This is a genomic window from Polaromonas aquatica (genome assembly GCF_042659145.1).
In the GTDB taxonomy this organism is placed as follows: domain Bacteria; phylum Pseudomonadota; class Gammaproteobacteria; order Burkholderiales; family Burkholderiaceae_C; genus Polaromonas; species Polaromonas aquatica.
Window position 1 is genome coordinate 1 of record NZ_JBHSRS010000081.1, and the last position, 56,679, is coordinate 56,679.

Consider the following 56,679-nt stretch of genomic DNA (forward strand, 5'->3'; position numbering starts at 1 on the left):
CGGCGGCACCACCGTGGGAGCCGGCACCCTGCAGGGCAACACCACCAGCTTGCAGGGCAACATCACCAACAACGCCGTCGTCACATTCGATCAGGGCACGACGGGCACCTACGCCGGGGTCATGAGCGGCAACGGTGCCTTCAACAAAATAGGCAACGGCAACCTGATCCTGACCGGCAACAGCAATACCTATACCGGCGCCACCAACGTCAACGGCGGCACGCTGTCCATGAACGGGTCAATGACTGGTTTCAATATCACTGTCAACAACGGCGGCACCCTGGGCGGCAACGGCGCGGTGGGCAACACCCTCATCGCTGCAGGCGGCGTGCTGGCGCCGGGCAATTCGATAGGGACACTGAACGTTGCAGGCAGCCTCACCCTGGCCCCCGGCTCGACTTACCGCGTGGAAGTCGATGCCGCAGGCAACAATGACCGCACCAATGTCACAGGCTCGGCCACCCTCACCGGCAGCACGGTGGATATACAGGCCAGCGCCGGCAGCTATGCGGCCAATACGAGCTACACCATCCTCAATGCCACCGGTGGCCTCGTAGGCAGCTTTGCCGGGGTCACGTCGAATCTGGCCTTCCTGACCCCCACGCTGGGTTATGGCGCCAATGCCGTCTCGCTCATGCTGGCACGCAATGACATCAGTTTCAGCGCTGTTGCCATCACACCGAACCAGATCGCCACATCCACCGCCCTGCAAAACGCCAATGCCGGCGCTACAGGTGACATGGGTACGGTGCAAACCACATTGACCGGCCTCTCGGCCGATCAGGCGCGTGCGGCCTATGACTCGGTCAGCGGTGCAGGCCTGGTGGCCCTGCGCAATGCGGGTGTCGGCTTTGCAGCGGGCTTTGGCAACCAGTTGCAGGCACGGCTGGGCGCGGTGAGCAGCGGAAGTACGCAAGTCGGTTCATTTGCGGGCGGCCCCATTCTTCTGGCAGCCAATGACCATGTGTCGGATTTGCTGGCTTCGCCCAAGTCTGACACACCGCAAAAGTTCTCGCTGGCCGGTGATGTTTCCTCAAGCCTGCCGTCTAAGAACGATGCAGGCAGGGGTTTCTGGCTGCGCGGCTCTGGCGGCTACCAGAACACCAGCAGTGATGGTAATGCCGCTGCCAGCAAACTGCGCAATGGCAGCCTGGGCGCCGGCTTTGATACCGAGCTGCGTGAAGGTCTGGTCGTCGGGGCCGCCATCAGCAACGGCACCTCCCGCCTGAGCTTTGACAACAATAATTCAGGCAAGTCTCGCGGCAGCGCCGTGGCGCTGTATGGCAGTTATGTTTCCGGGCCGTGGGCCTTCAAGGGTTCGGCCAGCCTGGCCTGGAACAACAACCACATGGACCGCGCTGTGACGGTAGGTGCCTTGAACCGGGTTGCCAGTTCTGACTTTGACAGCAACACACTCTCGGCTTATGGCGAAGCGACTTACAGCCTGCCCATGAATGGCTGGACCTTGCAGCCGCTGGCTGCGCTGTCCCTGAGTCGTGACAAGGTCAACGGGTTTACTGAAACGGGGGCAGGGGCACTCAACCTGCAGGTGGCGGGGCAAACCATTAACTCGACCAAATCGCTGCTGGGTGCCAAGGCCAGCTTTGACACCGGCAGCGTCCGCCTTGAACCACGCATCATCTGGGCGCATGAGTTTGGTGACCTGAACACGCCCATGACGGCGCAGTTCCAGGGGGCGGCGAATGCTTCGCCGTTCCAGGTATCCGGTGTGGCGCTGAAACGCGACACCTTGATTCTGGGCCTGGGTGCTTCGGGCAATATCCGGAAGAACTTCGATCTGTTTGCGGATGTACAGGCCGAGCACAACAGCATACAGAGCAATCTGGCGCTGCTGCTAGGCCTGCGCGTGCGCTGGTAGGTCCAAAATACCCCTCCGAGCCCGATTTTTAAGCAAAATCAGGCTCTGGTCGGCGCACAGTGCGCGCCACCAGCTATCTTATTAATAGCAAATTGCCGCATCGACATGAGCTCCCCGCCTGCGGCAACACAGGCAAGCAGTGATAATCAGAGCCATGAGTTCTCTGCCCGCGGAAGACCATCCGCAACCCAAATCCCTGACCGACCTGTTTGTTTCGTTCACCTTGCTGGCCCTGCAGGGTTTCGGCGGCGTGCTGGCCATCGTGCAGCGCGAGCTGGTCGAAAAAAAACGCTGGATGACACGTGAGGAATTCATTGAGGACTGGGCCGTGGCGCAAATCATGCCCGGGCCCAACGTCATCAACCTGTCGCTGATGATTGGCAGCCGCTACTTCGGACTGAAAGGTGCAATGGTGGCGCTTGCCGGCATGCTGACCGTGCCCCTGGTGCTGGTGTTGCTGCTGGGCGTTTTTTATGCCCACTTTGCCAGCCACCCCGGCGCTGCAGGCGCCCTGCGCGGCATGGGTGCCGTCGCGGCCGGACTCATCGCGGCCACCGGACTGAAACTCTTTGGCGCCCTGAAAAGCAATGTGCTGGGAATTCGTACCTGCGTGGCCTTCGGCGCGGCGTGTTTTGTGGCCGTTGCACTGTTGCGCTGGCCGCTGGCCTATGTGCTGCTGGGCCTGGGTGGCCTGGCCTGCCTGCTGGCCTACAGGGGGCTCAGGCCCGCCGCGCCATGACAGAACCGATACATCTTGTCATGGCCGTGCAGGACTGGTTTGCCCTGTTTGCTCATTACCTGTCGCTGTCCTTGCTGTCCGTGGGCGGCGCCATCACGACGGCGCCCGACATGCACCGCTTCCTGGTTGACCAGCAGCACTGGCTGACCGATGCGCAGTTCAACGCCTCCGTCGCCATTGCGCAGGCCGCACCCGGCCCGAACGTGCTGTTTATCGCCCTGCTCGGCTGGAACATCGGGCTCAATGCGGGCGGCATGCTGACCGGGATGCTGGGCGTTTTCACCACCATGATGGGCATCATGATTCCCAGCACCACGCTGACCTACGTGACGGCCCAATGGGGCCACCGCAACCGCGAGCTGCGGGCAGTGCGTGCCTTCAAGCAGGGCATGGCCCCCATCGTAGTGGCCCTGCTGATCGCCACCAGCTGGATCCTGGCCACGTCCAACAGCCATGGCGACGGCAGCTGGCTGCAAAACTGGCCCACATGGCTGCTCACAGCCGCCACGGCCATCATCGTCTGGCGCAGCAAGATTCACCTGCTGTGGCTGCTGGGCGCGGGCGCCCTGCTGGGCTGGTTTGGCCTGATTTAAGTGGCAGAACTTTAGCGAAAACCCTTCAGGGAGGCGGGCTTGTGACTGCTGGTGGCGCGCGCAATTGCTGCAGCTTATTGGCCAGCGAAGCAGCCGACAACTCACCCAGGTGGCTATCGACCAGCCGACCGCTGGCGTCATAAAACAAGGTGGTCGGCAAGGAGCGGGAGCCGACAGCCAGCGCGAGCGCGGTGGCGGGGTCGAACACCACATTAAAAAGATGCAGCTGACTGCTGGAAAGATAGCGCAGGACGGCCGCGCCGTCTTCGCCCTGGTTGGCAAAAACAAAACTCACGCCGCTTTCCTTTTGCTGTGCGGCAGCAAGAACCGGCATTTCACGGCGGCAAGGCGGGCACCAGGTGGCCCACAGATTCACCACCAGGGGCTTGCCGGCGGCCAGCTCAGCGAGCTGGACCTGCTCGCCCGCAACTGTCGTCAACACCACAGTGGGTAGCACTGGCGCTTCCTCGTTCATCACGTTTAACGCGCCCTGCATGCCGCCCCAGGCCAGGGCGCCGGCCGCAAGTCCCAGGACCAGCGGCTTGCGCAGTGCTGCACGGCGCACTCCCTGCCAGAGCGCCACCAGCAAGGCCGCCAACACCCCAGCCCAGAGGGTGAAGCCACCATCACGAATATCAAGAATTGACCAGGGCTCCTGGCGGTAGCTGTCAAACCAGAGAGCAACAAAGACAAGGCGTGCAGCCAGCAGCGCGACGAGCAGCATGTCGGACAGGGTGCTGGCCATGCCGCCCGTTTTCTGCCCGCGTCCGGCCAGGTGGCCAACGCCCAGCGCCACCAGCAACGCAACCATCAGAAAAAGCTGGCTGAGCGGCAGCGGGAAAGGGCCAATATTGACGCTCAGCATGCGTCAGGCGCCGGCATGGCACGCGGCAAACGTGCCTTGAATGCCTTTAGCGTCACTCGTCAACGGCGCTGGCGCAGCGCTTCGTACAGGCAGACGCCGCTGGCGACCGAGACGTTCAGGCTCTCCACTGCACCATGCATGGGGATGCTGACCAGTTCGTCGCAGGTCTTGCGTGTGAGCTGGCGCATACCCTCGCCTTCGGCGCCCAGTACCAGCGCCACCGGGCCTTTGAGGTCCACGTCGTAAATTGTTTTTTCTGCATCATCGCTGGTGCCTATGCACCAGATGTTGCGTTCTTTCAGCTCGTTCAGGGTGCGGGCAAGGTTGGTCACCATGAAATACGGCATGGTTTCGGCCGCGCCGCTGGCGACCTTGGCCACGGTGGCATTGATGCCGGCCGCATGGTCCTTGGGGGCAATCACCGCATGTGCACCCGCGCCGTCGGCCACCCGCAGGCAGGCGCCAAGATTGTGCGGATCAGTCACGCCGTCCAGCACCAGCAGCAAGGGTTGCGCGATACCGGCCTCTTCGAGCTGCTCCAGCAGCTCATCAAGCGACTTGACCTGGGCCATGGCATCCACGCGGGCGACAACGCCCTGGTGGCCATGGCTGCCGCACATCTTGGCCAGCCGCAAACCGTCGGACTCGATCAGCCGCACACCCGCCTCGCGGGCGCGGTCGGTGAACTGGCGCATGCGTGCGTCACGGCGGGAGACGTCGAAAAAGACCTCTAGAACCGACTTTGGGGCGGTCTTGATACGGACACCGACGGCATGAAAGCCAAAAAGCACTTTGGGAGAAGAAGACATGGCAGGATTATCACTGCATCAGGCGCAACAGACCGCAGGCAGCGGCCAGACGATGAGCGGCGGCCGCTGCAGCCTAAAATAGTAAAAAAAGGTTACGGCATGAGAACCGTGAGGATTAAGGGGATTTCATGGGCTTGAGGCTTAAATTCAATCTGGTGCTGGTGGTCGTGTTCCTGGCCGGCTTTGCCGCGGCGGGCTACATCACCCGCCAGCTGCTGCAGGACAACGCCAGGGAAGAAGTCCTGCGCAACGCGCGCCTGATGATGGACACGGCACTTTCAGTGCGCAGCTATACCGTCGAGCAGATCAAGCCGCACCTGGACAAGCAGCTTGAAGAGGTCTTTCTGCCTCAAAGCGTGCCGGCCTACGCCGCTACAGAAACCCTGAACCAGCTGCAGAAAAAATACCGCGATTACGGCTACAAGGAAGCCACACTCAACCCGACCAACCCGCGTAACCGGGCGACCGACTGGGAAGCAGACCTGGTGCAGCAGTTCCGCCAGAACGCCGAAACAATGGAACTGGTGTCGGAGCGCAACGGCGGCACCGGTCGCCAGCTCTACATCGCCAAGCCCATCCAGATCAGCAACGCCGCCTGCCTGCAATGCCACAGCGTGCCGGGCAATGCACCGGCCAGCATGATCAAGGTCTACGGTGATAACAATGGCTTTGGCTGGAAGCACAACGAAATCATAGGCGCGCAGGTCGTCACCGTGCCCATGGACATTCCCATCCACAATGCCGACCGCGCCTTCCGGACCTTCATGCTCTCGCTGGCCGGTGTATTTGCCGTGGTCTTTGTGGTGCTCAACGTGATGCTGAGCTGGCTGATCGTGCGGCCCATCCGCAGGATGTCGCAGTCGGCCGACAAGGTCAGCACCGGGGACTTTGACGTGCCCGAGTTTACAGACGGCGGCCGCGACGAGGTCGCCGTGCTGGGCAGCTCTTTCAACCGCATGCGCCGCAGCCTCGAAAAGGCCATGCAAATGATAGGCGACTGAGCACGGCATGGCTGAGCAGACCTACCCAGTCATGGACAACGCGCCCAGGCCGGCCGTGTCAGCACCCGCGGACTCGGCGGCCCTGCCCGACGGGCACAAGGTGCTGGAATACAGCATCGAGAAGCTGCTTGGCGGCGGCGGCTTTGGCCTGACCTACCTGGCGCGCGACATCAACCTGGAGCTGCCTGTCGCGCTCAAGGAGTATTTCCCCGGCGACCTGGCCACACGCTCGGCCGATCATTCGGTGCAGGTGCGTTATGCCGAAGCCGGCGCGCAATTTGCCTCGGGCCTGGAGCGATTTCTCGACGAGGCGCGCGCGCTGGCCTCGTTTCGCCATCCCAACATCACGCGGGTGCTGCGTTACTTCCGGGAAAACGGCACGGCCTATATCGTCATGGAGTACGAAACCGGCGACCCGCTGAAGCACTGGCTGGCCCGGCAGGAAGGGCTCAGCCGGACAGCGTTGCTGCAGCTTGTATACCCGCTGCTGGATGGCCTGGAAGCGGTGCACGGCAGGGGTTTTCTGCACCGCGACATCAAGCCCGACAACATCTACATACGTGCGGACGGCTCGCCGGTGCTGCTTGATTTTGGCTCGGCCCGCCGGGTCTCGGCAGAGCAGGACATGACCAGCATCGTCAGCCCGGGTTTTGCGCCTTTTGAGCAGTACCACAGGCAGGGCAAACAGGGGCCCTGGACCGACATCTACTCGCTGGGCGCCGTCATGTACTGGATGACAACGGGACATAAACCGCTGGAGTCCGCATCCCGCATCAAGCAGGACAACATGCCAAAAGCGGTCGATGCCGGCCACCCGGCTTTCGGCGAAACGCTGCTCAGCGCCATTGACTGGGCCATGCAGCCCGATGAAGCCCGGCGGCCGCAGGATGTAGCCGGGTTTCGTGCGGCGCTTACCGGTCCGGCAAACCGGACTTCGCCCCCGGGGGGGGAGGCAAAGGTCGCTGCAGCCTTTGCCGCCGACACGCCCGCTTTTGCGCACAGGCCGTCCGACGAGCAGCCCAAAAACATGTTGGGCACCATCATGTTCCTGGACCTGGTGGCTTATTCGGCTTATCCGGAGAAACAGCAGGCTGCCGCAAAAACACACTTCAACGAGCTGCTGGCCAAGGCGCTCAAAGGCCTGCCGGAGTCGTCCCGCATCGTGATCGACTCCGGCGAAGGCGCGGCAGTCTGCTTTCTGGCTGACCCCGAGGAAGCCCTGCAATCAGCGCTGCTGCTGCGTAGTTTGCTGCTGCAGAAGTACAGACGGGCGCTGGCGATACGCACAGGCCTGCACCTGGGGCCTATCCGCATGGTGTTTGACAGCAACAACCGCGTCGGCGTGGTCGGCGACGGCATCAATGTGGCGCAACGCATCATGGATTTCGCGAAGGCCAACCAGATCGTGGCGTCGCGCGCCTATTACGACGTGGTTTCGCGCATCACGGACCTGGCCGACAGCCAGTTCAAACCGCTGGGCACGCACCTGGACAAACACATGCGCTCGCACGATATCTACGCCGTGCTGGACCCGCAAACCGCTCCGCCCAGGCCGCCTGCAAGCAGCGTCGACGCTTTTGAAAACACCGCATCGTATGCGGCGCTGGCCTCGCTCACACCAGAGCTGGCCGCCGACATGGAAGCCGAGCTCGCCAGGCTGATCGGCCCGCTGGCCAGGGTGCTGCTCAAAAAGGCCATGCCGCGCGCCGTCAGTGCCCAGGGCCTGCGGGAGCTGCTTTCGGTGTCCATCCCCGACCCACGTGCGCGCACGCTGTTTGTCACCCCAAAGAGCCACAAGACCCAGCCGCCGTTCGATACGGCCAGCCGACCCGGCGCCGGCACCTCATTGAGCCGCCTGCATGCCAATGCCGAGACATCGGCCGGCGGGCAGTCGGGGCCTATGTCCCTGCCGCTGTCGTCGCCCTATTTCAGCACTGCACAACTGCTGCAGCTGGAACGGGCACTGAGCCAGTTCATAGGGCCGCTGGCAAAAATGATCGTCAAAAAGGAAGCTGCAAAACACGTCTCGCTGCAGGCGCTGCAGCAGGCCCTGGCCGGCCATGTGGACCGCCCTGCAGACCGCACAAAGCTACTGGCCGCAATGCAGAATATCCAGTAACCGCTATCTTATTGATAGCTGGTTGCGCTTGCCCCACGCCGGGGGTGGCTATTTTTAACGATCAATCCGGAACAAGCTGGCCGGCTTCAATGGTGATGCGCCTTTCGCAGCGCGAGGCAATGGCACGGTCATGCGTGACCAGGACCAGCGTGGTGCCCAGCTCCTGGTTGAGATCGAACATCAGGGCCATGATTTTTTCGCCGGTGGCAAAGTCCAGGCTGCCAGTGGGCTCGTCGGCCAGCAGCACGGCGGGCTGCACCACAAAAGCCCGGGCCAGCGCCACACGCTGCTGCTCGCCGCCCGACAGCACCTTGGGGTAGTGGCCCAGCCGCTCGCCCAGCCCGACACGTTTGAGCATCTCGCTCGCCTGTGAACGCGCATTGGCCGCGCCCGACAGCTCCAGCGGCAGCATGACGTTTTCAAGGGCCGATAAATTGCCCATCAACTGGAAGCTCTGGAAGACAAAACCGATTTTTTGCGCGCGCAGCGCGGCGCGGTCGTCTTCGCTGATGGCAAAGATGTCCTGGCCGGCCAGGTAGACCGTGCCCTGCGTCGGCGTGTCCAGCCCGGCAATGATGGACAGCAAGGTGCTTTTGCCCGAGCCCGAAGCACCGACAATGGCAGCAGTCTCCCTTGGCGCCAGCGCAAAATCAATATCGCGCAAAATGCTCAATGTGCCGGTCGAGTCGGTGACCGACTTGAAAACGCGCTCAACGGAAATAATTGAAGACCTGCCGCCCACCGAACCATTCACATCACTCGAACTCTTTAAAGAAACCGCAGGTTCAGACATGTCAGCCTTATCAGGAAACTGGAAAATCAGTCCCCGCGACTTTACCAAGCCTGCGGCCACGCTGCGGGCACGGGTGCCAAGACCCCTGGCGATGCTGCTGGCTGCGGGCCTGCTGCTGCTTCCCGCACTGGGCCGGGCACAAGCACCCTCGCCTGCCAAAACAGCTACGGCAGCAACTGCATCCGCGGACACCGTACTGGTGGTCGGCGACTCACTGAGTGCCGAATACGGCCTGAAACGCGGCACCGGCTGGGTGCCCCTGCTTGAAAAGCAGATCGTCCAGGAAAAAAAATCTGCCAGGGTCGTCAACGCCAGCATCAGCGGCGACACCACATCGGGCGGCCGTTCCCGCCTGGCCGCCCTGCTCGCGCAACACAAACCCGGCGTGGTCGTGATCGAGCTGGGCGGCAACGATGCCCTGCGCGGCCTGCCGCTGGACATGACGGAAAACAACCTCACCGCCATGACACAGGCCGCCAAACAAGCCGGCGCCAAGGTGTTGCTGGTCGGCATGCAGGTGCCGCCCAACTACGGCGGCGCCTACGCAGCGACCTTCTCCGGCCTGTTTGGCAAGGTGGCCAAGGCGGAAAAAGTGGCACTGGTGCCGTTTTTTCTCAAAGGCATTGCCGATGTGGACGATTCGGCTGCCCACTTCCAGGCCGACCGCATACACCCCAACGAGCAATCGCAACCCAAAATGCTGGCCAATGTATGGCCTGAACTGAAGAAACTTATCAAGTGAGCCTTGCACATATTTCAGCCGCCGAGGCCCTGACCAGGCTGGGTGATTTCTCCAATGTGATCGACGCGCGCAGCGAAGGCGAATACGCCGAGGACCACCTGCCCGGCGCCCTCAACTGGCCCAGCCTGAACGACGAGGAGCGCAAGATCGTCGGCACGCACTACAAGCAGATCAGCGCGTTTGAAGCACGCAAGCTCGGGGCCTCCATGGTCGCCAAAAACATCGCGGAGCACATCCGCCGTGAGGTGCTGGACAAACCCCGGGAATGGCAGCCGCTGGTGTACTGCTGGCGCGGCGGCAAGCGCAGCGGTTCGCTGGCGCTGATTCTTGACCAGATCGGTTTCAACGTAACCGTCATCGAGGGTGGCTACAAGGCCTTCAGGGCCGCCCTGGTGGCCGACCTGCCGCAACTGGCAGCCCGCTACAGCTACCGCGTCATTTGCGGCACCACGGGCTCCGGCAAGACCCGCCTGCTGCAGGCGCTGCATGCCCAGGGTGCACAAGTGCTGGACCTCGAAGCCCTGGCAAGGCACCGCAGCTCGGTGCTGGGCATGATTCCCGGCCAGGCCCAGCCTACCCAGAAGGCTTTTGACCGCCTGATCTGGGCCACCCTGCGCGGCTTTGATCCGGCGCGGCCGGTCTACATCGAGAGCGAAAGCAAAAAAGTCGGCAACGTGGCGATTCCCGAAGGACTGGTCACCGCCATGCGCAGCGCGCCCTGCCTGCAGCTGGACCTGCCGGAAGACGAGCGCGTCGCGCTGCTGCTGGAGGACTACGATTTTTTTGTCCGCGATATCGAGTTCTTCTGCGAGCGCCTGGAAGCCCTGGTCCAGGCCCGCGGCAAGGAAACCGTCAAGGACTGGCAGGCGCGCTCACGCAGCGGCGACGTGGCCAGCGTGGTGCGGGAACTGCTCGTCAAACATTACGACCCGGTTTACCTGCAGTCCATCAAACGCAACTTTGACCTGTACCCGCAAGCCACCGTGCTGCAGCCGCAAAACCGCAGCATGGAGGCCATGCAGGCGCTGGCGCAAAGCCTGCCTTCCAGCTGATACCGGCCGGGTAGCACCCAAAAACAAAAAGCCCCTGAAAACAGCGTCTGCTGTCTTCAGGGGCTTTTTCTGTTTTTGAACCGCTATTAAAACTATAGCTGGTTGCGCTTGTGGAACGGGGGCCTAAGCCCTATTTGACGATAAAAATGGCCTCAAGAGAGGAAAATCAGGCCGCAGGATCGGCGGGGGGCGTTGCGGGCTGGCCGTCTGGTGAGTCAACACCGCTGCCGTCCTCATTCGCATCGTCGGGCTCGTCCGGTTTGCCTTCAGCCTTGCGCTTGAGTTTTTCTTCTTTTTTGCGCTTTTTTGCGAGCTCTTTCTGGCGTTTTTCGTAGGAATAATTGGGAGTGGCCACTAGAGTGCTTTCATGAATATTTAACCCTTACTGTACTGCATCGCTGCCAGCGCCTGCGCAAGGTCTGCCTGTAAATCCGGTACGGCCTCCAGACCCACAGAAAACCGCACCAGGCCGCCCTTGTGCGGCCATGTTGTGGTGGTACGCAAGGCAGGTATGTCATAGGGCGCGCACAGGCTCATGGGGCCGGCCCAGCTGTAACCCAGTTTAAACAGCTTGAGGCTGTCACAGAAGTGGTCGACCTGCTCCTGGCTGAATTCCGGCCGGAAAACAATGCTCATCAGGCAGGCCGCCGCGCTGCAATCGCGTTTCCACGCCTCGTGTCCGGGTGAACCGGCCAACGCCGGGTGCAACACGGCCGCGACCTGCGGCTGGCGCTGCAGCCAGCTTGCCAGAACGCGCGTGGCGGCGTCCTGCGCGGCGTAACGCAGCGCCATGGAGTTAAGCCCGCGCAAGACCAGTTCTGCATCGTTGCCGGCCACGCCAAAGCCCACGCGCATATGGCAAAAGTGCATCAAATGATGCAGCGACTCGTTGTTGGTCACCACCGAGCCCATCAGCACATCGGCGCCGCCGCTGGGGTATTTGGTCAGGGCCTGGACAGAGATGTCTACGCCCAGGTCAAAGGCATTAAACGCCACACCCGCGCCCCAGGTGTTGTCCAGCGCCGTGACAATGCCCTGGGCATGTGCCTGCGGGTGCGACTTGACCGCCGCCACCAGCTTGGGCAGGTCGGGGAATTCCAGCGTAATGGAGCCCGGCGCCTCCAGCCAGACCAGCCGGGTTTTGGGGCCCAGCCTGGCCGCCAGGTCGGCCGGGTCCATGGGGTTGTACATGCGGTGGGTAATGCCCCAGGCCGCCAGTTCGCCCTGTGCAAAGGCCTTGTTGGGGCCGTAGGCGTTGTCGGGAATCAGCACCTCATCGCCGGCGCGGAGCAGAGCCATGCCGACCAGGACCACAGCCGCCAGGCCGCTGGGCACCAGGGTGCAGAACTTGCCGCCTTCGAGTGAGGCAATGCGCTCTTCCAGCGTGAACGTGGTGGGCGTGCCGTGCAGCCCGTAGGTGTACCCGGTCTTGTGTTTCCAGTCCCTGGCGCGCAAGGCGGCCACGCTTGGGAAAATCACCGTCGAGGCTTTGTGAACCGCCGGCGGAATGGCTTCAAAGCCGGCCGGCGGCTTGTAGGGATGGTGAATCAGGTCAGTGGAAAGGTGCTTGGATGAATCGCTCATGCCCGCATGTTAACGGCAAGCCCTGCGCACTGAAGGGCTGCTGCATAAAAGCAGGGGCCGCGGAACCGGCTTTGCCGGGCCGCAGGCGCAGCTGCCCCCTCGGGGGGGGGGCAGCGCATTACACGCAGTGAAAAGCGCGGGGGCCTATATCTTCCATTTGGCCATGAGCTGCGCTGGCGACAGCGAGTCATAGCCCTCAAAGGGCTGGTGAATCCATGGATTGGTCGGCAACAATTCAACCGAGTAATCCGCCTGGAAAGTCGAAACGCCCTTTGTCCAGATCACGGCGCTGCGCAGCTCGGTGATCGGTTTGTAGTTGTTGCGCAGCTGGTGGATCACCGCATTGAGCGTGTGGCCCGAATCGGCCAGGTCGTCGACCAGCAGCACCTTGCCGGCGATTTCGCCCTTGGGCGTGGTGATGAAACGGGCAATATCGAGGTTGCCCTGCGTCATGCCGGCATCCGCGCGGTAGGAACTGGTCGACATGATGGCCAGCGGCTTGTCGAAAATGCGCGAGAGGATGTCGCCCGGGCGCATGCCGCCGCGCGCCAGGCACAGGATGGTGTCGAACTGCCAGTCTGACTGGTGGATCTTGATCGCCAGTTTTTCAATCAGGTTGTGGTATTCGTCGTAGCTGACGTAAAGATGTTTGCCGTCTTCGGTCAACATAGGTATGCTCCTGAATTAATAGCTGCTCGCGCTTTTTGCATGGGGGCTAGAGGGCAATTTGACACGTAAACCAGCCTTATTCAGCCAGATACGGGTGCTGCAGCATGATGGTGTGGTCGCGGTCCGGGCTGGTCGAGACCATGGCAATCGGCACGCCGGTCACCTGCTCGATGCGCTGCAGGTACAGGCGCGCACTGACGGGCAGCTTGGCGTAGTCGGTCACGCCCACCGTGCTGTCGCTCCAGCCATCCAGCGTTTCGTAAATCGGCTTGCAGCGCGCGATTTCATCGGCACCCATGGGCAGGATGTCGGTGACTTCGCCGTCCAGCTCGTAACCGGTGCACAGCAGCAGTTTGTCCAGGCCGTCCAGCACGTCGAGTTTGGTGATGCACAGGCCGGTGAGCCCGTTGACCTGGGCGGAACGCTTGAGCAGCGCCGCGTCAAACCAGCCACAGCGGCGGCTGCGCCCGGTGGTCACGCCTTTTTCGGCGCCCACGGTGCTCATGTGGTAACCGGGCGTACCGGGGGTTTCCCAGTCGAGTTCGGTCGGGAAAGGACCGCCGCCTACGCGTGTGCAATAGGCCTTGGTGATGCCGAGGATGTAGTGCAGCATGCCCGGACCCACGCCCGAACCCGCTGCCGCATTGCCGGCCACGCAGTTGCTGGAGGTCACATAGGGATAGGTGCCATGGTCCACGTCCAGCAAGGTGCCCTGTGCGCCCTCAAACAGCAGGTTGGCACCGGCCTTGTGGGCGTCGTTGAGTTCGCGTGAAACGTCGGCCATCATGGGCTTGAGCAGCTCGGCATGGCGCATGGCCTCGTTGTAGACCGTATCAAAGTCAATCGCCGGTGCATTGAGGTAGCCAGTCAGCACAAAGTTGTGCAGGTCCAGCAGTTCGCGCAGTTTGGCGGCAAAACGCTCCGGGTACTTCAGGTCCTGCACGCGCAGGGCACGACGGGCGATCTTGTCTTCGTAAGCCGGGCCTATGCCGCGACCCGTGGTGCCGATCTTGGTGGTGCCGCCTTTTTCGCGGAAGGTTTCGCGGGCAATATCGAGTGCCGCATGAAACGGCAAAATCAGCGGGCAGGCCTCGCTGATGCGCAGGCGCGAGCGGACTTCCACGCCGGCTTTTTCAAGGCCTTCGATTTCCTCAAACAGCTTGCCGGCCGACAGCACCACGCCATTGCCGATGTAGCACTTGACGCCGGGACGCATGATGCCGCTGGGGATCAGGTGCAGTGCCGTCTTGACGCCGTTGATGACCAGCGTGTGGCCGGCATTGTGGCCGCCCTGGAAGCGCACCACGCCCTGGGACAGCTCGGTCAGCCAGTCGACCAGCTTGCCCTTGCCTTCATCGCCCCATTGGGTACCCACGACCACGACGTTGCGGCCCGCGGTAGCGGTTTGTTTGTTTGTCATCTTCAGTTCTCGTTAAGGGTTCGTGGGATAAAAGCCGGAAGCGGGGTGCCCCGTCATGCGGCCTTCTTCAGGGGCTGGACCACCCATTGACCGGCCACATGGGCCAGTTCGCGGTCGCAATCAAACTCATTGACCTCGTGCTCGTGGCCCGGCAGCACACAGGCGACGGTCTCGCCGCTGGCGCGCAGGCGGGCGATGGCGGCGCTCAGGCCTTCAGCCTCGCCCCAGGAGGCGCGAATGGCGGCCTTGAGCGGACGGGGCGGCAAAACGCTGACCAATTCCTTCAGGTCCAGGCTGAAACCGGCTGCCGGCCGGTTGCGACCAAACACCGCGCCGACCTCGTCGTAACGGCCGCCGCGCGCCAGTTCTGCGCCCTGCCCGTAAATGGCAAAACGCGTGCCGCTGTAATAGGCATAACCGCGCAGGTCGGCCAGGTCAAAGCTGACCTTGACATCTCCGCCGGCGGCCGTCCGGGACGCCAGCCACTTCAAATTTTGTAGCGCCTCGCGCACGCCCGGCAAGGGCGGCAGCACTTTTTCAGCCTCAGCGAGCACCCCTGCATCACCGTAAAGCTGGAGCAGCGCCTTGAGTCCGGCGCGCGCCGCGGCGGAAATGCCGCTTTTGGGCTCGGCTATCAGGCTGTCCAGTTCGCTCGCGTCCTTGGCCGCCAGTGCGGCATGGATGCGCGCAAGAAACGCGGCATCCAGCGTCGCACCAGCCAGCAGGCTGTTGACGATGCGCACATCCGCCATGTCCACGGCCAGCCCGGTCACGCCGGACGCCCTCAGGCCCTCCAGCGCCAGCATCTGGGCTTCCAGGTCGGCTTCCAGCCCAGCATGGCCGTAAATCTCGGCGCCGAACTGCAGGGGCTCGCGCGTTGCATGCGGACGGTCGGCACGGGTGTGCAGCACCGGGCCGCAATAACAAAGGCGGGCGACCCCGCTGCGATTGAGCAAATGCGCGTCTATGCGGGCAACCTGCGGCGTGGTGTCGGCGCGCAGGCCCAGCGTGCGGCCGGAAAGCTGGTCTACCAGCTTGAATGTTTGCAGGCCAAGTGCCTCACCGGTGCCGGTGAGTAGCGACTCCAGGTGCTCCATCAGCGGCGGCATGACAAGCTCGTAGCCATAGCTGCGGGCCGTGTCCAGCAACAGGCGGCGAAGCTCTTCGATATGACGCGCCTCGGAGGGCAGGACATCGGCAATTTGATCCGGCAATTGCCATGATGACGACCAGGCGGGCATGTATTTAAGGTGATCTGTTAAAAACAGGATTTTACCGGGCTTGGGCGCGGTTTTCGAGCCGCGGCCGGCCGGATGCGGCTGGCGGCCCAAAATAGGGTCGCCAGTTGCCTGTCCTGAGGGCCCTTTCGCAGCCCTTTTGGGGTTTGATTAAATGCGTTTGCCGGCGAGACGGATGTCACGGCACCAGGTACAGCAGGGCAATCGCCGCCAGTCCCAACACAATGCTGCAGAGCCCGAAGAAACGGATCTGGCCGTCATTCATCCTGAGTATCTGCTCGAACATCCGGCGCCAGCCCGTGGGCGACAGAAAAGGCAACAAGCCTTCCAGCACCAGCATGAAAGCCAGTGCCAGCCAGAGGCTGTTGCCGTCCACGCCTGAAACTTACTTTTTGGCAGGCGCAGAGCCCGCACCCGAGCCGCGCATGGCCTTGAAAAAGTCGGACGAAGGGTCGAGAACCATCACGTCGCCCTTTTTATTGAAACTGGCCTTGTAAGCGTCCAGGCTGCGGTAAAACTGGGCAAACTGCGGATCCCGGCCAAACGAGTCAGCGTAGACACGGGCAGCTTCGGCATCGCCCTCACCCTTGATCTTTTGTGCATCGCGGTAGGCATTGGCAATCGTGACTTCACGCTGCCGGTCTGCATCGGCACGGATTTTTTCGCCTTCGGCCGCACCGGTGGAGCGCAACTCATTGGCCACGCGCTGGCGCTCGGCCACCATGCGTTTATAGACCGAATCGGTGATGGCCTCCACATAATCGACACGCGTGATGCGCACGTCGACCACATCCACGCCCCAGGGCTTGGCGCCCTGCACGGCCTGCAGCACTTCACGTTTGACGTCGGCCATCAGCGCTTCGCGCTTTGAAGACAGCAGGTCCTTGACGGTGCGTTTGTTGATTTCTTCCTGGAAAGCATTGCGCACCACTCGGTTCAGCTGGTTGGCGCCGGCTTTTTCATCCAGCCCGACGTTGCGGATGTAGTCGGTAGGCTGCGTGATGCGCCAGCGAACATACCAGTCGATCACCACACGCTGCTTTTCGGCCGTCAGCATCGGTTCGGCATCAACGCTGTCCAGCGTCAGCAGGCGTTTGTCGATATAGGACACGTTCTGGAAAGGCGGCGGCAGCTTGAAATGCAGGCCGGGCTCGGTCACCACGTCCTTGATCTGGCCAAGGGCATAAACAACACCAAACTGGCGCTGATCCACAACAAACAGCATGGAACTGACAAGCGCCAGGACCACCAGCAGCGACGACGCGATAAATCCAACTCTATTCACTTTTGTCTTCCTTAGCGTGTATCGCGGTCACGTGTGCGGGAAGCATCACGAGCACGGGGATCGGTGATCGAAGAAGGTGCAGGCACCACCTGCGTTGCAGGCGCACTGCCAGTGCCCAGCGCGGCATCTGCCGGCGCAACTGCGGCGCCCGGCCCCGTCATCTGCATGATCTTGTCAAGCGGCAGGTACAGCAGGTTGGAACCCTGGCGCGACTCGACCAGGACCTTGGTCACATTGCTGTACACCTGCTGCATGGTGTCGATATACATGCGGTCGCGCGTGACCTGCGGCGCCTTCTGGTACTCGGTGAGCACCGAACGGAAACGCTGCGCATCACCCTCGGCCTGGGCCACGATACGCGCCTTGTAGGCGTCGGACTCTTCCTTGAGCCGCGAAGCAGAACCCACCGCTCGCGGGATCACGTCGTTGGCGTAGGCCTGCGCTTCGTTCTTGGCGCGCTCGCGCTCCTGGCCGGCCTTGAGCACATCGTCAAATGCCGCCTGGACCTGCTCAGGAGGGCGCACACCGCTTTGCTGGAGGTTGATGCCGACAATTTCAACGCCCACCTTGTAGCGGTCAAGAATGGTCTGCATCAATGCCCGCACGCGGGGGGCAATCTGGTCGCGTTCTTCGGCCAGCGCCGAATCCATCTTCATCTTGCCGACCACTTCGCGCACGGCCGTTTCCGCAGCCTGCACCACCGCATTGGCGGGGTCCTTGCTCTCAAACAGGTAGGCACGCGCATCGTTCAGGCGGTACTGCACGGCAAACTTGATTTCAACGATGTTTTCGTCTTCAGTCAGCATGGCCGACTCACGCAGGCCGGTGGCCTTGATGACGGTATCACGGCCCACATCCACGGAGCGGATTTGCGTCACAACAACCATCTCATGGCGCTGGATCGGGTACGGCAGACGCCAGTTGAAACCGGCACCCACTGTCGAGTTGTACTTGCCGAACTGCGTGATGACGGCCTGCTGGCCCTCTTGCACAATAAAAAAGCCTGTGCCGAGCCAGATCAGCACGGCAACGCCGGCAATCAGGCCAACACCTATGCCGGCGCTTTTCATGTCCGGCTGGAAATTGCCGCCATTGCCACCACCGCTGCCATTACCGCCACCGGTACGGCCGCGCATTCCCGCATTCTTGTTGCCGCCAAACAGGCCGCCGAGCTTGCGGTTGAAGTCGCGCCAGAGCTCATCAAGGTCGGGCGGACCCTGGTTGGGACCCTGCCCCTGCGGGCGCCTGTCGGGCTGCGGAGGCTGATTGCCACCTTCTGGGCCGGATGCCGGCCTGGACTCGTCGGGTGTCGACTTGTCATCATCACGCCCCCATCGGGGATCGTTCAGATTAAACATGCCCTGGGCGCGTTGTTTCAGCCAACCAGGCAAAGTCACCAGGGTCTGCAGCGCAGGATTCAGATTCATGGGATCAAGCTCGCTTTTTTTATTACTTCGACATTGTGCCTAATTAAGCTGGCGGGTCAGATAACGACCTCAGATGTCCGGGGGGTATCCTCAGCAGGTTCGGTCAGGGTATGTTTGACGAGAAGCTGACGCAACAGGGGCAGGCCATCGCCCGTTTGCGCACTCACAAAAACCCGGTCAACGCGCGTCGCAGAATCAGAGAATGCATCCTTGACTTCAAACATGTCACTCAGTTGCAGCGGCCAACGGGATTTTTCAAGGGCATCGAGTTTGTTGAACACCAGGATTTGCGGCACATCCGCGGCCCCGATCTCGTCGAGCACACGCTGCACCTGTTCGATCTGTTCAAGGTGATTGGGATTGGCACCATCGACCACATGCAGCAGCAGGTCTGCATCGGCGGCCTCCTGCAAGGTGGCGGCAAAAGCGTCCACAAGGCCGTGCGGGAGGTCGCGGATAAAACCGACAGTGTCCGACAGGGACACCGAACGATGGGCGTCGCCCAGGTAGAGCTGCCTGGTTGTCGTGTCCAGCGTGGCAAAGAGCTGGTCGGCCGCATAAGCGCGCGCCTTGACCAGCGCATTGAACAGCGTGGACTTGCCCGCGTTGGTATAGCCGACAAGTGAAATGGTGAAAGAGTTGCGGCGCTCGCGCTGGCGCCGCTGGGTTTGGCGCTGCTTCTTGACCTTGCCCAGGCGCTCCTTGGTGCGCTTGATGGCCTCGCCGATCATGCGTTTGTCCAGCTCGATCTGCTTTTCACCCGGGCCACCGCGCACACCGGCACCGCCGGTCTGGCGCTCCAGGTGGGACCAGCGCCGCACCAGGCGGGTGGACAAATATTGCAGGCGCGCAAGTTCCACCTGAAGCTTGCCCTCGTGGCTGCGCGCACGCTGGGCGAAAATTTCAAGTATCAGCAAGGTCCGGTCGTTGACGGGCAACTCCAGGTGGCGCTCAAGATTACGCTGCTGGGCCGGGCTCAGGGCCTGGTCAAACAGTATTTCCGTTGCGCCGACCTGTTGGGCCAGCATCTTGATTTCGTCGGCCTTGCCGCTGCCGATAAACAATGCCGCGTCAGGCGCCCTGCGTTTGCAGGTGACACGCTCGACGGGTTGAAGGCCTGCTGTTTGGGCCAGCAGGCCGAGCTCTTCAAGGCTGTGGTCGAAATTGGGGAGGCCCAGATCAACCCCGACCAGAATGGCCAGCGGACCAGCGCGCGGGCTGGTACGGCCGGAAAAGTCGTCGGAACTCAGCTGGTGGGGCTTTCTTCGGAATCTGCTGCGGCGAAATTCACAGCGCGCCCCGGGACGATGGTCGAAATGGCGTGTTTGTACACCATCTGGGTCACCGTATTGCGCAGCAGGACGACATATTGATCGAAAGACTCGATCTGGCCCTGCAATTTAATCCCATTGACGAGATAAATCGAAACAGGAACGTGCTCTCTACGCAAGGTATTGAGAAACGGGTCCTGGAGTAACTGACCTTTGTTATTGCTCACGATATTTTCCGTGTTCAAGAGTTAAGAGAACTACACCTTATCACAGCAACCCAGCCATGCATGTAGGTTTAATTCGATTCCTTGTCTGTAAAGGGGTTGTGCGAGGTTTTCATCTGGATGCGCATGGGCGTACCCGTGAGGTCGAACTCCTTGCGAAACCGCCCTTCAAGATAGCGTTTGTACGACTCACTGACATGCTCAAGGGAGTTGCCGTGGATGATGATGATGGGCGGGTTCATGCCGCCCTGGTGCGCATAACGCAACTTGGGACGGAAAACACCCGAACGCTGGGGCTGCTGGAATTGCACGGCCTCCAGCAGCAGGCGGGTCAGCACAGGCGTGGACATCTTGCGGTTGGCCGACGCATGCGCCTGGATGATGGATTTCCAGACCGGCGCCAGGCCCTGGCGCTTGATGGCGGATATCTGGTGAATGGACGCGAACTTCAGGAAAGACAGCCGGGTTTCGATGGAGCGGGCCAACAGTTCGCGCTGGTAGCTGTCAACGGCATCCCATTTGTTGACGGCCAGCACCACGGCGCGACCGCTTTCCAGAATGTAGCCAGCAATATGGGCATCCTGGTCTGTCACGCCCTGTGTCGCATCCAGCAGCAGCAGCACCACATTGGCGTTTTCAATCGCCTGCAGGGTCTTGACGACGGAGAATTTCTCGATCGCTTCAAAAACCTTGCCTTTGCGCCGCAAGCCGGCTGTATCAATCAGCTCGAACTTCTGCCCTGCGCGTTCAAACGGCACCGAAATGGCGTCACGCGTGGTGCCGGGAAGGTCAAACGCCACCAGGCGCTCTTCGCCCAGCCAGGTGTTGATGAGCGTCGATTTGCCCACATTGGGCCTGCCGGCCACTGCCAGCCGGATTACGGACGGGTCTTGCGGCTCAGCCTCTTCATCGGGTTCCGGCAGGTTCAGCAAGGCCAGCGCACTGTCAACCAGCGTGCGCATGCCCTGGCCGTGCGCGGCCGATACCGCCAGCACCTCACCCAGGCCCAGTTCAAAAAACTCCGAAAGCTGCACGCCTTCGGTCATGCCTTCGGCCTTGTTGGCGGTCAGCAGCGCCGGTTTGCCCAGCTTTCGAAGGTATTTGGCAATGTCGTGGTCCTGCGCGTTGACGCCGGCGCGGGCATCAACCACAAAGATAACCACATCGGCCTCGGCCACAGCCTGCCGGGTCTGCTTGGCCATCTCCTTGTAGATGCCGCTTTGCGCATCGGGCTCGAAACCACCGGTGTCGATCACGATGTATTCGTGCTCACCGAGTTTTCCGTTGCCGTAGTGACGGTCACGGGTCAGGCCGGCAAAGTCGGCAACGATGGCGTCGCGCGTCTTGGTAAGCCGGTTAAAAAGCGTCGACTTGCCTACATTGGGGCGGCCCACCAGGGCGATAACAGGTTTCATCGAAGCATTTCATGCGACCAAAAGGTCATTCAGGTACAAAACCGTACACACCACCGTTGCGGGTCACCGCAATCAGGGTGTTGCCGGCCAGCGTGGGCGCCGCAGCAATGCCGGAGCCGTCTGTCGTAAGCCGGTTCAGTGCGGAACCGTCTTCACGCGACAAAAGGTGAATAAAACCGGCGGAATCGCCGATCGCCACCGAACGTCCAACCACCAGCGGCGCCGTCAGGTGACGATAGCGCAGGTTGTCCGTCGTCCAGGCACGCTCGCCATCCGCACGGCGCCACGCCAGCACAACGCCGTCGGATTCGGTGCCAAACAGGAAACGGTCGTCGCCATGAATGCCTTCTGCGCCATTGGCAGGTTTTGTCCACAGCAAACTGCCGCGTGCGGTGTTGACACAGCCAATGCTGGCCTGGAATGCACGGGCGCACACGATGTCGCCATCACGGCTGACACGGCCAACCAGGTCGACCAGCCGCTCCACGTCGTTGATGCCGCGCGGCGAAGCAATCGGCGCCTCCCAGCGAATGCTGCCGTTGGAGGGGTTCAGGCCCGCCAGCCGGCCCGAGAGGCCTACCACCAGCGTGTCGCCAACGGCAAGAAGCACGCCCGATTGCCGCAGCACCAGCGGCTCGGTAGGCCGTTGTTGCGTCCACAATTTGCGGCCCGTCTGGCCGTCGAAGGCGTTGACCGACCTGTCGGCCGCCAGCACAAAAACCCGCCCGCCGGCGACAAATGGCGAGGTATAGGCCTGGGCGTTGAGTTTCTGGCGCCAGATCTCGCGGCCATCCTGGATCGCGACGACTTCGTTGGCCTGCGTCACCACGGCGGCGACTTTCCCGTCGCTGCCCACGCCTGCGGCAATCGGCGCACCGACCGTCGTACGCCACACATCGCCACCGGTGCGTGCATCGAGCGCGGCTACGGAGCCGTCATTGCCCGCCACAAACACCGTGCTGCCCGAAACATTGATGTCGAGTGGAAAGGTCACGGGTCCAATCCGGCTGGTCCATGCCTGTTTGGCCGACACCACGCCACTAACGGCTTGCAACGTGGCAGGTTGCGGCTTGGTTGGGCTGCTGAAAAACGAGAACACCGAGCAACCGGACAAGGACGCTATGAAAATAATAGCTAGCGGCGCGCGCAGGACGGAGGCCAGAGGCCTAAAAGGCTTGAAAATCATTTTTTAACCCCGGAATCGGCTGCTGGGATGGCAACGGCGGCAGGATCTACACCCAGCGCGTTGAGCTTGACCTCGACCAGGCGCCGGTATTCTGCCCGCTCGTCCAACCCTTTGTAGGCCTTTTCGTACTCTGCCTTGGCTTCATTTTTCTTGCCTTGCGCCGCCAGGATGTCACCCCGCCGGTCAGCGGCCAGGGCCACAAAGTCCTTGGGGAAAGAACCAGACACCAGCTTCAGGGCCTCGTCGTAGGCCTTGGTTTCCATCAGCATGCCGGCCAGGCGCAGCTTGGCGATGGACTGGTAGCCTTCATCGGAAGCCTTTTCGGCAACCCAGCTCAAAGCAGCCCTGGAAGCATCGGCATTGCCTTTGTCGTAGTAGACCTTGGCAGCCAGAAGCCCGGCCTGCCCGGCATAAACAGTACCGCCAAAACGATCCTTCATGTCAGCCAGCGAGCGATCCAGACGGGCGGTGTCGCCGGACTGGACGGCGCGTTCGACCTCGTCGTACATGACCGCAGCCTGCGATGCCTGCCGGCCCTGCCAGTAGTGGTAACCGTTCCAGGCGGCAACAGCACCAAAAACGACAATCAGCACCCAGGTAATGATGTCGCCATATTGCTTCCAGAAATGCTTGAGTTCAGCAACTTGCTCTTGCTCTTCCAGATCGAGATGTTTTGCCATAAATGTCTGTTTGTTCTGCCCGATAACGGCGCGGATTGAATTGTGGTGATTGTAGAGGGCCGGGACAGGCCCCCGGCGGCTTAGCCGCGCAAGGTGTGTGCCCAGGCCGCCACATCGCCCAGCGGCTGCAACGCCTGCGCCTGCAGGTCCTGGTCTTTTTCGCCGCGCAGGTGTTTGACGGCGACGCAGCCCTGGGCAAGTTCGTCCGTGCCGAAAATCAGCGCATGGCGCGCACCGCTGCCGTCGGCCTTCTTGAATTGGGATTTCATGCTGCCCAGGCCTTCACCCGTGCCAGCGTGCATCTGCACATTGACGCCGGCGGTGCGCAAAGCTTCGCAGGCCGCCATCGCGGCTGGCATCTCCTGCGCCGACGGCACAATCGCGTAGGCGTCGGGCGCGCTCGCGGGCGGCAGCACGCCGACCGCCTCGAGCAGCAGCAGCATGCGCTCCACGCCCATGCCCCAGCCGACCGCCGGCGTCGGCTTGCCGCCGAGCTGCTCGAACAGGCCGTCGTAGCGCCCGCCGCCGCAGACCGTGCCCTGCGAGCCGAGCTTGTCGGTGATCCATTCGAACACGGTGAGGTTGTAGTAGTCCATGCCGCGCACCAGGCGCGGATTGATGCGGTAGGTCAGCCCCACCGCGTCGAGCACCGCGCGCACCGCGTTCAGGTGCGCGAGCGAGGCCTCGCCGAGGAAGTCCATCAGTTGCGGCGCCGCTTCGACGACCGCCTGCATCGCGGGATTTTTCGTGTCGAGGATGCGCAGCGGATTGCTGTGCAGCCGGCGCTTGGCGTCTTCATCCAGCACATCGGCATGCGCCTCGAAGTGCGCGATCAGCGCGGCGCGATGCGCCATGCGCTCGCTGGGCTGGCCCAGGCTGTTCAATTCGAGCCGCACGTGTTCCATCGGAATGCCCAGGTCGCGCAGCAGCGCCCGGCACATCAGGATCTGCTCGGCATCCACGTCGGGCCCGGCAAAACCCAGCGCTTCGACGTCGATCTGATGGAACTGGCGGTAGCGCCCCTTCTGCGGCCGCTCGTGGCGAAACAGCGTCACCGCCGACCAGACCCGCATCGGCCCGTTGTACAGCGCGTTGTGCTCGATCATCGCGCGCACGATGCCGGCGGTGGCCTCGGGGCGCAGCGTGAGCCTGTCGCCGTTCATCGAGTCCACGAAGGAATACATCTCCTTCTCGACAATGTCGGTCACCTCGCCAAGGCCGCGCACGAAGAGCGCCGTCGGCTCGACGATGGGCGTGCGCACATTGGCGTAGGCATAGCGCGCCATCAGCGCCCGTACCTTGGCCTCGAACCACTCCCAGCGGGCCGATTCGGGCGGCAGGATGTCGTTCATGCCTTTGACGGCGGTCAGTTTTTCAGTTTTGGCCATAGGCGATTTCTCCGGTTTACCGGATGTCAGTTTTTCGTCCATGAAGTTCAGATGGCCAGGGCCGCAGGCTGCGTGCCAAAGCGCTTTTCAATGTAGTTTTCAACGATGACGCGGAACTCCTGCGCAATGTGCTCGCCGCGCAGGGTGACGCTCTTTTCGCCGTCAATGTAAACGGGTGCGGCAGGCGCCTCGCCGGATCCCGGCAGGCTGATGCCGATGTCGGCATGCTTGCTCTCTCCCGGGCCGTTGACAATGCAGCCCATGACGGCGACCTTGAGTTTTTCAACGCCAGGGTACTGGGCCCGCCAGACGGGCATCTGCGCCCGCAGGAAATTGTCGATTTCCTGCGTGAGCTCCTGAAAGGTCGTGCTGGTGGTGCGCCCGCATCCCGGGCAGGCCGTGACGCTGGGCACAAAACTCCGCAAGCCGATAGCCTGCAGGATTTCCGATGCGATCACCACTTCCTGGGTACGGGCCTCACCGGGCTGCGGCGTCAGCGACACACGAATGGTGTCGCCTATGCCTTCCTGCAACAGGATGGACAAGGCAGTCGCCGAAGCCACCGTGCCCTTGGTGCCCATCCCGGCTTCCGTCAAGCCAAGGTGCAGCGCGTAGCTGCTGCGCCTTGCCAGTTCACGGTAAACCGAAATCAGGTCCTGCACGCCGCTGACCTTGCAAGACAGGATGATCTGGTCACGGTTCATGCCCATCCCTTCAGCCAGGCGTGCCGAATCGATGGCCGAGGCGATGAGCGCTTCGTACATCACCTGTTTGGCATCCCATGGCGTGGCCCGGGCGCTGTTTTCATCCATCAAGCTGGCCAGCAGTTCCTGGTCGAGGCTGCCCCAGTTCACGCCGATACGCACGGGTTTGTCCCAGCGCATCGCGGCTTCGATCATCTGGCCGAACTGCCTGTCATGCTTGTCGCCCTTGCCTACGTTACCGGGGTTTATCCTGTATTTGGACAGGGCCTCGGCACAGGCCGGATAGTCTGTCAGCAGGCGATGGCCGTTGTAGTGGAAGTCGCCGATCAGAGGCACGTCAATGCCCATTCGGTCAAGCTGCTCGCGCACATACGGCACGGCTTGCGCAGCTTCAGGGGTATTGACCGTGAGGCGGACCATTTCAGAGCCCGCCAGCGCCAGTTCCTTTACCTGGATCGCCGTGCCAATCGCATCGACCGTGTCCGTGTTGGTCATGGACTGCACACGCACAGGAGCATCCCCCCCTACGGTAACCACACGGCTTCCCCATACGACCCGCGCCTGGCGGGAACTGCGGGCCTTGGGAAAGGCAACTTCAATCGGACTGCTTGACGGCACTACTTCACCTCAAATCGCGCAACATTGTCCCTGGCGAAGGCACTTAAATCAAAGGCCTTGCCGCGTACCTGCACCTGCGTGGCATCGGCCCGGCCGACGACAGCGGCAAGCGGCAATGCCCCCGAGGCACCGGCAACCTCACCGGCATTCAGGGTCCGGCGCAAAACAACCAGTCCCTTGGAGTCGGTCACTTCAACCCACGACTCGCTCTTGGCACTGAACACGACGATGCCCGTCGATGGCGTGACCAAAGCCGCGCTGGCAGCGCCAGCCGGTGCCGCCAGCGCCTGCGTTGGGCTACCGGCTGCCGGAGCAACAGTTGCCGGCGCAGGAGAAACCAGCACCGTCGGCGTAGCCGGCAAGCGGGATGCCTGCACTGGCAGGGCCGCGCTGGCCGAAGCGGCAGCCGGCAAAGGGATGTCGCTGTCAATTTTTGGCGGCTTCGCCATATCTTCGCGGCCTGCTTCAGCCAGGACGACAGCAGCCACAGCATCGGCCGACTCGTTGCTCACAGGACGGAATGCCAGCTCAGGCTGCGCATCATTGCCGCCGGTCTTCACCGCCGGCAGCAGGATAAGCACCAGCGCCCCCAGCAGCAACACCAGGCCGGCAAGCACTGCAGGCCGGGAAATCTGGGCCCAGATCGACGGGCCGGGCCCATCGCTGGGCGCACGAAACGGCGCATTGATGCCCGTCCCCGGATGCGTCAGCCTGGGGCGGCCCGTTTGCGGCAAACGCTGAAGTATGGGCGCGGCGTCTATCTTGAGGGTACGGCAAACACTGGAGGCCAAGGCACGAACAAACACGGCATCCGGCAGCAGGTCAAAACGGTCAGACTCCAGAGCCTCCAGTTTTTTGACAGGCACCTTGAGGGAAACGGCCAAAGCGGCAATATGCAGGCCGGCCGCTTCGCGAGCCTGCCGGAGCAGCACGCCGGCGCTGACGGAATCGCCAGCATCGGCCGGCGAATTTTCTGGCGGGGATGGTGCGGCAAGTTCACTCATTGAAGGCACCTTTCTCATAGGCAGCAGCTTCCCGTGACTGCCCGTAACGCTTTTTCAATTGGTCTCCCAGTTGGGATACGACTTCGCGATTGTTCAGGCGCTGCTCAATCTTCATGCCCAGCCACAAGGTTTCGGCATTGGCAAGTTCACTGTTGTTCAGGCGCCGGATATAAAACTGGGCGCGCGTCAGTTCGCCACGCTCGTACAGCAGGTGCGCAAGGTTGTAACCGGTCAGGGGATTGCCGGCATCCATCTGGTAGGAGCGGGTAAAACTTTGCTCGGCTTCAGCGAGTTGCCCCGCACGCACCTGGCAGACGCCTTGCGCCATCAGGCTTTTGGCCTGTCCACCGTATGTAGGGTTGGCGATGGCCTGCCCAAACATCTGGAAGGACTCACGGTAGCGGGCCTGCTGGCACAAGAGCCAGCCGTAGTTGTGTGCCACGTCGGCATCCCGCGGATTAAGCGTCAAGGCGCGGCGAAAGCTGTCCTCGGCCAGGGGAATGTCGTTCAGACGCATGTACACCAGTCCGCGCAGGTTGTAAGCCTCTGCGAAATTCGGGTCCGCCACCAATGCCTGCTTGAGCTCATCCAGCGCAACATTGGTCTGGCCCTGCTCGAAATAGCCGCTTGCAAGCTCAAGCCGCAGGCGCGCACGCCTGCGCGTGTCAGGCTCATCGGACTCGGTCACGATGTCCGCCTTGCCACCGGCCATGCTGGATACACCCTGGTTATGGGCGCAACCAGTCAGCAGGACGGCGCCCCAAAAAGTGCAAATCCAGGCGGCATTGCCGAACAGTTTCATGTATGAATCCCTTTATCCACAACGACCTTGATGCCGCCGAGCATACCCTGCCGCTGTGACGCCATGCGCTCCCGCGCACCCGTGCGGTCCTGTACATCCCCTGCCAATTGCCCGCAGGCCGCGTCAATGTCGTCACCGCGCGTTTTCCTGACGGTCGTCACAAGGCCGGCATCCATCAGGATCTTTGCAAACGCCATCACCTGCGGCATGCCGGAACGCGTCAAACCGGAGGCCGGAAACGGATTAAAAGGAATCAGGTTGAACTTGCAGGACAGGCCTTCGCCGGCATGTTTTTGCATCAAGGCAAGCAGCTGCCTTGCATGCTCGGGCTGGTCGTTGACACCGTCCAGCATGCAGTATTCAAAAGTAATGAAATCACGCGGCGCGCTCTGCTGGTAACGGGCGCAGGCTTCAAGCAATTCCGCAATAGGGTATTTTTTGTTGAGCGGAACGAGGTTGCTGCGCAAATCGTCCGAAGGCGCATGCAGGGAAACGGCAAGGGCCACCGGGCAATCCTGCGCCAGGCGGTCCATCATGGGAACCACACCGGACGTAGACACCGTGACACGCCGGCGCGACAGGCCATAACCGTGATCGTCCAGCATGATGCGAAGAGCAGGGAGCAATTGCGAGTAATTCTGCAAAGGCTCGCCCATCCCCATCATTACGACGTTGGAGATGACGCGGTCTTCCTGCTTGAACTGTTGCCGCAAACTGTGCTCCGCAAACCACAATTGAGCAATGATCTCGGCCGTGGTCAGGTTGCGGCTGAAGCCCTGGTGCCCGGTCGAGCAGAACCTGCAGCCGACAGCGCAGCCCGCCTGCGAAGAGATGCACAGGGTCCCGCGATCGGACTCCGGAATGAATACGGTTTCAATGACATCTCCCGCACCGACGTCAAACAGCCATTTGACCGTGCCGTCCGCCGAATCATGCCGGGAAACGACCTTCAGCCCTTCGATGCAGGCAGAAGCCGGGAGCTTTTCGCGCAGGGACTTCGCCAGGTCCGTCATCTGGTCAAAACCGGATGCGCCCTTCTGGTGAATCCAGCGAAAGAGCTGGGTGGCGCGAAAGCGCTTTTCCCCAAGCTGCTCGCAAAATGCAGCCAAACCATCCAGATCGTAATTGAGCAGGTTGACCGTCATTTCATGGCACGCAGCAGAAAACTGCCCCAAGCATGCGGCGACCCCTGCAAGGGGAGGCGAAGCCTGGGAGCAGACATGCTTAACGCGAGTAGATGTTCATGCCGGGGAAGAAGAAGGCGATTTCCGCCTGAGCAGTTTCAACGGCATCGGAGCCGTGAACAGCGTTGGCATCAATGCTGTCGGCAAAATCAGCACGAATGGTGCCGGCAGCTGCTTTCTTCGGATCGGTAGCGCCCATCAGGTCGCGGTTCTTCAGGATGGCGCCTTCGCCTTCCAGTGCCTGAATCATGACAGGGCCGGAAACCATGAAGGAAACCAGGTCCTTGAAGAAAGGACGCTCCTTGTGCACGGCGTAAAACGCCTCGGCTTCGCCCTGCGACAAATGAGCCATTTTGGCCGCGACAACTTTCAGGCCGGCAGCTTCAAAGCGTGCATAGATTTGACCGATGACATTTTTTGCCACTGCGTCAGGTTTGATGATGGAGAGAGTGCGTTCGATTGCCATTTGTTTTCCTTGATTTCTGGAGATATTCAGATATGAATACAGCCTCTGATTTTAACCTGCGGGATATGACCTTACCGATCGCCACCCCGTCTGCATGGCGTCTATCGCCCTGATTTTTCCGAAGATCAGCGATTACCGCCACGGTTGCCGCCACCGCGGTTCCCATTGCGATTTCCGCCGCCGCCGCCACTGCCACCACGGCGCTGACCACCACCGGCGCCACCCATGCCAGAACTGCCGCCGCGGCGCTGGCCCTGGGCCTCGCGCTGACGGGTGAATGTGTCGGCACCGATGTAACCAAACGATGTCTTCATGGGATCGGGCTGCGCTGCACCACCACCCTTGTCATTTCGGTCACCGCGATCATCACGGCGCCGCTGCCCCTGCCCGCCTGCATTTCCACCGGCATTACGGCCAAAACCAGCCGGCGGTTGCGGAGACCTCGCACCCGGCCCGAAATTTCCGCCTCCCTGGGCACGCCCATTGCCGCCCCGGCGCCTGTTGCCACCGCCGTTGCGCGGCGCACCGCTACGCGGCTCCGGGGGCTGCAGCTCATGCGGATCCTGTCCCTCACCTTCGGACTGCCCGGAAGCTTCCGGCTGCACTGGCAAAGCCCTGGATGCCGAGTCGGTTGTGGATGAGCGCCCCCGCCCGCCACGCGAGCGGTCACCCCTGCGCGGGCCGCGCCCCTGGCGAACCTCCCCAGCCTCGCCATCCCCGGACGACGTCTCCTGGTTTTTAAGCTCACCGCGCGGATCGGCGCGGGACTCCGAGCGAACGGCCGCACTCGTCAGCGCCCAGATATCACGCTCATCAAGTTCAACAAATGCGCCTCGTTTGAGGCCGCGAGGCAGCACCACGGCGCCATAACGAATGCGGATCAGCCGGCTCACTGCGTGGCCCACCGCCTCAAACATGCGCCGGACTTCGCGGTTCCGGCCTTCAGACAGGGTCACCTTGTACCAGCAGTTCGCGCCTTCACCGCCGCCGGCCTCTATGGATGTGAATTGCGCGTTGCCGTCATCCAGCATCACGCCCTCAAGCAACCTTTTCTTTTCTTCGCTGCTCAATGCACCAAGCACGCGCACAGCATATTCGCGCTCAAGGCCAAACCGGGGGTGCATCAGCTTGTTGGCCAGCTCTCCCGAGCTTGTCAGGAGCAGCAAGCCCTCTGTGTTCAGATCCAGGCGCCCGACGGATTGCCACTTGCCATGAAACAGCTTGGGCAGACGCCGAAAAACGGTAGGCCGGTTTTGCGGATCGTCATGCGTCACCACTTCGCCTGCCGGCTTGTGATAGGCGATCACCCGCGGCGGCGGCGGATCTATGCGCACCCGTATGGGCTTGCCATTGACCTTGACGGTATCGCCAAACTGGATGCGCTGCCCGATGTGGGCGGGCTCACCATTGACGGAAATACGCCCCTCGAGGATCAGTTGCTCCATCTCTAGACGCGAGCCCAAGCCGGCCTGGGCCAGGACTTTGTGCAGCTTTGGCGTTTCGGGTTGCGGGGACAACACCCGCTTGGACATTTCCAGCGCAGGGTCGGCCTCATCGGCGTCAAACTGACCCGTGACAACCTCCTCGAAACGCGCAGCCGCTATGGATGCTTTTCGGGTTGCCGGGTCACCCCTCACAGAGGCTCCAGACTCGTTGCCCGCATCATGGGCAGGCGTCACTTCAGGAATCACAGAGTCTTGCAGCAACACATCCGGGAGCGCGGCCTTGCCAGCAGTATCGCCAACGGGCACGGGAACAGGCTCAAGAGGCGCTGCGGGATCCTGATTGTCTGATGGGGTCATGTTCTTGCATTCATACGTTTATGTCGTCAGGCGGCTGCATTTCAAGGCCGGCATCGCCCATGCCGGCCCCCAGGTCTTGTGTATCTTCCGCGGCAAAGGCCCCCTGGGCTTCGACAGCCAAAAGGTCACCATCAACGGGCTCCGCCATTGCGGCAGGATCGGTTGCCGGGGCAACCGGCTCGGCAATCCCAAACTCGATCTGCTCAAGCATTGCCGCCTGCCCCGCACTGTTGTCCATGGCAGGCAGTTGATCCAGCGAGTCCACACCAAGATCGTCCAGGAACTGCTTTGTCGTCGCGTACAGCGCAGGCCGGCCCACTGTTTCGCGGTGACCGATCACCTCTACCCAGCCACGATCTTCAAGCTGCTTGAGGATCAGGCTGTTAATTGTCACGCCCCGGATATCCTCCATGTCACCCCGGGTTACCGGCTGCCTGTAGGCAATGATGGCCAGCGTTTCAAGCGTCGCCCGCGTATAGCGCGGCGGTTTTTCGGGGTGCAGCCTATCCAGGTACTCCCGCATCTGCGGCCGGCTCTGAAAACGCCAGCCTGTGGCCACATGAACAAGCTCGGCCCCACGGCCGGACCAGTCGTTTTGCAAATCCTCAAGCGCAAGCTTGATGCTGTCGGCCGTGAGTGCCCCGTTGAACAAAACACCCATCTCTCGGAGCGGCAGGGGCTGCTGAGCGCAAATGAGTGCCGTTTCGAGGACGCGCTTCGCATCCATCGTATTCATGTTTTCTTGTTTCCGAAAAAGGTCGGGTAGAGCGCCCGCAGGCGCGACTCACATGGGAGCGCGATACCTGTGCAAAAACCACTTCGCCAGTGGTAACCGTACCGCGGAAGCCTAAACTTGCCCCCCCCGATTGTATCTCAGGCCCAAACTGGCAATCGCGGCCTCCATATCGGCGGGCAGGGGCAAATTGAATTCCAGCGGTTTTGCCGTTACCGGGTGCACAAAGGCCAGCCGCCAGGCGTGCAGGGCCTGCCGCTCCAATCCCGCAGCAGGCTGGCCGCCATACAGCACATCAGCTACAAGGGGATGGCCCAGGGCGGCCATGTGAACGCGTATCTGGTGCGTACGGCCCGTATGCAGCTTGCACTGCACCAGGCAATGCCCTGTCCCGCTGCTCAACACGGAAATGTCAGTTGTGGCCGTTTTGCCTGGATGCCTGTCCATATCCACAACAGCCATTCGCAGCCGGTTTCTCGGGTCGCGCCCAACCGGCAGGTCAACCCGACGTGTTTTCGGGCCCTGCCAGGCGCCATGCGCCAGGGCAACGTACTGCCTGCTGACGCTGCGCGCCGCAATCATGCTGACCAGCTGGTCCATCACCTGCCTCTGGCGCGCAACCACCATCAGGCCACTAGTGTCCTTGTCGAGACGGTGCACGATGCCGGCACGCGGCAAAAGGGAAGCCTGGGTATCCCGCGCCAGCAAACCATTAAGAAGCGTGCCGCTCCAGTTGCCCGGCGCCGGGTGAACCACCAGGCCCGCCGGTTTGTTAAGCACCATCAGGAAATCATCCTCAAATACCACATCCAGTGCCATGGCCTCAGGCTTGAATGCCTGGCTCTGGGGCGTCGGTTTCAGTTCAATCCTGAGTTCATCCCCGGCCTTTACCCCGCTTGACGGCTTGACTACCGTCAGGCTATTGAGCTGGACAGCGCCCGCTGCTATCAACTGCTGCAGGTAGCTGCGGGAAAACTCGGGAACGGCCAGGGCTAATGCGCGATCAAGGCGCGAACCATGACTCTCCAGAGGCACACTCACCTGGCGCAATTCGACGTCGACAACACTGTCTGCGTCATCATGGACATCGTCTGCGGCATCCGCCGCCAGCGCCGCGCTCGATATAATCAATTTGCTTTGTTCCGAGTCAGTCATTAGTAGAGGTCGATCGCAATGTTTCCTGCCAAATTATCGGTTGTTCCCAGTGCATCACCGCTTGCTGCTGCCGTCTTAGCCCTTTGTGCAGTCCTCGCTGGCTGCTCGAGCAAGCCTGTGGACCCCACAACAAACTGGAGTCCCAACAAGATCTATTCCGAGGCCAAGGACGAAATCCGATCCGGCGGTTACGAGAAGGCGATCCCTCTTTTTGAGAAACTGGAAGGACGTGCAGCCGGTACGCCGCTGGCACAACAGGCGCAGCTTGAAAAAGCGTATGCACAGTACAAAAGCAATGAGCCCGCCCAGGCCATTGCGACACTGGACCGCTTCATCAAGCTTCACCCGTCCAGCCCTGCGCTGGATTACGCGCTTTACCTCAAGGGCCTGGTCAACTTCAACGACAACCTTGGACTCTTTGGCGCCATCTCGCGCCAGGACTTGTCCGAGCGGGACCAGAAGGCCGCCAAGGAATCATTTGAGTCCTTCCGGGAACTGGTCACCCGCTTTCCCGACTCCCGTTACACGCCGGATGCACGCCTGCGCATGACGTACACCATCAACTCCCTGGCCCAGTCCGAAGTGCATGTAGCGCGTTACTACTTCAAACGTGGCGCCTATGTGGCCGCCATCAACCGGGCACAAACAGCCATTGCCGATTACCGCGATGTGCCTGCACTCGAAGAGGCCACCTATATCGTCTACAAGTCCTACGATGCACTGGGAATGACACAGCTACGGGACGATACAAAACGGGTACTGGAAAAAACCTACCCGCAAAGCGAATTCCTGACCAAGGGCTTCAGGGCTATTGACAATCCCTGGTACAAGTTCTGGTAAGGGCATCAAGCCGGTCCAGCAACTGGCTTTCGGAATGCAAGCGTTCCATGGGCGGTAGCGCCCTCACCAGACGCTTGCCATAGCCCATCGAACTCAGCCGGGTGTCACAAACCACCAGCACGCCCTGATCCGTTTCACGGCGAATCAAGCGCCCCGCCCCCTGCTTCAGGGCGACGGCAGCTTCTGGTAAAAAATAATCATTAAACGAACTTCGGCCTTCGGCCTCCAGCGCCCTTGAACGCGCCTCTGCCATGGGGTCATTCGGCGGAGGAAAAGGCAGTTTGTCAATAATGACCAGTTGAAGTGCCTCGCCCGGTACATCAATCCCTTCCCAGAATGAAGCAGAGGCGACCAGCACGCAACCGCGCTGCCCATCTGCATTGCCCTGGCGAAACCGCTCAATCAAAACCCTTTTGGGCATGGCGCCTTGCACAAGCAACTCGATGTCGCCTGAGCTCTCAAACGCCAGTTGCAGGGCATCCCCTATTGTTCGCAGCGCCCTGAGGGTGGTCGTCAGCACCATAGTGCGCCCACCCAGTCGCCTGATCCATTCCGCAGCAGATTTTGCGATCGCCACCGGATGGGAAGGGTCCGACGGTTTGGGAATGTTTTGCGGAATATAGAGCGCCGACTGTTGCGAATAATCAAACGGGCTGCCTACACGCAAAACCCGCGCCCCGTCCAGGCCGCAAGGCTGTGTAAACCAGCTTAACTTGTCGTCATCACCCAGGGTCGCCGACGTGAATATCCAGGACTTGGCAGACTCACCCGATGCACCGAGCAGTTTGGTTTTCACTGCCTCCGCGATATTCAATGGTGATTCCACCAGCCTCAGTTGTGTCCCCACGTCCACCCAGCGAACACAGCCGGGCTCGCAGGCTTCGGCAAAGCTTCGGGCCCGCTCTGCGAGGCCCACAGCACGCTCATGCAGCCGGACAAAGTCCGGTGCAATTTCACTCACCGTTTCCAGGGCAACACAAGCCTGGACAAATGCCGCATGCACGCCATCCAGCGCCGCCGCCCAGGCAGCTTCACCAATACTTTCCGGCGCTTGCGCAGTCCAGCGCAACTTGGCACCAGGATAGCTCTTGCCCGCGCAAAGCCTGAGCTCTCGGGCAGCCTGCTCGCAGCCACCCACGACTTTCTGCCAGTCCACCAATCCCCTTGCGAGCTGCAAACCCGCACCAAGCAGATCCCGGCAAAAATCAAGCAGTTGACCCGTTGTCAGATTCCTGCCCAGGAATTGCACGCCGGTTTCATTGAGCTGGTGGGCTTCATCAAAAATCGCGATCCGCACAGAAGGCAGCAACTCTGCAACGCCAGATTCGCGCACGGCCAGGTCAGCGAAAAAGAGATGGTGGTTGATGACCACAACATCGGCGGCCAATGCCTCCCGCCGGGCAAGGTTCACATGGCACGCGCGAAACTGCGGGCATTGCGCGCCAAGGCAATTTTCACGCGTAGAGGTGACCAGAGGAATAAGGGGCGATCGCTCATCCAGGCCGGGCAACTCGGCCAGATCGCCGGCTTTGGTGAACTGTGCCCATTCCTCTATTTTGGCCAATGACCTGGCCGAAGCACGATCAACCGGGCTGGCATCCTGACGCGCAAGCGCCAGACGATGCAAACAAACGTAGCTTGCCCGCCCCTTTAACAGCGCAGTGCGTACCGGCACGCCCAGGGCCTCGACAAGCCGGGGTAAATCCCGGCCGAACAACTGATCCTGCAAGGCCTTGGTCGCAGTCGACACAAGCACGCGCTCGCCACTCAGCAGGGCCGGCACAAGATATGAAAATGTTTTACCAACACCGGTGCTGGCTTCCACCACCAATGCCTCGGAGTCCTCAATGGCACGCGCTACCGCAAGCGCCATTTCAGTCTGTCCACTGCGGGCTACAAATTGGTCTGCCGCGCGGGACAGCATGCCATTCGGGGCAAAAGCCTCCTCGACCTCCAGCTCAAGGCTCATCAGGCGGGCTCTGGCGGGTCAAGCGACAATTCGAGCTGCGATATCTGGTCTCGAAGAAGCAGGCGCCGTTTTTTGAGGCGCCTGAGCATGATTTCGTCGATGGGCGTTGCATGTGCCGTAATATCTATCAGCGCATTCAGGTCTGCATGTTCGATTTTAAGTTCGATCAGACGCCGTTCCGGTGAGTGTAAATTTAAGTCCAAGGTATTTATCTGGGCACGCTGCTTGCTCTGATAATACGTTGATTACCGATATAAATCGAGTCCCAGCGACCCGACACACTGCAAGATGTCAAAAGGTTACCGAATTACAGCATCCACGGGTATCCACAAGGGAGACCGTGACTATCAGCAGGACCAGGTCAACCTGATCAGCCATCAGCGTGTTGCAGGCTGCATACTCGGTATCGTTGCCGATGGCATGGGCGGGCGCAGCGGCGGCCGCAAGGCGTCGGACCAGGTCATGATGACGGCCAAGCAGCTTTTTGAGCGTTACTCGCCTGACAGCGACGATGCGCCTACCATGCTCAAGCAGATCGTTGAAGAGGCGCACATTGTCATCAAGCTGACCGCCATCTCCGCCGAGCAGGAGCCGCACAGCACACTGGCCGCATTCCTTATCAACCCCGCCGGGGATTGCCACTGGGTGCATACGGGCGACTCACGCATCTACCATTTCCACGGCAGCAAACTGGTTTACCGCACGACGGACCATTCATACGTTCAAACTTTGGTCGACAAGGGCGAGATCACCGAAGAAGAAGCCAATGTACATCCCCAGTCGAACATCCTGATGGGTTGCCTGGGCACAGAAGACGCGCCGCCCGTCAGCCATCACTTCATTCCACAGTTACGCCCGGAAGACGTTTTGATCGCCTGCAGTGACGGCGTATGGCATTACTTCAGCCCCAGCGAAATGGGCTCGGCGCTGTCCATGCTTTCACCAAGGGAAGCCACGGAGTTCCTGGTCCAGAAAGCCAGGTCACGCGCCCGAGGGGGTGGCGACAACCTGTCCCTGGTCATCGTCAAGCTTGAGCCGCTGGGCCAATAAGCGGATTACTCCGGCGTCGGCAAGGACTTTGCAGGTGGCTTGGTCTGATTGAGCCTGTCGCGCTCATGCTGGGCCTGGCGCTCTTTGGCTTTTTCCTGCTTCTCATTGAATTTTCTGGCTTCCTCTGCTGCAGCGGCCTGTTTGGTGCTGCGCTCACCCGCTTTTTCCTGGTTGCTTTTGACACGGTTGGCCGCGGCATCGACATTGCTCTTCTCGTTCGACTGGGCCGTCGCACGATCCGCATTTTTCTGCCTCTCACGCTCCAGCCTCGACTCATGGTCCTTCAATGAAGATGCCCGTTTGTCAGCGGCCTCCTGCTGCTTTTCGGGGGACATCTTCTCCTCGGTCTTGCGCATCTGTTCTGCGCCCCGGGCCCTCCGGTCATCCGCGTCCAGGGAAGTCTCCTGGCGCCGCAAGTCGGCCAGCGCCTCCTGATGGACGATTTTGATCTTGTCCAGGCAGTTGTTGACCAGGAATTTTTTGTAGCACGCAGCACTTTCCGCTGCATATTTCGACTCAAGCCTTGCACGCTCGACACTGATGCGCAGGCGCTCCGCGTCCGGCGTGGCCTGCATTGCCGTAGCAGACGGCGCAACCGCGGCTGCAGTTTGCGCCTGCACTGCAAAACCCCAGGCTGCCCATAACAGTAGAACGATAAGTTTGTTCATGTCAATGTTGTGTCCACATCCCTGCGTTCCAGCGCCAGGAACTCGACGGACTGCATTTCATTGAGCCTGGAAATCGTACGCGGGAACTCGTGCGACAGTGGCCCCTGCGTGTACAACGCCTCGGGGGGGACCTCCGCCGACATGATGAGTTTTACACGCCTGTCGTAAAGCACGTCCACCAGCCATGTAAAGCGCCTGGCTTCCGAAGCCATCCGTACGGGCATGGCCGGCACATCACTCAGAAGCACGGTATGGAACTGAGTGGCAATCTCCAGGTAATCATTCTGGGAACGTGGGCCGCCACACAGGGTCTTGAAGTCAAACCAAACCACACCACCCGCCTTGCGCCGCGCCTGTATCTGGCGGGACTCGATTTGCAGCACGGGGTTTTCGTCCTGTGACTCGGCCAGGCGGTTGAAGGACTCGGTCATTTCCGCATCCACCTCTGGTCCAAGCGGCGTATGGTAGAGCTTGACCTGCTCCAGGGTGCGCCGCCTGTAGTCCGTGCCGTTGTCCACGCTTAGCACTTCCAGCCGGTCTTTCAGCAGCGCTATGGCCGGAAGGACGCGGTCCCTGTGCATACCGTTCGGATACAGGTCATCAGGATGGAAATTGGACGTGGTGACAAAGCCCACACCATTGTCAAACAGGGCCGCCAGCAGGCGGTGCAGGATCATGGCGTCCGTGATGTCCGCTACATGAAACTCGTCAAAACAGATCAGGCGATAGCGCTTGGCAATGCGTTTACCCAGTTCATCCAGTGGATTGGCAATGCCCTGAAGCTCGCGCAACTCCCGGTGAACCTCACGCATGAACTCATGAAAATGCAGCCGGGTTTTGCGCTTGAGCGGCACGGCACCGAAAAAGCAGTCCATCAAAAAGCTCTTGCCCCGCCCTACCCCGCCGTACATGTAAACGCCACGCGGAATGTCCGGCCGGTTGATCAGCTTCTTGAAGGCATTGGAGCGCTGCTCCTTGTAGGCGGCCCATTCGCTGGCACAACGCTCCAGCGCATCAACCGCGCGCAGTTGCGCAGGGTCACTGGTGTAACCCCTTGTTGCGAGTTCAGCCTCGTAGGCTGCGCGCACCGGCCCTGTCACGCGACAGCCGCCGCCGGGGGCAGCAATGACAGGTCAGTGCAGCGCGTAGGGACAAACATCACTCAGAAATTCAGCGTGCGCTTGTCCACTGCCAGAGCAGCTTCTTTTGTTGCTTCGCTGAGCGATGGATGGGCGTGGCAGATGCGTGCAATGTCTTCACTGCTGGCACGGAACTCCATGGCCACCACGCACTCGGCAATCAGTTCGCTGGCCATGGGGCCGACGATGTGCACGCCGAGAATTTCATCGGTTGCGGCATCCGCGAGCATTTTCACCATACCCGTGGTGTCTCCCAGAGCCCGCGCACGGCCATTGGCCAGGAACGGGAAGGTGCCGGCCTTGTAGGCGCGGCCGGCGGCCTTGAGCTGCTCTTCGGTCTGTCCAACCCATGCAATCTCGGGGTTGGTGTAGATCACCCAGGGAATGGTGTTGAAGTTGACATGCCCGTGCTGGCCGGCAATACGCTCGGCAACAGCAACGCCCTCTTCCTCGGCCTTGTGCGCAAGCATGGGGCCGCGCACCACATCGCCAATCGCCCAGACATTGGGCAAATTGGTTTTGCAATCGCCGTCAACCACAATGGCGCCGCGCTCATCCAGCGCCAAGCCTACCGCTTCGGGTGCAAGGCCTATGGTGTTGGCAACCCGGCCAATCGAGATGATGAGCTTGTCGACTTCCAGCGTCTGGGCTTCGCCCTTGGCATCGGTGTAGGCAACGCTCACGCCCTTCTTGCCGTTGTTCTTGACTTCGCCGACCTTGATGCCCAGTGCGATCTTCAGGCCCTGCTTGTCAAAGGCCTTTTTCGCTTCCTTGGCAATTTGCTGGTCAACCGCACCGAGAAAAGTCGGCAAGCCTTCAAGCACCGTGACTTCGGAACCCAGGCGCCGCCAGACCGAACCCATCTCCAGGCCGATCACGCCAGACCCGATCAGGCCCAGCCTGGCCGGAACAGCACCGATACGCAATGCACCGTCGTTCGACAGAATGTTTTCTTCGTCAAACGGGGCACCGGGCAAGGCACGCGCATTGGAGCCCGTGGCCACAATAATGTGCTTGCCGGAAATCACTTCCTCGGCAGCGCCTGCAACCTTGATCTCGTAGGCGCCATCTTTTGCTGCAGCAAAAGAGCCGCGGCCATGGAAAAAAGTGACCTTGTTCTTCTTGAACAGGTAAACGATGCCGTCGTTGTTTTGCTTAACGACGGTGTCCTTGCGGCCAATCATCTTCGCCACATCCAGGCCCAGGCCCTTGACCTCAATGCCATGCTCGGCAAAGTGATGGCTGGCGTGGTCGTAGTGCTCCGACGATTGCAGCAAGGCCTTGGAAGGAATGCAGCCGACGTTGGTGCAGGTACCGCCCAGGGCGGGCCCGCCCTTGGCGTTTTTCCACTCGTCGATACAGGCGACGTTGAAGCCGAGTTGCGCAGCGCGGATGGCGGCGATGTAGCCGCCGGGGCCACCGCCTATGACGATGACGTCGAATTGTTTGGACATATTGATTCCTTGGTTGAAAGCGTAGCGAGCGGCCTCAGGGCAAGGCGCGGGTGGCGGGCAACCGGAACGTACTCCAGGTACGTGAGGATTGCCCGAACAGGACCCGCAACGCCGCCATGTGGTCGCGCAGTAGCTTTAGATATCGAACAGCAGGCGTGCCGGATCTTCCAGCGCTTCCTTCATCGCAACCAGGCCCAGGACAGCTTCGCGGCCGTCGATGATGCGGTGGTCGTAGGACATGGCAAAGTAGTTCATCGGGCGCACCACAACCTGGCCGTTTTCGACCATGGCGCGGTCCTTGGTGGCATGCACTCCGAGGATGGCGCTTTGCGGCGGGTTGATGATCGGTGTCGACATCATGGAGCCGAAGGTACCGCCATTGCTGATGGAGAAGGTACCACCGGTCATGTCTTCAATGCCGAGCTTGCCATCCTTGGCCTTCTGGCCGAATTCAGCGATCTTTTTCTCGATATCGGCAAAGCTCATCTGGTCAGCATTGCGCAGGATGGGCACCACCAGGCCGCGCGGCGAACCGACGGCAATACCGATGTCAAAGTAGCCGTGGTAAACCACGTCATTGCCGTCCACCGAGGCGTTCAGTACCGGGTATTTTTTCAGAGCGTGCACTGCCGCCTTGACAAAAAAGCTCATGAAACCGAGCTTGACGCCGTATTCCTTCTCGAACTTTTCCTGGAAGCGCTTGCGCATTTCCATCACGGGCGCCATGTTGACTTCATTGAAGGTCGTCAGGATGGCGTTGGTCGATTGCGACTGCAGCAGGCGCTCTGCGATACGTGCGCGCAGGCGGCTCATGGGGACGCGCTGCTCCGGACGATCGCCGAGGTCGGCAGCCTTCGCAGGAGAGGCCACTTGAGGCAAGGAGGTGGTTGGGGCACCCGTTGGGATTGCGCTGGCAGCTACGGATTTGCCAGCACCCAAAACATCACCCTTGGTAACGCGGCCGTCCTTGCCGGTTCCGGCAACAGAGCCTGCGGCCATGTTGTTGTCTGCCATCAGCTTGGCAGCGGCCGGCATGGGAACGCCAGCCATGGAGCCGCCGGCAGCAGGTGCCGCTGCAGGCACAGAAACGCTTGCCGCGGCAGGAGCGGCTACGGCGGCAGCAGGTGCCGGTGCGGCAGCGCCAGCTTTGCCTTCGGTATCAATTTTTGCGATCACCTGTTCGGCAGCCACGGTGCTGCCATCGGCGACGACCAGCTCAACCAGCACGCCGGCCGATGGCGCGGGGACTTCCAGCACGACCTTGTCGGTTTCGATTTCGATCAGGATTTCATCGATGGCGATGGCATCGCCGACTTTTTTCTTCCACTGCAGCATGGTGGCTTCTGCCACGGATTCGGACAACTGCGGGACTTTAACTTCTACGATAGCCATGGTAATTCTTTCGAGTGTGTTCTTGTGTTGTGTGGGACGGCAATGACCTTACTTGGCCAGCACAAAACCCTTGAGCTTGCCAAACGCGCCATCCACCAGCGCCTTTTGCTGTTCCTGGTGCAGGTGTGAATAACCTGCTGCAGGTGAAGCCGAAGCCGCACGGCCCGAATAGCCCAGTTTTTGGCCCTCGGTCATGTTCTCGTGGATGTAGTGCTGCACAAAGAACCATGCACCCTGGTTTTGCGGCTCGTCCTGGCACCACACGATGTCGGTAGCGTTCGGGTACTTTTTCAACTCGGTTGCAAAAGCTTTGTGCGGGAAGGGATAGAGCTGCTCAACGCGCAGGATCACAACATCGTCGATGCCCTTTTCTTCACGCTTGCGGGCCAGGTCGTAGTACACCTTGCCCGAGCAGGCAACGATGCGCTTGACCTTGTCGGCCTTTTTGTTGATCTCTTCCTTGTTCTCGGGAATCACCGTCTGGAAACTGCCCTTGGTGAACTCGCTCAAAGGCGATGCCGCGTCCTTGGCGCGCAGCAGCGACTTGGGCGTCATGATGATCAGCGGCTTGCGCAGGTTGCGCACCATCTGGCGGCGCAAGATGTGGAAGATCTGGCTGGCCGTCGTAGGCTGGACCACCTGCATGTTGGTGTCTGCGGACAGCTGCATGAAGCGCTCCAGGCGTGCCGAGCTGTGCTCCGGGCCCTGGCCTTCGTAGCCGTGCGGCAGCATCAGGGTGATGCCGTTGACACGGCCCCACTTAACTTCGCCGGAGGCGATGAACTGGTCGATCACGACCTGTGCGCCGTTGGCAAAGTCGCCGAACTGGGCTTCCCAGATCACCAGCGTGTTGGGGTCGTTGGATGCGTAGCCGTATTCAAAGGCCAGCACGGCCTCTTCGGACAGGATGGAATCGATGACAACAAACGGGGCCTGGTTTTCAGCCACGTTTTGCAGCGGCACATAGGTGCCGGTATCCCACTTCTCGCGGCTCTGGTCATGGATCACTGCATGGCGGTGCGTGAAGGTACCGCGTCCGCAATCTTCACCGGAAAGGCGCACCGGGTAGCCGCTGGCCACCAGCGAGGCGAAGGCCATGTGTTCGCCCATGCCCCAGTCCACGGGAATATCACCGCGGCCCATGGCTGCACGGTCGTCGTAGACCTTTTTGACCAGGTTGTGCGGCGTCACCGTGGCAGGAATGGTGGTGATTTTTTCAGCCAGGCGTTTCCATTCGGCCATGGGCAGCGCGGTTTCACCGGCATCCGTCCACTTTTTACCGAGGTATGGCCGCCAGTCAACCGCGTAATTGCTCTTGAAGTTGGTGAGCACGGGGTCAAAGGTGCTCTTGCCGGCATCCAGCGCGGCGCGCACGGCCTTGACCATGTCGTCGCCCAGCGTGTCGCCCATGCCCTGGGCCGACAGTTTGTCGGCGTAGAGCTTGCGGGTGCCTGGGTGGGCAGCAATCTTTTTGTACATCAGCGGCTGGGTCAGCGCAGGTGTGTCCTGCTCGTTGTGGCCCAGTTTGCGGAAGCAGATGATGTCAACCACAACGTCCTTCTGGAACTCCATGCGGAATTCAAGGGCCAGTTGCGTCGCCAGCACCACGGCTTCGGGATCATCACCGTTGACGTGCAGCACAGGCGCTTCGATCATCTTGACGACATCGGAGCAGTACAGCGTCGAACGGCTGTCGCGCGGATCGCTGGTGGTAAAGCCAATCTGGTTGTTGATGACGATGTGCACCGTGCCGCCCGTGAAATAACCACGGGTTTCGGCCAGCGCCAGCGTTTCCATGACCACGCCCTGCCCTGCAAAAGCGGCATCGCCGTGCACCAGCACGGGCAGCACCTGCTTGCCGAGCGGGTCGTCGCGGCGGTCCATGCGGGCGCGCACCGAGCCTTCAACCACAGGGTTGACGATTTCCAGGTGCGAGGGGTTGAAAGCAAGGGAAAGATGCACCGGGCCACCGGGCGTGGTCACGTCCGAGCTGAAACCCTGGTGGTACTTGACGTCACCGCTGGGCAGGTCTTCAGGTGCAGTGTGATCGAACTCGGCAAACAGGTCGGCCGGCACCTTGCCCAGCGAGTTGACCAGCACGTTGAGGCGGCCGCGGTGGGCCATGCCGATGACGATTTCCTGGACGCCGATTTCACCGCCGCGCTGGATGAGTTCGTCCATGCTGGCGATGAAGCTTTCGCCGCCTTCGAGCGAGAAACGCTTCTGGCCGACGTATTTGGTGTGCAGGAAACGCTCAAGGCCTTCGGCCGCGCTCAGGCGGTCAAGGATGTGGAGCTTTTTTTCCTTGCTCAGATTCGGCTTGCTGCGGATTGCTTCAAGCTTTTGCTGCCACCAGCGCTTCTGGTTCTGGTCAGTCATGTACATGTACTCGGCACCAATCGTGCCGCAGTAGGTTTCACGCAATGCATTCATGAGCTCGCGCAGGCTCATGGTGTCCTTGCCAAAGTAGGTATTGCTGGTGTTGAACACCGTTTCCTGGTCGGCATCACCAAAGCCGTAGAAGGACGGCTCCAGTTCGGGAATCTTGTCGCGCTCGGCGCGCTTGAGCGGATCCAGGTCGGCCCAGCGGGCGCCCACGTTACGGTAAGCGGCAATCAGTTGCTGGACGGCGGTGCGTTTGCGCCCCATCTCGGAGTCCGCGCCGCTGGCGACGACCACTTTGGTCTGGCCCTGCTTGGCGCGCTCTGCAAAGGCATTGATGACAGGCAGGTGGGGAACGTCCTTGGCGTTGCTGCCGTCGACGGCAGGAACATTCTGGAGTGCGTCGAAATACTCGCGCCAGGTGTCGGGCACGCTGCCGGGATTGGCGAGGTAATTTTCGTACATCTCTTCGACATAGGGCGCATTGCCACCGAAGAGATAGGTATTGCCTTGATAGGCAGAATAAATTGACGATGCAGACGTAGACGACTGCGAGTTTGAACTCATATCCGCTGACCTCCGTTTCCCTTGAGGAAACATTAGCTGGTTAAAGCTGGTTGATTAACCTTCCGCAACACGGCTTGACCGATTAGCGGATGCGACTGTGGCAGGAAGGGCCTTCAGAAACTGGGACAATTGTGCCACTGATCGATGACAAACAAAAGAACCCTTATGTTTTTAAGGTATGAACTTTTGCATGTTTTACGACTCACCTTGCCGCCGCAAGGGCTGCGGCCGCAAAAGCCGGGCAGCACTTGTTTTGCATATGAAGCAGGCCTCGTGAACTGGCGTGCGAGGACGCCATCCGCTACAAAATCAGGAGCTTGCTGCGCCCATGCCTATTGGGCTGCAGGCCTGAAATCACTTGAAAAAAGCGTCCCGTTGATCCCAGCGACAGCATTTTGGGCCTGACCTGGCCCTGGCAGCCGGCAACTCAAGGGCAAATAGTGCCCACAGCCCCCGGCTTATGCGCGCAACACGCTATTGATTTAGTAGCAATCAAGAGTCGGCCGGACTCCTGATTGCCATTAAGAACCCGATGGATAGCCTAAATTGCCATCACACTCACAGCCTTGGTCACAAGATAGGACTCAAGCGCTTCGGGGCCGCCTTCAGAACCGTAGCCCGAATCCTTCACGCCGCCAAATGGCATTTCAGGCGAAGGCGTTGCCGGCTGGTTGACCCACAGCATGCCGAGTTCCAGGCGCTGCGACAGCGCATGCACATTGGCTATCGATTTTGTAAACGCGTAACCAGCCAGCCCATACGGCAGGCGGTTGGACTCCAGGATAGCCTCGTCCAGGGTATCGAAGCCACGGATCGCGGCCACCGGGCCAAACGGCTCGTTGTTAAACACGTCGGCATCCAGCGGCACGTCATTAAGAACCGTCGGCATGTAGAAGTTGCCGACACTGCCCACACGCTCGCCACCGGTCTCAACCGTTGCGCCCCTGGCGACGGCATCTTCAGTCACCTTTGCCATGGCCGTGAGGCGACGGGGGTTGGCCAGCGGGCCAATGTTGGTGCCGGGTGCCATGCCGTCGCCCACCGTCAATCCCTTGGCATGCGCAGCCAGCGCCTTGGCAAACGCGCCGCGTACGCTGTTGTGCACCAGGAAACGGGTAGGCGCAATGCAAACCTGCCCGGCATTGCGGAATTTGGCCGAAGCCGAAGCCTTGACGGCCACGGCGATGTCGGCATCTTCACAAACAATCACCGGCGCGTGGCCGCCCAGCTCCATGGTGACGCGTTTCATGTGCAGGCCAGCCAGGGCCGCCAGCTGTTTGCCCACCGGGGTTGAGCCGGTGAAGGTGACCTTGCGGATAACCGGGTGGGGTATCAGGTAGCCGGATATTTCGGCCGGATCGCCGTACACCAGATTGACCGTGCCTGCGGGCACACCGGCATCAACAAAGGCCTGCAACAGCGCAGCCGGTGAAGCCGGGGTTTCCTCCGGTGCCTTGACAATGATGGAGCAACCCGTGCACAGGGCTGCAGAAATCTTGCGCACCGCCTGGTTGATCGGGAAGTTCCACGGCGTGAATGCCGCAACCGGACCAACCGGCTCCTTGAGCACCAGTTGTTGCGCAGCCAGGTTGCGCGAAGGCACGATGCGCCCGTATATGCGCCGGCCTTCGTCGGCAAACCATTCGATGATGTCCGCGGCGGCCAGGGCTTCCCCCTTGGCTTCGGCCAGTGGTTTGCCCTGCTCCTGAGTCAGCAGCGATGCGATATCGGCAGCACGTTCACGCATCAGGGATGCGGCCTTGCGCATGATGGTGGCCCGTTCATTGGAGGGTATGCGCCGCCAGGCCTCAAAGCCGCGCTGGGCCGACGCCAGCGCACGGTCCAGGTCGGCAATGCCCGCATGCGCCACTTTGCCAATCACTTTTCCTGTGGCGGGATTGGCAACGGCTATGGTCTTGCCGCTCGCGGCATCAACCCATTGGCCGTCGATCAACAATTGGGTATCGGTGTAAGTTGTCATCCCCTGTCCTTCGTCAAATACGTTGATGGATTCCCGGCGCGCGTTGTCAGCCGGAATGCGCACCGCGCCCAGGCGTCTTCCGCTGCAACGGATGTGCGGGGCCAAGCATACACCGCGTCATCCAGGCAATCAAAAGCATTCCTGCGGCCGGTAAACGCCACACCTCATTGCAGCCTGGCCGTTTGGCGAACAATATCAATAAATGTGCTGACCACTGGCGAACGCATCCGATTAAAAGGCAGGACGAGCCCAACCGGCGGTAACACGACAGGCAAGGGTACTTGCAGGATCTTTAGCGGCCCCTGCAATTCATACAGCCGCGCGACACTGGACGGCAGCATGGCAACCATGTCGGTTTGCATCAAGGTCATGGTGGTCAATAGCACGGATGATGTTTCCAGTTTTGGGTTGGGACGAGGCAAGCCTTGCGCCAGCAATAGTTCGTCCAGCTGGCGGCGCATGGGCGCGAGCTCAGGCTGCAGGATCCACTCCAGGTCACCCAGGTCTTTCAAGGAGATCTTCCTTTTGCGAAGGACCGGATGATCCTTCCGGACGACCAGGCTGACTGACTCGTCATACAGGCGCTCCGAGGTGAAGAACGCGCTGTCCATGTTGGGGGTCAGCCGCCCCAACACCAGATCCAGTTCATTGCGTGCAAGCGCCGGGAGCATGGCCTCGTTTCCGCCCTCGGTGACGGTGACAACAAGTTTTGGTACCTCTTCGCGCGCACGTTTGAGCACATCGGCAAACAGCGTTGGAATGGCGACAGGCAATACGCCAACCCTTACCCGGCCAGTCGCGCCTCCGGCAACCAGGTGCGCCTCGGCAACGGACTCGCCCATGTTGTGAAGGCACAGGCGCGCCCACCGGATCGCTGTCTCTCCTGCAGCAGTGGCCCTCAGCCCCCGCGGCAAGCGGTCAAAAAAACGGGCTTCATAGAGGCTTTCAATTTCATGCAGCAATTTGCTGGCCGCAGGCTGGCTGAGGCTGAGCCGGGGTGCTGCCTGGTGAATATTGAGTGTTTCACCAAGTACGTCAAGCAACTCCATGTGGCGGAGACGCAGCTTTGAGCGCAAGCGGTTGTTGAGTTGTTGGTGCATCGCGGCTTACTGATTCGATCTGGTTATCCAAATATCATGATATTTCATTTGTCAGGAATCCCAGGGATTTTTAAGATCGCGATCCCCAATACAGGAACACTAGTTTTGAAATGTTCCACATGACAGGACGTCCCGATGAAAAATGTTTCCTGGTTCAAGGCCGCGCTGCTTCTCACCTCGACAGCCCTGGGCTTTTCCGCTTGCGCGGCATGGCCCGAAATGCCTTTGCGCATCGTCATTCCATTTGCAGCCGGCGGGTCGGCCGATAACGCGCTGCGACAAATGGCCCCCATCCTCCAGGCACGCCTCGGCCAGCCCATCGTGATCGACAACAAAGCCGGTGCAGCAGGCAATATCGGGGCCATGGAGGTGGTGCGAGCAAAACCCGATGGCTACACGCTGTTATTGGGGGCAACCAATAACTTTGTCATCAATCAGTTCATATACCCAACGATGGGGTTTGACCCTTTGCAGGCGCTTGCACCAATCACCCGGGTGCTTGACGTGCCGTCGGTGCTCTTCACCAACGCCAACGTGCCGGCCCGCACCTATCGTGAATTCGCCGAATACGCCAAAAGCCAGGCGGGGCAACTCAACTACGGCTCACCAGGCCTGGGAACCGCACCGCATCTGTCCGGATTTGCGCTTTCGGAAGTCATGGGCGCGCGGATGACCCATATCGCCTACAAGGGCGCACCACCGGCCGTATTAGGGTTGCTGGGCAATGACATCCAGATGTTCCTGGGGAGCTATAGCGCCATGAGCCCACAACTGGCGACGGGTCGCGTCCGCGCCCTGGCCGTGGCAGCGCCATCACGCCTCGCCGCGCTGCCCCATGTGCCCACGGCTAGCGAAGCAGGCATGCCCGGCGTTGTCCTCAGCAACTGGTGGGGACTGGCGGCACCGCGCGGAACGGATCCGGTCATTCTCCAGCGGCTCGCAGGCGAGATACGTCATGCACTGGCCCAACCCGCGATCCAGCGCTTCTTTGAGGCACAGGGATTTGTTGCCGGGGGCAACACGCCGCAGGAGTTCACAAGGCAGCTCGGCACCGAAGCGAAAGCCTGGGAGGGCATCGTCACGCGCTCAGGCACAAAAATCGATTAGTCCGGAACAGAAAATGAAAATAACAATGCTGGGAACAGGCGCTGCGCTGCCGGACCCTGAACGAGGCCAATCGGCCATCCTGATTTCAACAGACTCGGGCAGGCACTACCTGCTCGATTGCGGCGAAGGAGCGACCCGCCAGATGGTCCGCGCCAATATCAACCCGGCGGATGTGGGCGTGGTGCTGCTCACCCACCTGCATCACGACCACATCAGCGATTTCCCATACTTCGTGATTTCCAGCTGGATGCTCAACCGGACCGATGCCCCGCTGGTACTGGGACCCAGGGGCACCAAAAGATTTGTTGGTCACCTGTTCGAGGACGGTGCCTTCCATGCTGACTTTCTTGCACGCTCGTCACTACAAGCCCGCAAGGACAATATTGCGGCCGTGCGTCCTGAGGTACGCGAGATGTCCCCCGGCCTCGTCTACGAGGACGGCGACATTCGCATTACCGCAAACCATGTGGAACATTTGCCGCACCATATTTGCGAGTGCTTCGGCGTACGGTTGGAACTCGAAGGCAAAGTACTCGCATTCAGCGGCGACACCAGTCCATGCGACGCCATGATCGAGCTTGCACGCGACGCGGACCTGCTGATTCATGAATGCACCTTCCCCGAGTCCATCCTCGCCCACAGGGCCAGGAATGGCACCGGCCATCACGGGCACACCAGCCCCGTTGAACTCGGGCTGATCGCCAAACAATCAAATGCAAAAAGCGTTGTCGCCACCCACTTTGGTCATTTTGATACGACTAGCCCGGTTCTCAGGCGGGCGGCCTCAAGGCATCTGCCCGCGGATTTGACAGGCCCCCACCTGATGGACGAGGTGGTAGCCGACATTCGTAAAAACTACCAGGGACCTCTTCGCCTCGCGCACGACCTCATGCGGATTGATCTCTAGAAAAGTTTTCTACCTGCCTCACAAAAACAACCATGCAAGCTTATATAAAAATGGTCGGAAGCAACTCGCTGGATGGCGATCATGCAACCCTGTTCCGCTGGTACTGCGATCATGTCAACATGCTGATGCACTACCCCGAACTGATGCGTGCCAATCTGTTTCGAAGGCTTTCGGGCGAAGAAAGCGCGGCACCGGACTACGTTTGCCTCTACGAGTTTCCAACAGCCGGGGACTTCCTGGACTATTCCGGCAGCGACGTGCGAAAGGCCGCATCGCGTGTGCGCGAAGACGGCTGGGGAGACCGCGGCATTAAAGTTGTCCAGCGGTCTGAGTACATGCGGCATTCATGCAGGGAGTTCGGCCAGGTACGCACTGAGCCAGCGCCTGGCTTGCCACTGGTTTATGAACTTCACTGCCTTCAACTTGAGGGCAACTCCTGCATGGATACCCTGCGATGGGTTGATGCCTGCGTGCAGGGCGCAAGAGAACGTCACCTCGTCAATGCAGCATGGCTGAACAGGCCGGAAAACATCGATGGAAAAGCCCCGGCCAGCGGCGAGTGGCTGGTGATGCTTGAACACCCATCGGCGGGAAAACCTGCGGCTTCTGCGCCGGCATTACGCTGGGAGGCCGGCGGAGCTGACGACATCCAGGCGCTTGCACCCCGCGTCAGGAAAATGCGCTGGATGGCCAACTACGAGGAAATTTGCCGCTGGCAACGTTGACACACACGCCGCCTGACGGCTAAGAGCCTGCCCGCTTCAGCCGGGATTCGCCAAACCGGGGTTGGCACCAACACCTATCAGGCGCGGCGTGTTCGGCTTCACGGGCTTGATGGTCTTTTTGGACTTGAGGTAGCTCTCGGCCACCTCCCAGATCGGCGGGCCGGCGTTTTTGCTGGCCTCGGCCACAGGCGCCCAGCCGGCGACCTTGTAGGTCTTGTCGGCCTCTATCAGCTTGCCCTTGAGGCGCAGGTCCTGGATGCGTGAACCCATCTTTGCGCCGGGCTCGCAGGCATAGGTCAGCCCACCCACACGCACCATGTCACCGCCCTGCTGGTAATACGGGTCGGGATTGAACAGGTTGTCGCCCACGTCTTCCAGGATGGTCTTGATCATGTCGCCGCGCATGTCGGTGAGCGTGGTCCACGGGTAGGTGATGGCGGTCTGGTCCATCAGGTGCTCGCGTGTGATGGCCTGGCCGGGTAACAGCGAGGTGCCCCAGCGGAATCCCGGCGAGAAGGCAATTTCGGCTCCACGCACCTCCATCAGGCCGTCGAGGATAAGCTGGTCAAAAGTGCCGTTGAAGTTGCCGCGACGGTAGAGCGTGCCTTCCGTGACGGCAAGCTTTTCCGACAACTTGCTTTCATAGGGCGCACGCACCTTGGCGATCAGCGCGCCCATGGCCGCGTCCGCAGGCAGCAGGTTTGAAAACACCGGCAACAGGCGGTAGTTAAAACCGGTCACAGCCTTGCCCTTGACCTCCAGGTCCAGCACACCGAGGAACTTGCCGTTGCTGCCAGCGTTGGTCACTATGGTCTGGCCGCCTGCATTTTTGACGATGACGGGCACCGGCACGCCGTCGTGCGTATGCCCGCCCAGGATGGCATCAATGCCGGTCACGCGGGAGGCCATTTTCAGGTCAACGTCCATGCCGTTGTGGCTGAGCAGCACCACGGCCTGCGCGCCTTGTGCACGGGCTTCGTTGACGGTCTCCTGCATCTCGCTTTCACGGATGCCGAAGGTCCAGTTGGGGGTCAACCAGCCGGGGTTGGCAATCGGCGTGTAGGGGAAGGCCTGGCCGATGATGGCGACCATCACGCCATTCATTTCCTTGATAACGTAGGGCTTGAAAACGGCATCGCCAAAATCGCTGGTCTTGACGTTCTGGGCAACAAAGTCGACCTTGCCTGCAAAGTCTTCTTCAACAATCTTCTTGATGCGTTCTTCGCCATAGGTAAAGTCCCAGTGGCCGGTCATCACATCCACGCCGAGCAGCCTGGCTGCATCCACCATGTCCTGGCCTTGCGTCCAGAGTGCGGTGGCACTGCCCTGCCAGGTGTCGCCGCCGTCCAGCAGCAAGGCGCCGGGACGCCCGGCCTTGAGCTGCTTGACCAGAGTGGCCAGGTGGGCAAAACCACCAACCTTGCCGTACTGGCGCGCTGCGCGCTCGAAGTTCAGGTAGGTGAAGGCATGCGCCTGCGGCGTGCCGGACTTCAGGCCAGCGGCCTTCAACAAATGCTCACCCACCAGGTGCGGCAACTGGCCGCGCATGGCGCCCACACCCAGGTTCACCGAAGGCTCACGGAAATAAAGAGGCATGAGCTGGGCATGGCAGTCGGTCATGTGCAGCAGGTGCACATTGCCGGTTCGCGGCACGTTGTACAGGGCGCCGGCTTCGGCGGCACCGGCTTCGCGCTGCAGCGGAAAGCCTGTGGCCAGCGCAGCCGCCATGACACTTGAAAACTCGCGGCGGGAAAGATTCATGGCAAAAACTTCATGGTTTTAGCGGCCCGCCGGCAAACTGACGGGGGCTGGGCTGGTGCAGCTTCGCTATCAATTCAATAGCTGATTGCGCGCTTACTGCTTGGGCTACAGGTAAAAAAGGCTGTTAAAACAGCCTTTTTTACCAACTCTTCTGACTCTTTACTGATTGACCGGCGATTTCGGGTCCAGCAGCAAAGCCATCACGTCACGAAGCTGCTGCTCGCTCAGGATGCCTGCATGGCCGAAACGCGGCATGCCGGAACAGGCGTTGTAAGCCTTGGAGTTCCACAGCTTGCCCCAGGTGTAGTCCACGATGGCTTTGCTGCCAGGCGCTGCCGGATCACTCACACCGCGCAGCTTGCCGTAGTTGTACAGGCTGGGGCCGATAGAGCCGTATGACAGCTCGGCCTTGCTGATCTGGTGGCAGTTGTAGCAGCTGCCGCCGTTGGCTTCGCCGGGTTTGTCGCTCCAGGTCAGGCCACGGCCGTTCTGTGCAATTTTTTCGCCTTCGCTCCAGTTGCCGATCAGTTTGCCGTCGGCCGGGAACTTGACGGTTTTCAGGTTGGCGTCCTCAATCGACTTGGCGAGCTTTTCATCAAGCGCAGCACCGGCCGCGTCGGAGCAGGCCTGGTTCGATGCGTCCTGTGTCAGCCGGTCAAGCTTGGCAATGCCCTGCTCGCGAAACGAGCTTTTCATGACCTGGCGGGTGGCCTCATCAACTTCCTGTGAGGTCGGGGCCATCGCGCAGCTGGCCAGCAACGCGGCAGTTGCCAGGCCGATGGAAAGCAAGGCGGATTTCTGGATTGTCTTGTTCATCTTCATGTTCCCCGATTAGCGTTTGAGGGCAGGCGCAATGGAAACCCCGCCCTTGCTGTTCACACCCATAAAAACACCCAGGGCAATGGTTGCATCGGAGGCGTAACCGGGGAAAGGGAAGCGCTGCTGGCGGTAGCAGTCATTCAGGCGGCGCTGCATGCTCCACAGGTCACCGCTGGAGACCCGGTAAGCCGGCCAGGAGCCAAAACCGGTGCTGGCGCCGGGCTGCCTGGTCAGGTTGGGCAGGTCCTGCAGGCGCACGCGCTTGTTGTCCTCGCCGTGGCAGGAGGCGCACGAAAAGTCGTACGGGCCGCCGCGCAGGTAGAACACTTTTTTGCCGACTTCATACATCAGCTTTTCCTGCGCGTGTTTTTGCGGCAGGTTGAATTTCATGTCGCGCGATTCGCCGGAGATGTAGGCGACCAGCGATTCAATGGTCTTTTGCTCGCCGGAGCCAAAGTTGGTCTTTGCGATTTCAGCGGCACTGAAGCCCTGCTGCTGCTCCATGCAGGTGAGCAGGCGGGACTCAAGGTCCTGCACGCGGCCGGTGTCAGAAAAGAAGCGCGGCAACTCCACAAAAGCGCCCTTCACCACGCCAGGGCCCTTGCCCAGGTCGCATTTTTCAAGCGATGCGTTCTTCGGGCCGCGCGCCTGTTTCCAGAGGCCCTCGCCCTTGGCTTCATAAAGCTCGGCGGGATTGCCGTCGGCCAGCATGGCGCGGTATTCGGCAATCCCTTCTGCCGTGGTTTTCTGTGCGTACACAGACATGGGCAAGGCGGCCAGGGCTGCAAGCCAGAAGGCGCTCCCTGAAAAGGTCCATTTCATCGTGGTCTCCTCAATGACATATTTTTTATAAGGCGGGTGCGCCGGGCACCCGGTTGGCTGGGAGTAGCCTGGATCAGGCGATAACGGCTTCGTCGCTGCGTTTGTCGCCGCGGTTGTCAACCCAGCTGACGACCACTTTCTCGCCGGCCTTGCCGCCCTTGAAACTGAACTGGACAAACGGGTTTTTGGAAACAGCGGTGCCCCACTGGGCGCTCATGACGGTTTTGCCGTTCCAGGTGGCGTTGATGTTCTGGATGAACCAGGCCGGTACAAGCTTGCCTGCTGCATCCCTGCGCTGGCCGCTTTCCATTTCGTGGCTGACCAGCACACGCACCGTCGTTTTATCACCCTGGGCCTGGGCCCGAATTCGCATTGGATCTGACATATCTTTCTCCTGGCTTCAACTTCAACTATTGGGGATGTGGGATTTCAAACGGGGTCAATCAGCCGCCGCAACCGCCCAGCGTAACTTTCACTTCTTTCACGGCGTAGAAGTACTTGTCACCAGCCTTGGCCAATGCATACACATTGGACGACTGCCCCATCTTGACGTTGGTGGACACGCTGGCATCGGTGCCGGCGGGAATGTCGAAGGCCGCAGCCAGCGCGAACGGATTTTTTTCGACCACAAAGGAAATCTGCGACGTGTTGGCGATGTTGCTCTGGGCGGCTACGCGCACCACGGCACCGTTCTCGGCAATTTCCGGTGCCTGCAGGATGAGGTCCTTGCTTTCAACCGGTGCGCTGGTGGCGCCCATGGCCTTGGCTGCGTCGGCCAGGGACTTGGTTTCAAAAGCCGTTTTGTTCCAGCCCGGCGCATTTTGCGCGTAAGCCGGCGACAAACCTGAAGCAGCAGCCAGCGCCAGCGCTGTTGCGCCTGAGCCGCTAGCCAAAAAATCACGACGTTCCATGTTTGAACTCCTTAAAGATACTGATCACCGATTGAACACTATTGGACACAAATAACCGCAGCGGCGGGAGAGTATTTCTCCCAAGTTGCGCAGGGTAAATAACCCGCCGCTCCACGTGGCTTGAGCACATGAGGCCGGCTCATTTGTTCATGCCCTGAGCCAGCCATTGGGCCAGTTGCGCGGATTCCTCCGGGCTCAGGGACTGTGCGGGCATGGGGATGGCACCCCAGACACCTTGTCCACCAGCCCTGATTTTGCCCGAGAGGTAGCTCACCGCGTCTGTACGGTCTTTATATTTGCTGGCGATGTCCTTGAAAGCCGGCCCGACGAGTTTGCTGTCCATGCCGTGGCAAGCCAGGCAGGCGTTTTTTTGCAGCATGGGCGTCACTGCAGCAGTCGTTACGGGCGACTGGGCAGGCCCTGCAGGCACTACATTTTCCGTAGCACGCTGTGCAACAACAACGGCGGCCACAGGCTGTTTCAAATCAGAAACAGGACTCACGCCAGCCGCCAGGGCTGCGCGTGTGGTGTCCGCACCCCGGGTGGGGCCGATGTTGCGCGACTGCTCGGCCAGGTTGCCGTGCGCATTGCGTGCGTAGTCCGGCAAAAAGCTTTTGACCACCGCCTCGCCGCCGCAGTTCGTCATGCAGGCCGAACCCTGCACATCGGGCCTGTCGGTGCCGCCCAGTTCCCTGCCGGGCCACATGGCGTGGGCTGTCGTCATGCCGTTGCGATTGGGCAACCTGCCCTGCACCTCGCGGATATTGCTGTCGGACAGCGTGAAGTCTTCCGGCAACACATTGCCCAGATTCAGGATGTAGGCGGTCACCGCGTAGACCTCGTTTGCCGTCAGGGATTTGGGCGAAGTCCACGGCATGGCGCGGTTGATGTAGTCCCACAAGGTGGACAACGTGGACATCTTCATCATGGTGGTGCGTTGCGGCTGGTTGGCGCCGGGCATCAGGCCGTCGACCCGGCCGCTCTTCACGTCTGCGGCTGTGGTGCCGCCGGCAATCGGCGTGAACACCGCCGACGACTCGCCAAAGCTGCCGTGACAGGAGGCACACTGCGCCTCCCAGATCACCTCGCCCTGCCGGACCGAACCCTGCCCTTTGGGAAGGCCCTTGAAGTCCGGGCGCACGTCGATATCCCAGGCCTTAACCTCGGCTGGTGTGGCGGTACGGCCTATGCCGGCCAGTGCGGATCGCTGGGCTTTTGCCGGGTCCGCTTGTTGCGCCTGTGCCGTCAGCGCAAGCCATGCCAGGGGCAACAGCCAGACGCGGCTCAAACGAACACCTGCGAATTCAAACCTGGACATTTTTCACCTCGCCGTTTTCTTCCAGTTGCCACGACTGGATGGCGTTGTTGTGATAAATGCTGCGCGAGGCACGCACCTTGCGCAGCTCGTGGTAGTTGGGCTGGATCTGCCCCGTTTCATCAACGGCGCGGCTCTGGAATATCGCGGGTTTGCCGTCCCAGACAAAATCGGCATTGAAGCGTGTCAGGCACTTGGCCAGCACCGGGCCTTCGAGCCGGGCCGGCTTCCAGTTGCGCCCACCGTCCGTGGAGACATCGACCCGTTTTATCTTGCCGCGCCCGCTCCAGGCCAGGCCCGTGATGGTGTGAAAGCCCTTGTCCAGCAACACCTGGCCGCCGCTGGGTGACGTGATGACACTTTTGACTTCCTGGATGCTGGTGTACTGGCGATGCAGGCCACTGGGCTGCAGGTCAACGTAGTGGATGCTTTCGTCCTTGGTGGCGTAAGGCATGTCGCCGACCTCGATGCGGCGCAGGTACTTGACCCAGCTCACACCCTGCACGCCGGGCACGATGAGGCGCAGAGGATAGCCGTTTTCAGGCCGCAACATCTCGCCGTTCTGCCCGTAGGCCACCAGCACTTCGCCGCTCATGATCAGGCTTATGGGAATGGTCCGCGTCATGCTTGAACCGTCGGCACCTTCAGCAAGGATGAATTTGGCACGTTTGAAGTCAACGCCGCACAAATCCAGCAAGGTGCGCAGGGGCACGCCGGTGAACTCGCTGCAGCTGAGCATGCCGTGGGTGTACTGCACCGTGGGCACGGCGCTGTTGCCCCATTCCATGCCGGTGTTGGCGCCGCACTCTATGAAGTGCATGCGGCTGACATTCGGCAGGCGCATCAGTTCGTCCATGCTGAACACCATGGGGCGCTTGAGCATGCTGTCGTCGGAGCCATTGACCATCAGGCGGTGTTTGGAC

53 protein-coding genes (1 of these 53 only partly in view) are annotated in these 56,679 nt (G+C 60.8%); 12 read left to right on the plus strand and 41 right to left on the minus strand.

Features of this window, described 5'->3' with window-relative positions; translation table 11 throughout:
* From ACFQND_RS16800 to ACFQND_RS16810, 3 genes are all read left to right on the plus strand, one after another.
* Positions 1 to 1,879, plus strand: a 1,879-nt coding sequence (locus tag ACFQND_RS16800) for an autotransporter family protein (RefSeq protein WP_377414192.1), incomplete at its 5' end; no start/stop codon positions are given.
* A 154-nt stretch (positions 1,880 to 2,033) separates the two neighbouring features.
* Complete coding sequence (locus tag ACFQND_RS16805; RefSeq protein WP_371435352.1) at positions 2,034 to 2,618, plus strand: chromate transporter; 585 nt, start codon at positions 2,034 to 2,036, stop codon at positions 2,616 to 2,618.
* The gene (locus tag ACFQND_RS16810) at positions 2,615 to 3,211 is read left to right on the plus strand and encodes a chromate transporter (protein WP_371435351.1); all 597 of its coding nucleotides are present in this window, start codon (positions 2,615 to 2,617) and stop codon (positions 3,209 to 3,211) included. Before ACFQND_RS16805 ends, ACFQND_RS16810 begins: the two co-directional genes overlap by 4 nt.
* Positions 3,212 to 3,236: 25 nt before the next feature.
* Here ACFQND_RS16810 and ACFQND_RS16815 read toward each other — a convergent pair whose 3' ends face one another.
* Together ACFQND_RS16815 and rlmB are read right to left on the minus strand one after the other, a co-directional pair.
* Positions 3,237 to 4,076: a prolipoprotein diacylglyceryl transferase family protein gene (locus tag ACFQND_RS16815; RefSeq protein WP_371435350.1), complete on the minus strand. Its 840-nt coding sequence runs from the start codon at positions 4,074 to 4,076 to the stop codon at positions 3,237 to 3,239.
* A gap of 59 nt (positions 4,077 to 4,135) precedes the next feature.
* Entirely contained in the window at positions 4,136 to 4,885 is a 750-nt protein-coding gene (gene rlmB, locus ACFQND_RS16820; RefSeq protein WP_371435349.1) for a 23S rRNA (guanosine(2251)-2'-O)-methyltransferase RlmB, read from the minus strand.
* 128 nt (positions 4,886 to 5,013) lie between these two features.
* Between rlmB and ACFQND_RS16825 the strand changes: the two genes are divergently transcribed.
* On the plus strand, positions 5,014 to 5,886 hold the full coding sequence (locus tag ACFQND_RS16825) for a c-type heme family protein (protein ID WP_371435348.1): 873 nt from the start codon (positions 5,014 to 5,016) through the stop codon (positions 5,884 to 5,886).
* A gap of 7 nt (positions 5,887 to 5,893) precedes the next feature.
* Positions 5,894 to 8,005 carry a protein kinase domain-containing protein gene (locus tag ACFQND_RS16830; protein WP_371435347.1) on the plus strand — a complete coding sequence of 704 codons (2,112 nt, stop codon included), beginning with the start codon at positions 5,894 to 5,896 and terminating at the stop codon, positions 8,003 to 8,005.
* Positions 8,006 to 8,066: 61 nt separating this feature from the next.
* Here the strand turns inward: ACFQND_RS16830 and ACFQND_RS16835 are convergent, their stop codons facing one another.
* Positions 8,067 to 8,798, minus strand: coding sequence for an ABC transporter ATP-binding protein (locus tag ACFQND_RS16835; protein WP_371435346.1), 732 nt, complete (start codon positions 8,796 to 8,798; stop codon positions 8,067 to 8,069).
* Positions 8,799 to 8,889: 91 nt separating this feature from the next.
* On the opposite strand from ACFQND_RS16835, the gene ACFQND_RS16840 reads away from it, so the two are divergent.
* Positions 8,890 to 9,540 (plus strand): arylesterase, encoded by a 651-nt coding sequence (locus ACFQND_RS16840; RefSeq protein ID WP_371435391.1) that lies wholly within the window; start codon positions 8,890 to 8,892, stop codon positions 9,538 to 9,540.
* On the plus strand, positions 9,537 to 10,592 hold the full coding sequence (mnmH, locus tag ACFQND_RS16845; RefSeq protein WP_371435345.1) for a tRNA 2-selenouridine(34) synthase MnmH: 1,056 nt from the start codon (positions 9,537 to 9,539) through the stop codon (positions 10,590 to 10,592). The genes ACFQND_RS16840 and mnmH overlap by 4 nt, the downstream gene beginning before the upstream one ends.
* Before the next feature lie 166 nt (positions 10,593 to 10,758).
* On the opposite strand, the gene ACFQND_RS16850 is transcribed toward mnmH, so the two are convergent.
* The 22 genes from ACFQND_RS16850 to ACFQND_RS16955 all read right to left on the minus strand — a co-directional run bounded on the left by ACFQND_RS16850 (position 10,759) and on the right by ACFQND_RS16955 (position 32,847).
* A complete protein-coding gene (locus ACFQND_RS16850; RefSeq protein WP_371435344.1) occupies positions 10,759 to 10,947 on the minus strand; it encodes a hypothetical protein in 189 nt (62 codons plus the stop codon).
* 20 nt (positions 10,948 to 10,967) lie between these two features.
* Positions 10,968 to 12,176, minus strand: coding sequence for a PLP-dependent transferase (locus ACFQND_RS16855; RefSeq protein ID WP_371435343.1), 1,209 nt, complete (start codon positions 12,174 to 12,176; stop codon positions 10,968 to 10,970).
* Between the two features lie 144 nt (positions 12,177 to 12,320).
* A complete protein-coding gene (locus tag ACFQND_RS16860) occupies positions 12,321 to 12,845 on the minus strand; it encodes a phosphoribosyltransferase (RefSeq protein ID WP_371435342.1) in 525 nt (174 codons plus the stop codon).
* A 76-nt stretch (positions 12,846 to 12,921) separates the two neighbouring features.
* The gene (locus tag ACFQND_RS16865; protein ID WP_371435341.1) at positions 12,922 to 14,265 is read right to left on the minus strand and encodes an adenylosuccinate synthase; all 1,344 of its coding nucleotides are present in this window, start codon (positions 14,263 to 14,265) and stop codon (positions 12,922 to 12,924) included.
* Between the two features lie 53 nt (positions 14,266 to 14,318).
* Positions 14,319 to 15,506: an ATP phosphoribosyltransferase regulatory subunit gene (locus tag ACFQND_RS16870; protein ID WP_371435340.1), complete on the minus strand. Its 1,188-nt coding sequence runs from the start codon at positions 15,504 to 15,506 to the stop codon at positions 14,319 to 14,321.
* 175 nt (positions 15,507 to 15,681) lie between these two features.
* The gene (locus ACFQND_RS16875; protein WP_371435339.1) at positions 15,682 to 15,879 is read right to left on the minus strand and encodes a DUF2065 domain-containing protein; all 198 of its coding nucleotides are present in this window, start codon (positions 15,877 to 15,879) and stop codon (positions 15,682 to 15,684) included.
* A 9-nt stretch (positions 15,880 to 15,888) separates the two neighbouring features.
* Complete coding sequence (gene hflC, locus ACFQND_RS16880; protein ID WP_371435338.1) at positions 15,889 to 16,788, minus strand: protease modulator HflC; 900 nt, start codon at positions 16,786 to 16,788, stop codon at positions 15,889 to 15,891.
* An 11-nt stretch (positions 16,789 to 16,799) separates the two neighbouring features.
* Complete coding sequence (gene hflK / locus ACFQND_RS16885) at positions 16,800 to 18,215, minus strand: FtsH protease activity modulator HflK (protein ID WP_371435337.1); 1,416 nt, start codon at positions 18,213 to 18,215, stop codon at positions 16,800 to 16,802.
* 56 nt (positions 18,216 to 18,271) lie between these two features.
* The gene (gene hflX / locus ACFQND_RS16890; protein ID WP_371435390.1) at positions 18,272 to 19,465 is read right to left on the minus strand and encodes a GTPase HflX; all 1,194 of its coding nucleotides are present in this window, start codon (positions 19,463 to 19,465) and stop codon (positions 18,272 to 18,274) included.
* Positions 19,462 to 19,731: an RNA chaperone Hfq gene (gene hfq / locus ACFQND_RS16895; protein ID WP_371435336.1), complete on the minus strand. Its 270-nt coding sequence runs from the start codon at positions 19,729 to 19,731 to the stop codon at positions 19,462 to 19,464. The genes hflX and hfq overlap by 4 nt, the downstream gene beginning before the upstream one ends.
* 50 nt (positions 19,732 to 19,781) lie before the next feature.
* Positions 19,782 to 21,125: a ribosome biogenesis GTPase Der gene (der, locus tag ACFQND_RS16900; RefSeq protein ID WP_371435335.1), complete on the minus strand. Its 1,344-nt coding sequence runs from the start codon at positions 21,123 to 21,125 to the stop codon at positions 19,782 to 19,784.
* 25 nt (positions 21,126 to 21,150) lie between these two features.
* Complete coding sequence (gene bamB, locus ACFQND_RS16905) at positions 21,151 to 22,311, minus strand: outer membrane protein assembly factor BamB (RefSeq protein ID WP_371435334.1); 1,161 nt, start codon at positions 22,309 to 22,311, stop codon at positions 21,151 to 21,153.
* The gene (locus ACFQND_RS16910) at positions 22,308 to 22,991 is read right to left on the minus strand and encodes a YfgM family protein (RefSeq protein ID WP_371435333.1); all 684 of its coding nucleotides are present in this window, start codon (positions 22,989 to 22,991) and stop codon (positions 22,308 to 22,310) included. The genes bamB and ACFQND_RS16910 overlap by 4 nt, the downstream gene beginning before the upstream one ends.
* An 80-nt stretch (positions 22,992 to 23,071) precedes the next feature.
* A complete protein-coding gene (gene hisS / locus ACFQND_RS16915; RefSeq protein ID WP_371435332.1) occupies positions 23,072 to 24,421 on the minus strand; it encodes a histidine--tRNA ligase in 1,350 nt (449 codons plus the stop codon).
* Positions 24,422 to 24,426: 5 nt separating this feature from the next.
* Positions 24,427 to 25,701 (minus strand): flavodoxin-dependent (E)-4-hydroxy-3-methylbut-2-enyl-diphosphate synthase, encoded by a 1,275-nt coding sequence (gene ispG / locus ACFQND_RS16920; protein ID WP_371435331.1) that lies wholly within the window; start codon positions 25,699 to 25,701, stop codon positions 24,427 to 24,429.
* On the minus strand, positions 25,701 to 26,705 hold the full coding sequence (locus ACFQND_RS16925; RefSeq protein WP_371435330.1) for a helix-turn-helix domain-containing protein: 1,005 nt from the start codon (positions 26,703 to 26,705) through the stop codon (positions 25,701 to 25,703). The genes ispG and ACFQND_RS16925 overlap by 1 nt, the downstream gene beginning before the upstream one ends.
* Entirely contained in the window at positions 26,698 to 27,507 is an 810-nt protein-coding gene (pilW, locus tag ACFQND_RS16930; protein ID WP_371435329.1) for a type IV pilus biogenesis/stability protein PilW, read from the minus strand. Before pilW ends, ACFQND_RS16925 begins: the two co-directional genes overlap by 8 nt.
* Entirely contained in the window at positions 27,504 to 28,652 is a 1,149-nt protein-coding gene (rlmN, locus tag ACFQND_RS16935) for a 23S rRNA (adenine(2503)-C(2))-methyltransferase RlmN (RefSeq protein WP_371435328.1), read from the minus strand. Before rlmN ends, pilW begins: the two co-directional genes overlap by 4 nt.
* 79 nt (positions 28,653 to 28,731) lie before the next feature.
* Positions 28,732 to 29,157, minus strand: a complete 426-nt coding sequence (ndk, locus tag ACFQND_RS16940; RefSeq protein WP_371435327.1) for a nucleoside-diphosphate kinase — start codon at positions 29,155 to 29,157, stop codon at positions 28,732 to 28,734.
* Between the two features lie 125 nt (positions 29,158 to 29,282).
* Positions 29,283 to 30,959, minus strand: a complete 1,677-nt coding sequence (locus tag ACFQND_RS16945) for a pseudouridine synthase (RefSeq protein WP_371435326.1) — start codon at positions 30,957 to 30,959, stop codon at positions 29,283 to 29,285.
* A gap of 10 nt (positions 30,960 to 30,969) precedes the next feature.
* Complete coding sequence (gene scpB / locus ACFQND_RS16950) at positions 30,970 to 31,695, minus strand: SMC-Scp complex subunit ScpB (protein WP_371435325.1); 726 nt, start codon at positions 31,693 to 31,695, stop codon at positions 30,970 to 30,972.
* A 111-nt stretch (positions 31,696 to 31,806) separates the two neighbouring features.
* Positions 31,807 to 32,847, minus strand: a complete 1,041-nt coding sequence (locus ACFQND_RS16955; protein WP_371435324.1) for an RluA family pseudouridine synthase — start codon at positions 32,845 to 32,847, stop codon at positions 31,807 to 31,809.
* A gap of 18 nt (positions 32,848 to 32,865) precedes the next feature.
* Here ACFQND_RS16955 and ACFQND_RS16960 point away from each other — a divergent pair, with 18 nt between their 5' ends.
* Entirely contained in the window at positions 32,866 to 33,687 is an 822-nt protein-coding gene (locus ACFQND_RS16960) for an outer membrane protein assembly factor BamD (RefSeq protein ID WP_371435323.1), read from the plus strand.
* Here the strand turns inward: ACFQND_RS16960 and ACFQND_RS16965 are convergent.
* Together ACFQND_RS16965 and ACFQND_RS16970 are read right to left on the minus strand one after the other, a co-directional pair.
* The gene (locus ACFQND_RS16965) at positions 33,656 to 35,656 is read right to left on the minus strand and encodes an ATP-dependent DNA helicase (protein WP_371435322.1); all 2,001 of its coding nucleotides are present in this window, start codon (positions 35,654 to 35,656) and stop codon (positions 33,656 to 33,658) included. The two genes, ACFQND_RS16960 and ACFQND_RS16965, sit on opposite strands and share 32 nt — an antisense overlap.
* A complete protein-coding gene (locus ACFQND_RS16970; RefSeq protein ID WP_371435321.1) occupies positions 35,656 to 35,859 on the minus strand; it encodes a DUF465 domain-containing protein in 204 nt (67 codons plus the stop codon). Before ACFQND_RS16970 ends, ACFQND_RS16965 begins: the two co-directional genes overlap by 1 nt.
* An 85-nt stretch (positions 35,860 to 35,944) precedes the next feature.
* Here ACFQND_RS16970 and ACFQND_RS16975 point away from each other — a divergent pair, with 85 nt between their 5' ends.
* Positions 35,945 to 36,706, plus strand: coding sequence for a PP2C family protein-serine/threonine phosphatase (locus ACFQND_RS16975; protein WP_371435320.1), 762 nt, complete (start codon positions 35,945 to 35,947; stop codon positions 36,704 to 36,706).
* A 5-nt stretch (positions 36,707 to 36,711) separates the two neighbouring features.
* Here ACFQND_RS16975 and ACFQND_RS16980 read toward each other — a convergent pair whose 3' ends face one another.
* The 7 genes from ACFQND_RS16980 to ACFQND_RS17010 all read right to left on the minus strand — a co-directional run bounded on the left by ACFQND_RS16980 (position 36,712) and on the right by ACFQND_RS17010 (position 47,389).
* The gene (locus tag ACFQND_RS16980; protein WP_371435319.1) at positions 36,712 to 37,374 is read right to left on the minus strand and encodes a hypothetical protein; all 663 of its coding nucleotides are present in this window, start codon (positions 37,372 to 37,374) and stop codon (positions 36,712 to 36,714) included.
* On the minus strand, positions 37,371 to 38,474 hold the full coding sequence (gene zapE, locus ACFQND_RS16985; RefSeq protein WP_371435318.1) for a cell division protein ZapE: 1,104 nt from the start codon (positions 38,472 to 38,474) through the stop codon (positions 37,371 to 37,373). Before zapE ends, ACFQND_RS16980 begins: the two co-directional genes overlap by 4 nt.
* A 62-nt stretch (positions 38,475 to 38,536) precedes the next feature.
* Positions 38,537 to 39,967 carry a dihydrolipoyl dehydrogenase gene (gene lpdA / locus ACFQND_RS16990; protein WP_371435317.1) on the minus strand — a complete coding sequence of 477 codons (1,431 nt, stop codon included), beginning with the start codon at positions 39,965 to 39,967 and terminating at the stop codon, positions 38,537 to 38,539.
* 135 nt (positions 39,968 to 40,102) lie between these two features.
* On the minus strand, positions 40,103 to 41,359 hold the full coding sequence (odhB, locus tag ACFQND_RS16995) for a 2-oxoglutarate dehydrogenase complex dihydrolipoyllysine-residue succinyltransferase (RefSeq protein ID WP_371435316.1): 1,257 nt from the start codon (positions 41,357 to 41,359) through the stop codon (positions 40,103 to 40,105).
* Positions 41,360 to 41,407: 48 nt separating this feature from the next.
* Positions 41,408 to 44,308, minus strand: coding sequence for a 2-oxoglutarate dehydrogenase E1 component (locus tag ACFQND_RS17000; protein WP_371435315.1), 2,901 nt, complete (start codon positions 44,306 to 44,308; stop codon positions 41,408 to 41,410).
* A 541-nt stretch (positions 44,309 to 44,849) separates the two neighbouring features.
* The gene (locus ACFQND_RS17005) at positions 44,850 to 46,289 is read right to left on the minus strand and encodes an NAD-dependent succinate-semialdehyde dehydrogenase (protein WP_371435314.1); all 1,440 of its coding nucleotides are present in this window, start codon (positions 46,287 to 46,289) and stop codon (positions 44,850 to 44,852) included.
* Positions 46,290 to 46,453: 164 nt separating this feature from the next.
* Complete coding sequence (locus ACFQND_RS17010) at positions 46,454 to 47,389, minus strand: LysR family transcriptional regulator (RefSeq protein ID WP_371435313.1); 936 nt, start codon at positions 47,387 to 47,389, stop codon at positions 46,454 to 46,456.
* A gap of 135 nt (positions 47,390 to 47,524) precedes the next feature.
* On the opposite strand from ACFQND_RS17010, the gene ACFQND_RS17015 reads away from it, so the two are divergent.
* Genes ACFQND_RS17015 through ACFQND_RS17025 form a run of 3 tightly spaced genes read left to right on the plus strand, consistent with a single transcriptional unit; the run spans position 47,525 to position 50,128 of the window.
* Entirely contained in the window at positions 47,525 to 48,496 is a 972-nt protein-coding gene (locus ACFQND_RS17015; RefSeq protein WP_371435312.1) for a Bug family tripartite tricarboxylate transporter substrate binding protein, read from the plus strand.
* A gap of 13 nt (positions 48,497 to 48,509) precedes the next feature.
* The gene (locus ACFQND_RS17020; protein WP_371435311.1) at positions 48,510 to 49,403 is read left to right on the plus strand and encodes an MBL fold metallo-hydrolase; all 894 of its coding nucleotides are present in this window, start codon (positions 48,510 to 48,512) and stop codon (positions 49,401 to 49,403) included.
* Positions 49,404 to 49,435: 32 nt separating this feature from the next.
* Complete coding sequence (locus tag ACFQND_RS17025; protein ID WP_371435310.1) at positions 49,436 to 50,128, plus strand: hypothetical protein; 693 nt, start codon at positions 49,436 to 49,438, stop codon at positions 50,126 to 50,128.
* Positions 50,129 to 50,164: 36 nt separating this feature from the next.
* Here the strand turns inward: ACFQND_RS17025 and soxB are convergent, their stop codons facing one another.
* The 7 genes from soxB to soxC form a co-directional block, all read right to left on the minus strand.
* Positions 50,165 to 51,889: a thiosulfohydrolase SoxB gene (gene soxB, locus ACFQND_RS17030; RefSeq protein WP_371435309.1), complete on the minus strand. Its 1,725-nt coding sequence runs from the start codon at positions 51,887 to 51,889 to the stop codon at positions 50,165 to 50,167.
* A gap of 159 nt (positions 51,890 to 52,048) precedes the next feature.
* A complete protein-coding gene (gene soxX, locus ACFQND_RS17035; RefSeq protein ID WP_371435308.1) occupies positions 52,049 to 52,705 on the minus strand; it encodes a sulfur oxidation c-type cytochrome SoxX in 657 nt (218 codons plus the stop codon).
* A 15-nt stretch (positions 52,706 to 52,720) separates the two neighbouring features.
* Complete coding sequence (soxA, locus tag ACFQND_RS17040) at positions 52,721 to 53,530, minus strand: sulfur oxidation c-type cytochrome SoxA (RefSeq protein WP_371435307.1); 810 nt, start codon at positions 53,528 to 53,530, stop codon at positions 52,721 to 52,723.
* Positions 53,531 to 53,603: 73 nt separating this feature from the next.
* Positions 53,604 to 53,915, minus strand: coding sequence for a thiosulfate oxidation carrier complex protein SoxZ (gene soxZ, locus ACFQND_RS17045; RefSeq protein ID WP_371435306.1), 312 nt, complete (start codon positions 53,913 to 53,915; stop codon positions 53,604 to 53,606).
* 58 nt (positions 53,916 to 53,973) lie between these two features.
* Entirely contained in the window at positions 53,974 to 54,441 is a 468-nt protein-coding gene (gene soxY, locus ACFQND_RS17050) for a thiosulfate oxidation carrier protein SoxY (protein WP_371435305.1), read from the minus strand.
* 139 nt (positions 54,442 to 54,580) lie between these two features.
* The gene (locus ACFQND_RS17055; protein WP_371435304.1) at positions 54,581 to 55,759 is read right to left on the minus strand and encodes a c-type cytochrome; all 1,179 of its coding nucleotides are present in this window, start codon (positions 55,757 to 55,759) and stop codon (positions 54,581 to 54,583) included.
* Positions 55,746 to 56,679 carry the 3' portion of a sulfite dehydrogenase gene (soxC, locus tag ACFQND_RS17060; protein WP_371435303.1) on the minus strand. It continues 395 nt past the right edge of the window, so 934 of the gene's 1,329 nt are visible here — the last part of the coding sequence; its start codon lies off the right edge, out of view — the gene reads right to left on this strand; its stop codon occupies positions 55,746 to 55,748. Before soxC ends, ACFQND_RS17055 begins: the two co-directional genes overlap by 14 nt.

What these genes read in the sequence shown, in the direction of transcription:
- ndk (WP_371435327.1), bottom strand. Translation starts at nt 29,157, where the DNA reads ATGGCAATCGAACGCACTCTCTCCATCATCAAACCTGACGCAGTGGCA.
- soxB (WP_371435309.1), bottom strand. Translation starts at nt 51,889, where the DNA reads ATGAATCTTTCCCGCCGCGAGTTTTCAAGTGTCATGGCGGCTGCGCTG.
- soxY (WP_371435305.1), bottom strand. Translation starts at nt 54,441, where the DNA reads ATGGAACGTCGTGATTTTTTGGCTAGCGGCTCAGGCGCAACAGCGCTG.
- bamB (WP_371435334.1), bottom strand. Translation starts at nt 22,311, where the DNA reads ATGATTTTCAAGCCTTTTAGGCCTCTGGCCTCCGTCCTGCGCGCGCCG.
- ACFQND_RS17000 (WP_371435315.1), bottom strand. Translation starts at nt 44,308, where the DNA reads ATGAGTTCAAACTCGCAGTCGTCTACGTCTGCATCGTCAATTTATTCT.
- ACFQND_RS16805 (WP_371435352.1), top strand. Translation starts at nt 2,034, where the DNA reads ATGAGTTCTCTGCCCGCGGAAGACCATCCGCAACCCAAATCCCTGACC.
- scpB (WP_371435325.1), bottom strand. Translation starts at nt 31,695, where the DNA reads ATGAATACGATGGATGCGAAGCGCGTCCTCGAAACGGCACTCATTTGC.
- ACFQND_RS17055 (WP_371435304.1), bottom strand. Translation starts at nt 55,759, where the DNA reads ATGTCCAGGTTTGAATTCGCAGGTGTTCGTTTGAGCCGCGTCTGGCTG.
- ACFQND_RS16855 (WP_371435343.1), bottom strand. Translation starts at nt 12,176, where the DNA reads ATGAGCGATTCATCCAAGCACCTTTCCACTGACCTGATTCACCATCCC.
- ACFQND_RS17015 (WP_371435312.1), top strand. Translation starts at nt 47,525, where the DNA reads ATGAAAAATGTTTCCTGGTTCAAGGCCGCGCTGCTTCTCACCTCGACA.
- ACFQND_RS16825 (WP_371435348.1), top strand. Translation starts at nt 5,014, where the DNA reads ATGGGCTTGAGGCTTAAATTCAATCTGGTGCTGGTGGTCGTGTTCCTG.
- ACFQND_RS16810 (WP_371435351.1), top strand. Translation starts at nt 2,615, where the DNA reads ATGACAGAACCGATACATCTTGTCATGGCCGTGCAGGACTGGTTTGCC.
- ACFQND_RS16980 (WP_371435319.1), bottom strand. Translation starts at nt 37,374, where the DNA reads ATGAACAAACTTATCGTTCTACTGTTATGGGCAGCCTGGGGTTTTGCA.
- ACFQND_RS17005 (WP_371435314.1), bottom strand. Translation starts at nt 46,289, where the DNA reads ATGACAACTTACACCGATACCCAATTGTTGATCGACGGCCAATGGGTT.
- lpdA (WP_371435317.1), bottom strand. Translation starts at nt 39,967, where the DNA reads ATGTCCAAACAATTCGACGTCATCGTCATAGGCGGTGGCCCCGGCGGC.
- ACFQND_RS16835 (WP_371435346.1), bottom strand. Translation starts at nt 8,798, where the DNA reads ATGTCTGAACCTGCGGTTTCTTTAAAGAGTTCGAGTGATGTGAATGGT.
- ACFQND_RS16945 (WP_371435326.1), bottom strand. Translation starts at nt 30,959, where the DNA reads ATGACCCCATCAGACAATCAGGATCCCGCAGCGCCTCTTGAGCCTGTT.
- ACFQND_RS17025 (WP_371435310.1), top strand. Translation starts at nt 49,436, where the DNA reads ATGCAAGCTTATATAAAAATGGTCGGAAGCAACTCGCTGGATGGCGAT.
- ACFQND_RS16960 (WP_371435323.1), top strand. Translation starts at nt 32,866, where the DNA reads ATGTTTCCTGCCAAATTATCGGTTGTTCCCAGTGCATCACCGCTTGCT.
- ACFQND_RS16965 (WP_371435322.1), bottom strand. Translation starts at nt 35,656, where the DNA reads ATGAGCCTTGAGCTGGAGGTCGAGGAGGCTTTTGCCCCGAATGGCATG.
- ACFQND_RS16870 (WP_371435340.1), bottom strand. Translation starts at nt 15,506, where the DNA reads ATGCCCGCCTGGTCGTCATCATGGCAATTGCCGGATCAAATTGCCGAT.
- rlmN (WP_371435328.1), bottom strand. Translation starts at nt 28,652, where the DNA reads ATGACGGTCAACCTGCTCAATTACGATCTGGATGGTTTGGCTGCATTT.
- odhB (WP_371435316.1), bottom strand. Translation starts at nt 41,359, where the DNA reads ATGGCTATCGTAGAAGTTAAAGTCCCGCAGTTGTCCGAATCCGTGGCA.
- hflK (WP_371435337.1), bottom strand. Translation starts at nt 18,215, where the DNA reads ATGAATCTGAATCCTGCGCTGCAGACCCTGGTGACTTTGCCTGGTTGG.
- ACFQND_RS16830 (WP_371435347.1), top strand. Translation starts at nt 5,894, where the DNA reads ATGGCTGAGCAGACCTACCCAGTCATGGACAACGCGCCCAGGCCGGCC.
- ACFQND_RS16975 (WP_371435320.1), top strand. Translation starts at nt 35,945, where the DNA reads ATGTCAAAAGGTTACCGAATTACAGCATCCACGGGTATCCACAAGGGA.
- ACFQND_RS16815 (WP_371435350.1), bottom strand. Translation starts at nt 4,076, where the DNA reads ATGCTGAGCGTCAATATTGGCCCTTTCCCGCTGCCGCTCAGCCAGCTT.
- pilW (WP_371435329.1), bottom strand. Translation starts at nt 27,507, where the DNA reads ATGAAACTGTTCGGCAATGCCGCCTGGATTTGCACTTTTTGGGGCGCC.
- ACFQND_RS16865 (WP_371435341.1), bottom strand. Translation starts at nt 14,265, where the DNA reads ATGACAAACAAACAAACCGCTACCGCGGGCCGCAACGTCGTGGTCGTG.
- soxZ (WP_371435306.1), bottom strand. Translation starts at nt 53,915, where the DNA reads ATGTCAGATCCAATGCGAATTCGGGCCCAGGCCCAGGGTGATAAAACG.
- ACFQND_RS16910 (WP_371435333.1), bottom strand. Translation starts at nt 22,991, where the DNA reads ATGGCAAAACATCTCGATCTGGAAGAGCAAGAGCAAGTTGCTGAACTC.
- soxA (WP_371435307.1), bottom strand. Translation starts at nt 53,530, where the DNA reads ATGAAATGGACCTTTTCAGGGAGCGCCTTCTGGCTTGCAGCCCTGGCC.
- der (WP_371435335.1), bottom strand. Translation starts at nt 21,125, where the DNA reads ATGAAACCTGTTATCGCCCTGGTGGGCCGCCCCAATGTAGGCAAGTCG.
- soxX (WP_371435308.1), bottom strand. Translation starts at nt 52,705, where the DNA reads ATGAACAAGACAATCCAGAAATCCGCCTTGCTTTCCATCGGCCTGGCA.
- ACFQND_RS16955 (WP_371435324.1), bottom strand. Translation starts at nt 32,847, where the DNA reads ATGACTGACTCGGAACAAAGCAAATTGATTATATCGAGCGCGGCGCTG.
- ACFQND_RS16925 (WP_371435330.1), bottom strand. Translation starts at nt 26,705, where the DNA reads ATGAGTGAACTTGCCGCACCATCCCCGCCAGAAAATTCGCCGGCCGAT.
- ACFQND_RS17010 (WP_371435313.1), bottom strand. Translation starts at nt 47,389, where the DNA reads ATGCACCAACAACTCAACAACCGCTTGCGCTCAAAGCTGCGTCTCCGC.
- rlmB (WP_371435349.1), bottom strand. Translation starts at nt 4,885, where the DNA reads ATGTCTTCTTCTCCCAAAGTGCTTTTTGGCTTTCATGCCGTCGGTGTC.
- ACFQND_RS16840 (WP_371435391.1), top strand. Translation starts at nt 8,890, where the DNA reads ATGCTGCTGGCTGCGGGCCTGCTGCTGCTTCCCGCACTGGGCCGGGCA.
- hisS (WP_371435332.1), bottom strand. Translation starts at nt 24,421, where the DNA reads ATGGACGAAAAACTGACATCCGGTAAACCGGAGAAATCGCCTATGGCC.
- ACFQND_RS16860 (WP_371435342.1), bottom strand. Translation starts at nt 12,845, where the DNA reads ATGTTGACCGAAGACGGCAAACATCTTTACGTCAGCTACGACGAATAC.
- ACFQND_RS17020 (WP_371435311.1), top strand. Translation starts at nt 48,510, where the DNA reads ATGAAAATAACAATGCTGGGAACAGGCGCTGCGCTGCCGGACCCTGAA.